We start from the raw sequence: 57,671 nt of genomic DNA, 5'->3' as shown, positions 1-57,671 counted from the left end.
CCGTTGATCCCCTGATCTCCCGGATCACCCCAGAGACTGTTCCATACGGTATCCCGGATCAGATTGATGGGATTGCCGTCCGGATCGGTTCCGAAGTTTTCCGGATCACCACCACAGGCCATGACGGTAAGTGCCATTCTGTGAATGTCAGATAAACGATATCTGGTTTTGCTGTCTTCCAGATCAGCATATACGTTTTCCACTGCATCCTGCAGCCGGCTCAGATAAGCCGCCTGATTCTCTTTCTCTTCTCCCATACGGGCGATGGTAAATGCATACCAGTCACTTCCCGGGCTGCCCGCTCCATCCAGCAGATCTCCGACAAGCAGCTGTTTTTCTCCTTCCGTTCCTGCTTTCCAGGAAACAATGTTATCCTGGATCTGACGGATCTCCTGTGCCTGACTTTTAGCATCTCCGGTTGTCTCTGCTGCGACCGCATACGGTGCCGCCGTGATCCAGACAGCCAGTGCCAGCAAAATGCCGGCGCAGGCTCTCCATAATTTTTTTCCGCAACTTTTCTTCATTCTTTTCTCCTCTTTTTAATAATGTACCTGACTTGCTTTTCTTTTCTTCGAAGCCTGATACAGTGCCACTGCAAATCCGGCTGTCAGGATCACACAGGCTCCGAATACGATCAGAAGAACCAACAGCAGCGTAGTATGTTTTCCTGTTTTTTCTGTCTCCTGGGTATTCTCTGTCTCTTCACTCTGTGCTCCCACATCCAGCTGATCTGCCAGCCAGGACGGAAGACTGGAATCTTCCGTCTCTGCCTGCTCTTCTTCCAGTGCCTCTTCGTTTTCCTCTGTGGCTTTTGCGTCTGTATCCTTCTTCTTTGACTGATTTTTTCCTTTTTTACCTGCTTCTTCCAGCGTCTCTGTATTTTTTGAGGAGGCAGAGGAACCACTTCTCGAACGGCGCAGGCTCTCCAGAGATTCCTGGTTTCCTTTGATACGGTCCGTAGATGTATCTACCGTGGTCTGTGGTTTTTCCAGTGCCGCATAAGCCGCTTCTGCACTTTCCAGCGTGGAACGGTTGGTGATCTGTTTCTGCTGCTCCACAGTCAGTGCATCATACGCTGCACGCGCCTGCTGGATCTGAGAGCCACTTGCCTGACTTACCACACCAATTGCATCGATCATCCGAATCACACGATCCACCGCTGCCAGCGAATCATACGCTGCAGCCAGGGCTTCCAGAACATCATAATTCGTCACCAGTTCCTGCTGATCTCCGGTCAGGCTGTTATATACCTGGATCGCTGCCTGGATCGCCGTCTTACTGTCCAGTGTTACATTCTCCACACCGCCGAGTTCCCTGATCTGCTCGATCACCGGCTGAACCACAACCAGATTCTTATATTTCGTGATCGCCTGTTTTAAAACATCGTAATCTTTGACAAGTGCTTTCTGCTGATCGGTAAGTGCATCGTATTGATCCTGAATACCGAAAATCAGCTCTTTCTTGTCCAGTGTCACCTCACCGATTCCGGCGATCGCAGATGCGACCGCGGATGCTTTCATCTGGTTATAGGTTTCCTCTGCCTGCTGGAGAATCTCCGGATGTGCAACCAGCGTCTTCTGTTTGTCCGTCAGACTGTCGTAAGCATTTCTCGCTGTTGCGATTGCTTCCTGGCTGTCCTCCGTTACCGTTCCGATCGCTGCGATCAGTTCATCCACCCGTGCTGCCAGTTCCATATCATCTTCTGTAAAGTTATTTTCTTCTTCCAGACGCGCCCATGCTGCTTCTGCATCTAACAGGATCTGATAGGTACTTACCAGCGCTTTCTGTTCATCCGTCAGACTGTCGTAAGCATTTCTCGCGATCTGAATGGAGATTTTCACATAAGAGGTATAGATGACTTCTCCGATATTCATGATATAACTGTCTACCTGTGTAGCCGCAGCCATGTTGACCTGTTCATAATACTGCCATGCATCCGGGATCTGATCGATCTTTGCTCTTGTCTCATCTCTGTGCCGTTCCACCTCTTCGATGGAATCTGCCAGAAGGATATATTTCTTCGCATTGGCGATCAGTGCCTGGATCTGGCTCTGTTCTTCTTCCCGGTAAACACTCAGATCCACATAATTTTCCAGAACCGCAATCGCCTCATCTTTTGCTTCCTGTAATTTTCTCTCCTGTGTACCCGCTTTTGTCTCTACCTCACCAATGGCTGCCAGCGTCTGTGTCCGGATCGCATCCACCGCTTCCATGCTGTCTGCTTTCCGGATCTGTGCGGCACCGTCCTCAAGGATTGCCTGTACCTTTGTCCAGTTTTCTTCTGTATAATCCGATTCCTGTACCGAATTTTTCAAAGCTGTGATAGATCCCGTCTTAAAATCATCCAGTGTCATCTCCCAGCTCAGCATCGGATAGCCGTTGCGGAAGCCGAGATAATCGTGAATGAAGCAGTTTCCGCCACCGTTCAGGCTGTTCAGGATCTCATCACTCTTCAGTTCTTTCTCACTCAGGAACTTACCGCTCGCTGAGAAATCGCCGGAGCTTCCCACCAGGGTTCTTCCCATGACATCTGCCCGTTTCAGCGCAAACAGATTTTTAAAATCACTGCCGGTGATCTTTCCGAAGACAGCTCCCAGTGCAAGACCGGAATCGTTCAGATTCACAGCGCCGGAAGTGTAGCACCAGCCGAAATCACTCGACGAGGAAAGGATCACACCACACAGTCCACCGGCATAATACAAACCGGAGACATCTGCCGTATTGTAACTGGAATAGCAGACCGGATTTTTTCCTAATGCGCCACCGATCAGTCCGCCGGCTGCGTGTGCACACCAGATCTCTCCGGTATTGCTGCATGCCTCTATCCGGCTTTCGGAAGCGGCGACACCGGCAATACCACCGGTATAATAGGTAAGTCCTCCTCTTCCCTCCGATGCGATTTTCACACTTCCACCGTTGGAACAGTTGCTGATTTTTGCATATTCTGCCTTTCCGGCAATTCCTCCGACACCTGCATCCAGGGTACGGATACCGGTCACACAGATTCTTACATTGCTGTGACAGTTCGTGATTTCCACCCTGTCATTGCTGTCATTTCCGACAATGCGTGCTGCGATACCGGCTACATAGCTGACTCTTCCTCCAACCGGAATATTTCCGGATACCGTCAGATTCTGGATCTTTTGTCCGCTGCCGCCGGTTACTTTTCCAAACAGACCCACATACGTATCTTCCACATCCAGATACAGTCCGCGGATTGTATGTCCCATACCGTCAAAACTTCCTGCAAACGGGCGTGCATCCGATTTTCCGATCGGTGTCCAGTTCTTTCCGCCGAGGCTGATATCATTCACCAGTTCCGCACACAGATCTTTCTGTCCCTGGTTGACCTGTTCGGCAAACCAGGCAAGTTCACTTCCGCTGGTGATCTGGAACACACCGTTTTCGTTTGTCTTCGGTTCTGTCTTTGAGACTCCGTCCCAGGCACCCGCCTCCGGAATCTGATCGATCACTGCATCAATGTCCTCTTTCGCCTGCTCCAGAAGGCTATTCACTTCTGCTACCGTTTCCGCCTTTGCGATCGCATCCAGTGCCTTGTCCCTCACCAGTTTGATCTTGTGCATCCAGACGACATCATAGCTTTCTGTCGCCCGGTAATTGGTCAGTGTCTCTGTTGCATTTGCCCGGACTTCTTCCAGTTTCTTATCTGCCGTAAAGGATGCCAGCTGTTCTTCCAGCGCATCTTTTCCGTCACGCACCATGGTTCGTACTTCCTCTTCAGAAGTCGCTGTCTCCAGTTTTTTCTTCCAGGTGGTCAGGACATTTTCCATCTCTGCTTTCTGTCTGTCCGTCAGTTCCGGGTTCTCTTTTAACAGTCTCTTATTGTACTCTTCCAGAGCAATTACACCGTTATCGATGGCTTCTGCCAGTTCCGTGTCCTGTCCGACGCCCGGTTTGACCGCTTTCAGTTTTTCCCTTGCCTCTTCCATGACCGCATCCAGTTCTTCTTCGGAAGTGATCGCTCCGAGTTTTTCTTTATACGTTTTCACAAGAGACTCGATCTGGGTGTAATTCTTTCCATATTTCTTCTTGTTATTTTCCGAGATCCAGCTGTTCAGTTCCAGCTGTGCATCGTCCACTTTATCGAGAATATCCGACGGGAGTCCCTGCCATACCAGTTTCGGGTAGCCTTGATTGTCTGTATCGTATGCATTGGACATGGTAAATGCACTTCCCAGTTTTTCCAGAAGCGTTACGCTCTTCATCTCATCCGAAGAAACCGTCCGCGCCTCCCCGAGGATCTTGACCGCCCGGTTATTCGTTGCTCCTACCACGTTCGGACTGTACAGACCAGAAGTGATTCCATAGACTGTTCCGTAACAGCCGCTCAGCAGATATCCGATAACTGCCCCGTTTCGTGACACACCGGGTGTGATGGCTACCGAATAGGCTCTCTCGATCACCGGCATCGGCGGAAGTACTTCCTGTTTCCAGTTTTCATATCCCGCTTCTCCGACGATTCCGCCCATCTCGCTTCCGGCTGTGGTTCCGTATCCGCTGACCGTTCCCAGGTTGTAGACATCATAGATGCCACATTCTTTCGCGCTTCCATTGCTGTACATACCGGTAGTAGAAATCCTTCCGGCAACTCCTCCGATAATGGAATTTCCTTTTACCGCTCCGTAATTGGCGGATGCCGTAATCTCCGCACCGCTTTTTACCGCACCGGCGATTCCTCCCACACAGTAATATCCCTGCACCGTCGCATGGTTCAGTGAAGTCGTAACCTGTGCGGTTGCCCCGGAGACAAGTCCGACGATTCCTCCGATGTGATTCTGTGCGATTACAATCGTTGTGGACAGTTTTCCGTAGTTTTCACACCGGGAGATCACACCCTCACAGATGCCTGCGATTCCTCCGGCATTTCGATAAAGGGCATCGCCGTCCATCGTTGTTCTTGTATAGTTGACACAGTTTACAATCGTTCCGTTTTTCAGATATCCGGCTACACCGCCGCTTCCGGTATAAAACTGATCGTTTCTTCCGTCACTGTCATAACTTCCATATCCATGAAACACTTTTCCGAGAACGGTCAGATTGCGGACACTTCCGCCATCGATCACACCAAACAGACCGGCGTAGCGGCGGTCCTGATCCTCCTTGCTGATCTGTGCATTCATATACACAACTTTCTGTCCGTTACCGTCAAAGTTTCCACGGTACGGATGGTCTATCGTATCACCGATGATCACCCATTTATAAGAAGTGTTGTAACGGTTCAGATAAATATAATTGGTCAGCTTTCCGTTGATCGATCCGTTTCCGCTGTTTACCTGATCCGCAAACCAGGCAAGCTCGGCACCGTTTTCAATCAGATAGGTACCATTTTCATCCATCTCGGGGATCTCCCGGCTCACACCATCCCATGTCCGTTCTACCGCAGCCGCCTGTACTTCATCCGGAAGCAGAGGAAATGAGGTGATCGTTACGACAACCATCAACAGGACTGCCAGTATACGCATTCCTTTTCGTTTTCTTTGTGTATTCTTCTCTTCTCTGTTCATATTTTCCTCCTGCCTGCTGTTTCCCCTTACAGAAAATAAATGTATTTTAACTGCATCTTCTGTATCCAGGTTCCGTTGGCATAGATTCTTTTCCAGATCTTTTCCTTGAATGTCATCATTTCCTGTTTCTGTTCTTCCGTCAGACTGTTCCGGCTGTAGACCGCTTCCTGACGAATGTCTACGATCCGATGATATTCTTTTCCGGTCTCCTCATCAAACATTTTTGTAATCTGTTTTTCATAGCGGTACAGAGAGGTATTGCGAATCTTCAGTCCCGCTGCAGACAGAATATTCATCGTATACTCATACATCGAACAGATCGCTTCCCGCGGATCCTCTGATGCGAACCGTTTCTTTAACTGTCTGCTCTTTCTTCGCTGTAGCTGGATCCAGATAAGGAATGCCAGCATTGTCAGAAGCAGTAACACGATTCCGATGATCAGAAGCACGATCAGTACCTGGATCCAGTCGATCGTATCATCCGGCTCTTCCTCCTGTTCTTCCTGCTGATCCTGTTCCTCATCCTGCTGATCCTGATCCTGAGAACCTCCGCCGGAAAGTCCGCTGATATCCTGATACTCATCTGCCTGATTCATAATATCCAGATAAGAAGGTGTCGTCTCAAACGGCAGCCATCCCACACCGTCCTGATAATATTCCACCCAGGCATGTGCATGGGTGTCATCCAGTGTATACGGTTCTCCCGCCGTCATGGCTTCAGCATCCTGCGGTGTTACCAGATATCCTTCCACATATCTTGCCGGGATTCCATAATAGCGGAACATCATCGTCGCCGCACTGGCGAAATGCACGGAATATCCTTTTTTTGAAATTTCCAGAAATTCATAAATAAAGTCTGCTCCGTTCCACGTTTCGTCCAGTTTGTCACTGTCCGTGTATTCTGTGGTCAGAAGATACAGGATGTTCTGTTTTGCTTCCGCATAATCCGCATGCTTTTCCCCGTCTTTTCTCTCATAGCTTCCAAGGAGGGATGCACATTCTCTCTGCATCTGATCCGGCATATCCAGATAATTGTCATAGGCAAATGCATTATAATACTCTTCCAGCTTCTGATAATCCTTCCCCGCAGCACCCAGATGCTCCGTGGCCAGAAGCGCTGCCGTATAGGACGGATATTTTGTGATCAGTGCCGGATACGCCTGATAGGTATACGTTCTTTCTCCCCGGATTTCTCCGTTCAGGATCCCGCAGTCCCCGATCTTCTGTGCATCCAGAAGATTCTGTACTGCATCACCGGTCGGATCAGCCAGTTCGTATGGTGTATAACAGTAGTGGGAATTTCCCGCCACATTTTCAACAGTAATTGTATTTTTATCCGCTGCTGCCACCTCAGCATCCAGGGCTGTAGCGGCTTTTCCGAGGATCTCCTGTCCGTAAAAATCATCCTGATGCAGCCAGTAGAACAGATCTCTGTTCTCCCAGAGCTTTGCGCTGTCCTCTCCTTTCCAGCCGTCATCCGTGTAGACACTTCCGGTAAATCCGCGAAGGTAGTAGGACTGCGGCTGGCTCATCGTGATTTTCAGCACCTCTTTCTTTTCCGGTTCAAACGAAGAAAGATTCTGAAACTGTCCATCCGGAAGGATCTTACTGCTTCCTTTATATCGGTAATCTTCCACTTTCTGTACGAGCGCTTCTTTCCACTGCGAAAGAACCGTTCCGTCCTGTGGAAGCACGTTTTCTGCCAGTACATAACCACCGGTCAGCAGGATACCTCCAAGAACAGCAACTCCAACGATCATTTCCACCGCTGCCAGTCTCTGTGTTCCTGCCGTTACCCTCTCCGCATGTCCCCGGATCCAGACCGCCAGAAAACAGAAAAAGGAACAGAGGAATCCGGTAAGACCGGGACCGACTCCTGTGATCATCTGAAGCAGAACCAATCCTGCCATCTGAATCCCCAGAAACATCCGGTTTCCTTTTTCTACCAGATAACCGGCTCCCGGCACCACCAGAAACAGGAACCAGCCGATCGCCCCGTAAAGAGCCGGTACTTTCATGCTGTCCGTTACGGCAACTCCATAAGAGGGAAGCAGATACGGAAACCGTCTTCCCAGTGCATCGATCGCACTGTTGCAGATCTGATGCATGCCTCCCAGCCACAATTTCTGTCCGATCGCTGCTGTCAGTACAAGGAGCACACCCCATACCAGAAAAAGGATCCATTTTTTACTTTTTCCAACCTCTGCTGCCAATTTCCACAAAACCGTGATCCCAGCCGCCAGTAACAGAACGATTCCTGTATTCACCGACAGGTTCAGCGCGGAAACCAGCCAGATCGTCAGCCCCGCCAGGTACATCCAGATAAAGCACAGATCCACGACAAATGCCGTCACCTGATTCTTTTTCCCCTGCGCTGCCGGATAAGGCTGCAACACAAATGCCTGTGTTTTCTCATTATTTTTCATGTTTTTCATGCCCCTAACTTAGATCTCAAGATAAGCGATCGCTTCCGACAGGTTGTCCGGTCCTCCTCCGACCATCGCAACACCGTCCTGCTGATCATATCCGGCAATTTCCGAACCACAGATCACTTCGGTAACGATACACTGGCTTGCCAGTCCGCCAAGGCTGTCTTCATGCCCCGGAGTGAACACTACCATATGGGCAAATTCCAGCTGTTCCCGATTTTCCATATAATGCTCTGCCACCGTCATCCGGTCTTCTCCGGGAACTGCTCCCAGAAGTTCCGGAAGCACCAGATTCAGATCTTCCTCCGTCTCTACTTCCACACAGGAGAACGTATTTTCTTCATGGTTCTGCCATCCGATACTGTGTACCACCTGCTGGCTGGCAAGTTCCTGTGATACCGAGAGCAGTGCCTCCGCCAGCGCATCCATACAGTCCGGATCCGGTTTGTCCTGTGCGTATCCGGTTTCCAGCAACAGCAGGATCGTGTTCTGGATCGGAAGACCGTAGTCCCTTACCATCAGATTGTCAAACTTCTCCGTCAGTTTCCAGTGGATCTGACGGATCCGGTCACCCGGCTGGTATTCCCGGATCGCAAAGGTTTCCGACGGATCATATCCCGCCTTTTTCATGGAATACTCATCGCTGTCCATATTGGTACTTTCCCCGTAGGCAATCTGTGTTTCCATCGGAAATATATTGGGTGCGATCATACCGACTGCCATCGCCTCTCCCCGGAAAGAAAGCCGGGAACGGAACAGACCGAACAGATCGTACCATACCATGGATTTCAGTGAGATTCTCACCTTACCCGTATGTCTGCTTTTTAACTGAAATTCCGTATCCACCCCGGATCTTGCCGGAGCTGCCACAGGAATATTGGTATACTCTTTCTCACCGGTCAGCAGATTCTCACAGCAGACCCTGCACCGCAGACGATCCGCCGGAAGAAAACTGCGGTTCTTTACCAGCAGCTTTCCTGTCACTGCCTTTCCTTTCTCCCCGTAAGCTGCCAGTGTCAGCTGCACATCCATCTTTCCCCGGACAGCAAAAAGCGTGATTCCCGACAGCAGCGGCAATACGATTGAAACTGCCAGCAACAGATATCCTGTCACTCCATCTGTCACGAAGCAGAAGATCACCGCCAGAACCAGCCACAAACCCCATATTACTCTGGACTTTTTCATAGGCTCCTCCTGTTACCGTCCACTGTCCGGAGATTTCGTGCGTTTCATTACATTTTTCAGAATATCCTCCGCGGACAGTTCCGCCACTCTCGCCTTCGGATTCAGGATGATTCGATGTGCACACACATCGATAAATACCTTCTGTACATCTTCCGGTGTCACATAATTTCTTCCATCCAGATAGGCATGTGCTTTCGCCATCCGCACGATCGCCAGCGCACCTCGCGGGCTGACACCCAGACGGATCATCTCATCTTCTCTTGTCGCCATCGCCAGAGAGGTGACATATTCCAGAATCGCATCTTCCACATGGATATCCTTTACCTCCTGCTGCATGGCAATAATATCTTCCCCGCCGATCACTTTCTGAATCTGATCCAGCGGATTCACTTTCTGACGGTCACGCAGAATATCTACCTGGCTCTTAAAGTCCGGATATCCCATCTGCAAACGAATCATAAAACGGTCTAACTGCGCCTGTGGAAGCAGCTGCGTACCTGCCGATCCCACCGGGTTCTGTGTGGCGATAACCACAAAAGGCTTCGGAAGCGGATGGGTGACACCATCTACGGTCACCTGACCTTCCTCCATGACCTCCAGAAGTGCCGACTGGGTTTTACTCGAAGTACGGTTGATCTCATCTGCCAGCAGCAGATTCGTCATAACCACACCCGGCTTATAGTCAAATCCACCGGTCGCCTTGTTGTACACCGAGAATCCAACGATATCCGACGGCACAACATCCGGCGTAAACTGCATACGCTGATACTGCACGCCCATAACCACCGAGCAGGTAACTGCCAGTGTGGTCTTTCCGACACCCGGTACATCGTCCAGCAGAATATGTCCCTCTGACAAAATCGCCATCAGCACACGTTCCACGACTTCCCTTTTTCCGATAATAACCTTTTCAATTTCATTGATGACTGCATCTGTTCTGTTGTTCATCTTTTTCCTCCTGTATTTCCTTTATCCATAAATACTTGTACTCGGATCCACGCCGATATCTTTTCCCACACTCAGTGTATAAATCAGATGAATCTCATCTCCGTCACGGATCGCTCTGGTTCCCATAGTCTGTGCGATGTAATAATGGTTCAGTGTGACCATCCATCCGGAACCAGCCGTAAAATCTTTTTCTCCGAGACTGTCATTGCTCTTCGGTCCTTCCTCCAGATCATATCCCAGCATATCCAGCAGCGACCGCTCATCATCTGCTATATTCCATCCGTTGTTAATTCCCGGTTTCTGTATATGACGCAGGAAATAACTGTCCGAATCTGCCACTCCGTCATGAATGGTCGTATATCCGTAAGCTGCCAGCCGGTCTTCCACGATCTGTGCCACCGTCTGGTCTGCGGTCGTAGTGACCGTCTCGTCGATCATGGTTCCCAGTCCGATAACTTCCGCCGATACGATCACACGGACTCTCGCCTCTTCTTTTACCGGGTTCAGTGTTACGGTGTATGTCTTTTCCGCCGTATATCCTTCATTATCCACCGCCCGGATAACAACCGTATTCTCTCCCTCGGTCAAATACAGGTTGTATTCGTAAGTGCCATCCTGTTCCCGGCTGTGATAGTCCAGATATTCTCCGTTCAGATACAGCTGGAAATTCTGATTGGCTTTCAGTTCGTTGCCGTTATAGTCAAACACTTTGACCGGAACGATAAACAGTGCTGCATTGACTGTCTCATTCGTAATATTCGCACGGATCACCGGTGCTTTCTTCTGGTTTTCCTCCGGATCCAGAACACGCTCGTAGTTCACCGACCAGGTATACCACTGGGATTCACCGTCAGAATCCGTACAGTACACCCGGATATTATTGGACTGGGAGGCATCCAGTGTAATATTGATATATCCGTCCGCACCTGCCTGATCCGTCACATCCAGTGTTCCGTAACGGTTCGTCACCTGGATCTTATCAATACGCTCATCTCCGGTCACCGTGGAACAACGGATACGGAAAGAAAAATCCGCCGATGTTGACGCATATTTAAACGTTGTAACCCCTTTGAACACCTTATCCCCGATTCCCGGATTGTTGGATATCTTTTCTGTCTTTGCAGAACTTTCAAAACTGATCATAAACTGATCGACTTTATAATTCACGGTAAAGGAGACGGTCCTCTGACTGTTTCCTCCTTCTCCCGCGGTCACCTTCACCTGGTTATTTCCCAGGGTAAGTTTCATCCGGTAAATTCCGTCGGAATCTGCTTTCTGTGTCTTGTTGTTCAGACGCACCCGGACACTCACATCGCTGATGGTTCCGCCGGAAGCCTTTCTCGCTCTCACCTGGATCCACAGACTGTCCTGCATGACCGTCAGCTGATCCTGGTCGTAGATGTATGCACCGGATCTCGCATTTTTTACTTCCAGCTGTACATCATGATCCGGGAAATAATAGATCGTGTAAACTTTTGTGGATGCATCGATCTGATTGTATTTTCCGTCACGGAAACGCACGGTGACAGACACCGTATTTGCTCCCTCTTTTAAGGTCAGGCTGTCATGGCTTTTACAGATCCGGCTGCTGCCATTCTGTGTGACCGTCATACTTACCAGTGTCAGCTGTTTTCCTTTTTCTGTCAAAGTGATCGTAAACGGATACTCCGGATCCGTCACTTCATCGCCATCTTTCAGGCTGGTGGTAAATAATGCCTCGGACTGGGATGGATTCAGTGTGGTCTGCTGTCCACCGTCCGAAGGAATTTTGTTGCCGCCGTTGTTGTCCGGATTTCCATTTCCGTTATTCTTGTCACCATCTGATCCCTGACCGCCGTTTTCATCCGAACCGGAACCATTGTTTCCGCTTCCCGGGTTTTTCTGGATCAGATTCAAAAGACTGTCCGATACATTCAGCTGGGAATCTGTGTTTGCAGATGTACTGGTTGTATCCTGCGCGGTCTGCTGCTCATTTTCCTGTTGCTGCACATCCTGCTTCTGTTCTTCCTCGTTCTGTTTCTGATCTTCCTGTTCCTGCTCCTCTTCTTCCTGCTGCTCCTCTTCCTGTTGTGCCTGGTTTTCCGAACCGCCGGAGCTGATGTTGGCATTCTCCACACTTGCCAGTTTTTCCTTATCCATGGCAAGTGTGGACGATGTCAAATACATATGAGAAGCATCGGCGGTGGTATTTTCCATCGGATTCTCCGGATCTGCCTTTCCGAATCCAAACAGCAGTATAAAAAAGAAGACTGCCAGTCCCAGACCTGCCAGTGCACCTGCTGCTTTCTTTCTGTTTTCTTTTCTTCTATCCGGTTTTTTCATGAAATTTTACCCTGCCTCTTTTTACAAGATGAGGTTTGCCCCGAAGATACCTTCGGAGCAAACCTTCTCTGTTTTCTGATACTCTCTTTTTATGAGTTACTGTTTCCTTAACGGTTTACTTTACGACGTCTCATAACCATTACGCCGCAGATTACAAGAATACCTGCAGAAGCTGCAACTGCTGCAACCATTCCTGCTACATTGGTGGAATCACCGGTTTTTACTGCTGTAGAACCTGTGGAAGTTCCGCTGGTTGTCTTGCTTCCTGTAGAAGTTGTTCCGGTTGTTGTGTTGTTTTTATTTCCACTTGTTGCTCCTGGTGTTGCGGTTGGAGTAGGTGTTGTAGTAGCTGTCAGTTTTGCGATTGTAGCTGTTTCTTTTGTTCCACAAACGCTGCAGACTCTCTCTTTGCTTCCTTCTTTATCTTTGGTTGCTACGGTTACTACTTTCCATCCGTCTTTATCTGTATCTTTGTCTGTTTTCCAGGTATGTGCCAGTTTTGCGATTTCTTCTGTCTTCACAACTTCACCGCATACGGTACAACGCTGTTCTTTGCTTCCTTTTTCTGTACAGGTTGCTTCTTTTGTTACTTTCCAGTCACCTGCTTTATGTCCCAGTGCTGCGATCTCTTCTGTTTTGATCACTTCACCACATACGGAACACAGCTGATTCTTGCTTCCTTTTTCTGTACAGGTTGCTTCTTTTGTTACTTTCCAGTCACCTGCTGTGTGTCCCAGTGCCGGGATCTCTTCTGTTCCCAGATCAGCGCCACACTCGCCGCATTTTACGGATTTGGTTCCTTTTTCGGTACAGGTTGGCTCTTTGGCTACAGTCTCAACTCGTTTATCGGTTGGATGATTGATTGTAACTTTTGCAGTAAGATCTACCATATCGCTGCTTTCATTACCATCGGTATAGTACAGATTTTTAATCGTAACAGAAACCGGATCTGCTGTGCATTTTAACACTTTAAATTCCAGGTTCAGTGTACCGCTCTTAAATGTATTATTTTTGCTTGTCAGATAAGAGAAGTTTCCACCGGCTGTTGATGTCAGAACTGCTTCCGGGATACCTTCCGGTGACATTCCTTCAAACTGTAATACACTGCTGTCGTAGTTTCCGTTCAACTTTCCGGAAAGTCCTCTCAGATCCTGTGCGCTGCTGATATGGATCGGCACTTTTACAGTACTTCCCACTTCTCCGGTCACATCACCGGTTGTACTGGTGACCGTATAGCTTGCAGCCTGTACTTCGGTTGCTCCTCCTGCTACAAACATAATTGCTGCTGCAATCATTGTTGTACCGAGCAGTGATACTAATTTTTTTCTGATGCTCATTTCTTCTTACTTCCTTTCTTTTTCTATCTGGAATATGATGATTTCCATCATATTATCCACATCTTTATACCGTACCTTCTGTAATCAGATCCAGTAATTTAGAAACATCGGTCAGATCAACAACACCATCGTTGTTCAGATCTCCGATTTCCGCTTCTACTGCGCTTCCATCTGTGATGCTGTCTACCATATTGGAAACATCGGTCAGATCAATTTTGCCATTTCCATTGATATCACCTTTGAAAGGAATCACTGCGGTTTTGATCACTTCATCACATACTGCACAGTGTAATTCTTTCGAACCTTTTTCTGTAAAGGTAGATTCTTTGGTGATTTTCCATTTTCCGTCCTTGTGACCAAGTGCTGCGATCTCTTCTGTTTTCACAACTTCATCGCATACGGTACAACGCTGTTCTCTGCTTCCTTTTTCGGTACAGGTTGCTTCTTTCGTCACTTTCCAGTCACCTGCTTTATGACCGAGTGCTGCGATCTCTTCTGTTTTCACAACTTCATCGCATACGGTACAGCGCTGTTCTCTGCTTCCTTTTTCGGTACAGGTTGCTTCTTTTGTCACTTTCCAGTCACCTGCCTTATGACCAAGCGCCGGAATTTCCTGTGTCTCCAGTGTTGCTCCACATACTTTACAGATGATGGATTTACTTCCCTTTTCCGTACAGGTTGCTTCTTTTGTCACTTTTTCTTCTCTCTGATCCTGTGGATGATTAACCGTAACGTTCGCTGTAAGTGTTACTTTGTCACTGCTTTCATTTCCATCGGTATAATACAGATCTCTGATCGTTACGCTGACCGGATCTGCTGAGCATTTCAGCACCTTAAATTTCAGGTTCAGTGTTCCACTTGAAAATGTGTTACTGCTGGATGTCAGGTAGGAAAAATTTCCACCGGCTGTCGATGTCAGAACCGCTTCCGGAATATCTTTTCCTTCCATACCCTGAAATTCCAGTACCGTAGTATCATAATTTCCTCTTAATTTTCCGGAAAGTCCTCTTAATTTCTGTGTACTTTCGATGTGAATCGGAAGATTGATAACATCTCCCACATTGCCCTGAACATCACTGACGGAACTGTTTACTGTGTAACTTGCTGCCTGTACTTCCGTCGCACCTCCAAAATTCCATGCAACAGCTGCTGCAAGAAGTGCTGTTCCTAACAATGAAAAAAGTTTTTTTCCTATTTTCATTTTCTTTCTCCTTTCCTTTATCCGTCTTTTGTGACCTGATCCATAAGAATTGCCACATCGGTAAGATCTGCAACGCCATCTTCATTCATATCTGCGATCTCCAGACTGACATCCGTTCCTTCTGTCACAGCGTCCAAAAGAACCGCCACATCCGTGAGATCCACGATGCCATCCTGATTGATATCCCCTTTTCCGGACGGATCCGGGTCTACCGGTGTATCTCCACCTTTGTACTCCGGTATATCCACCTGGATTCCATTGCTGAACCGCTGGGAATATCCCATCTCGTAAAGATACATAACACCCTCTCCGGAGTGAAGTCCGTCCAGTTCTACCGTCTGCTCTCCTTTTTTGATCGCAATCCGTTTTCCATTCGTCTTCATCTCGTTTGCAGGTGGAATCTTACTGTAATCCTCTTTATCCGCAAACAGATAATACAGATAGCCGTCCATGTTTGCATTGATCCGGATTCTGGCACTTTTCTCTGTTCGTGTCACCACTGCATTTGTTCCTGCCGTGATCTTTGGTGCCTCATTGTCCCGGAAAAGCTTCAGCGTGTAATCTTTTGTGGTCTTTCCGTCTTCTGCTGTCACTTCTATATTGATCAGCGCCGGTTTATTCTCTGAACTCGGTCGAACCTTATATCTGGCTCTGACCTGATCATCAAAAACTGCCGTAGCCGCTTCGATCTCATCACCGGCGGCACAGCCGTCCACTCCGGAAACCACTGTAACTTTTACGGTTGCTTTGCTGTCACTGGCAATCGGCCATACATAGTACGGTTCTCTGTCCTCGCCGTCCCCGTACAGAGAAGAATTGTATTCCAGCACATTTTTTTGAAATGCCGGTTCCAGTTCCATCTCCATGACATAGACGATAGAGGAAAAGCTCACCTGTAAAGTTTCCAGTGTTGCATCCGAGCTTTTGGTACGGATCTGAAAACTGTACTGCCTTGTCTGACCGTCTTTGCTGAGCACGACTTCCACCTCAGCCGTGCCATCCTGCAACATCACTTTCCGGCTGGCGCCTTCCTGTCCGTTTACTGTCACCGTCACACCGTCTGCCACCTGAAAATTCATCGTGATTTCCGATGTTCCGGCTTCCAGCACAACCGTATGGTTCTGCGCCTGACCGTCAAAAGCACCGCCATTGTCGATCACCGGATTGCCCTCGGAGATTTTCACATCTTCCAGGTATAACGCAGAGGATTTGATCGCGTACATCCAGCCCGATTCATAACGCACATACAGATTTCCTTTGCTGTCCGTCAGGATCGTACCGCTTCCGCTTCCGTTTACCTCACTTTGCTGATAGAACAATCCGCTTCCCTCTCCCGGCTGCGTCAGTCCTGCTTTATCTTTCAGCAGATAGATGCCTCCGTTGGAACTGTCCGTAGTAAAATACACATAAACATAACCGTCTTCTTTTGCATAGGCCGTCGTCAGTGTCGGCGTTCCTTTCGGGCATCCGTCAATCGTCATCTGATAAGCCAGCGCCATGTTTCCATCCATATCCATCTGAATCACATTCAGATGATACGGATTATGTACCGTTCCATACCGGTCTTTTCCAGCACTTCCCACATAGATTCTTCCTTCGTAGATCACCGGCGTACCGAAGATCGTTCCATCAACAGAAAGAACCTGTGCATGTTCCGTATCGATGGTTCCATCTTCCGCCAGCGGATAGGAACACAGATATCCATTCTCCGTTGCAAAATAAAGTCTTCCCTGATCCTGGCAGATCGCAGTCGATGCAATGCCCGTCTCATCCGGAAGTTTTACGGTCTGTACCGTCTGCCCGGTCTTTTTGTTCAGGCAATACAGATTGCCGGAACGACCGCAGGCATACAGATACGTTTCTCCGGTATAAACACCGGTCCGGTAATATCCGCCGCTGTCGTATTTTCTCCAGACAGCTGTTTTATCTTCCTCTGTCTGCTCCGGATCTTCATCTCCGGCAAACAGGCAGACCAGATTACCGTCTGCAAATCCCGCATACAGATAACCGGAATCATATCGCAGTGCGGTTGCGGTATTGCCGCCGATAATGTCCGTGTAGAGCCATAACGATTTCAGTGTCTTCGCATTAAACGCCTGGATTCTTCCGTTTGTCAGCGGAACGAAAATCATTCCTGCCGCATACAGCGGCTTGGTAAATGCACTGTTTCCCTTGTCCCGCATCTTCACTTTGGTAAGTGTCTCGCCGGTAACAGGATCCAGATATAACAACTCATTTCCCTGAAAACAGCAGATCTTTCCATCCACAAGGATTCCGTCGCTGATACTGTTGGTATAATTACCGAATGTACCATACTGCTGTTTCCATAAGACTTCTGCACTGGAAAGGGATCCCGGCATCGGAGCATCCACGATATTCAGATTATCGTCGGTCTTCCAGTAGCCGCCCCATTCCGCATCCACATCTTCCTGCTGATCACCGGAACTCTGTTTCAGGGTGATTTTTTTCTCTTCATCCGCCGACACTTTAAACTGACCGGATTCCGTCTGATAACCCGGAGCCGATACGGTGTAAGAATAGGTCTGCCCTTTGATCAGCTCATACCTGCCGTTCTTCGGATCCACCTGTACTTTGTCCGCATCATAGACAGCAACCACCGCGTCTTCCGGATCTGTTGCTATGGACACATAACAGATCGTATCCACATACACCGTCAGTATATAACTGTACGGAGAAGCAACTTCTCCGTCACCCGCCTGCATAACCACCTTCATGGTTCCCTCTGTCAGAGGTAAGGTATAACTGCCCTGCTCTGCCGGTTCTCCGTTTACGGTAAGAACCGTGCTGGTTTTTTCTGCACCTTTGAGCTGCATCTGTAAATATTTCCTGCTGGACGGCACATGCACCGAATATTCATACACTGTTTTTTTGAAAGTCGGTGTATAGGCAACTTCCCCGCCTTCATCATCGGTGATCTGAAGACTGCCAAGATAGGTACCTCTTACCACATGGATCTTATGAACTTCTGTATAGCTGCCTTCGGTAACCTCCAGTGTCAGTTCCACAGGCTGAATGTTATATGCTTTCAGAAGTCGTCCTGCACTGCTGGTCAGTGAAGTTACTTCATCCGTCGGCAGATCCACCGAAACCTCTTCTCCGGAAGTGATATCTGTGAATTTTGCTGTAATCTGCGCATCCTGCACATCATCCCGAAGCTGTGGTCTTACATAAACTACATTTGTACTTTCCGGCACCCTTAAGGTATACTCCCGAACCCCTTCCTCTGCTTCCGTCAGCTCATAACGGTTGCTTCCGGAACTGTTCTGCATGAAGATCATGCTCTCCAGCATGGGTTCCTGCACTGTAACCAGCACTCGGCAGGAGGCTGTATAGTCCCCTGCCGTTACTGTAATTACTGCGGTTCCTCCTTCTCCTTCCGGAGCGGTGACCACCGCTGTTGTTCCATCTCCGGCAACCTGTACCACATCAGGATCTGTGGAAGACCAGAGAATCTCCGGCTGTTCTGTTGTATTTTCAGGAAGCAGCGTAGCCATCAGGGTTTTCTGCTCTCCTGTTTTCATAATCAGGCTTGTAGTATTCAGCCGGATCCCTTCCAGCAAAACCGTTTCCTCTTCCGATGCTGTATCAGAAGCTTCAATGCCTGCCGCCTCCGTCTCCTGCATGACATCCGCGTAAACCATCTGTGGAAAAACAGCTGAAACAGCAAGAATACAGGTAAGCAGCCATGCCAGCCCCTTATTTTTTTTCTTTTGTCCTCCCGCCATTTCAGTCTCCTTTTTCTTAATCTGCTGTTACACTGTCAAGTAACTGAGATACATCGGTAAGATCGATCTTTCCATCTCCGTTGATATCTCCGACTGCCAGTAAAACATCCTCATCTGCTGTGATCTTATCCAGTAACTGGGATACATCGGTAAGATCTACAACACCATCATCGTTCAGATCACCTTTGATCCACAGTTCTTTCAGTTCTGCGCTCTGAACAGCAGATACTGCTCCGTTGGCGTCTTTCAGCATTACATATACTTTGTATCCGTCTTTTGTCAGATCAGCGATGTTCAGAGTATTTTCACCTTCTGCTGCATCGATGCTCTTTCCATCTTTCTCGATCGTCTCTGCATCCGGTGCTGCTGCATCTGCTTTCTGTACCAGGTAATACAGAGTACCTTCTTTATTTGTAGTTACATTTACAGTTGCTGTAGAATCGGTACGTTCTGCTACGGCATCGTCTGCCAGTGTTACTTTTGGTAATGCATTGTTGGTATACAGAGTTACCGTATAGGTTCTGCTTCTGGAACCGTCTTCAGATGTCAGTGTCAGTTTTACAGTTGCAGATGTTGTCACTCCAACACCTCTCTCTGAAAAGCTTACATCGACATATGTATCACCTTTGTAATTGGTTCGAATAGTCGGCGTACCTCTTACACCGCTGACTGCTTCTGCTGTCAGCTTATCTGTTGCATCTGCCCAGCTTACCCAGATATATCCGTCAGTAACCTGTTTCGTTGCTGTACTGATACCTGCTGTGTATTCTGTGTTCGCCGGATCAAAAGTCTGATCCATAGTGAATTTTGTTCCCATTCCTGAGTTCGGGTTGTTGGTCACTTCCATAGAATCCAGTACCGGTCCGCGATAAATGGTAAAGTTGTAGATTCGTGTGGATTCCCCTTTCAGAAGTTCTACTTCAACGGTTGTTGCATCTCCTGTCAGAGCGATCTCCTGTTTTGCTCCCGGCACGCCGTTCATACGGATCTCTGTTCCTTCGTTGGCTGTCAGGTTCATGGTTACGCTTTCGGTATCCATATCTACGGTAACACTGTGTTCTTTCACACTTCCTGCAAAATCTTTGCCGCCGTCGATCACTGCGTTTCCTCCGGTTACTTCTACGCTCTTCAGATAAGATTCTGCACGGCGGATCGCACACTGCCATGCGGAGTCATTCTTCAGATAGATCGTACCATCGCTGTCTGCAACCGCACTGGCGATACAGTACTGTTCATGGCTTGGTGTATAGAACAGACCACTTTCCGGATCCGGTGCTGTCATGCCCGGTTTATCTTTTACCATGTACAGAGAACCTTTTGCACTGTTGACCAGGAAGTATACATATACATAGCCGTCCTCATCTTCGTAACCGTTGATGATCAGACCGGAAGTCTGGCAGTATGCAAAATCAGATTTGGTAGGTACCAGATATGCTTTTGTCATCGCACCGTTCTCCGGATTGATATCCGCTACCAGGATCGCTGCACCGTCTTCACCGAACGTACTTCCGCTGGAGATACCAATATACAGACGGTTGTTATAAACTGCTGGTGTACAGGTACTTTGTCCACCATAATACAGCGGCTCGATCAGGTTATCCAGATCTACTTTTCCATCCGCAGTCAGATTATAAGAGTACAGATAGCCACTCTGTGTAGAGAAATAGATTCTTCCATTATAGAAAGATACATCACTTCTTACTTTATCTGCCTTTGTCTGGATTTTCTGTACCGTTGCGCCTGTATTTTTATCCATAACCATCAGGGCGCCTCCCTGATTTACAGCAAATACATAATTATCATTGGTCCAGGCACCTGCCCACCAGTAACCATTGTTGCCGCTGCTCGGGCTTGTCCATAATGGTGTTTTCATTTCATCCTGGCTGGACGGATCTTCATCCGTCGTTGTCAGGCAGACAAAATCACCCATCTGGAAACCTACATAGATTCTTCCGTTTTCATAACGGATTGGGCTGTTACAGGAACCTGTTCTTCCTTTGTAGCACCACAGAGATTCCAGTGTAGATGCATTGAAACACTGGATACCTCCTCCTAACGGAACGAAGATCATACCGTCACCGTAGGTTACCGGGATCAGGTTGAATCCGGCATTCATGAAGCAGTCGCTGCTCTTTAAGATCTCACCGGTCTCTTTGTCCAGCATATACAGTTTTCCACCAGACTGTGTATATACTTTGTTATCTACGATAACCGGGGTACTTCCACTGGAAGGTGTTACAGATGTTCCCATCTGTCTTTCCCATTTTACTTCGATACTTTCTTTTGTGATCGGAGTCTTGGAAGAGATAACGGACTGGTTATTGGAATCCGCACGGAATCCACCGTACTCTGCATCCAGCTGTGGCAGATCCTGACCGTCGGCTGCTTTCTCCAGGCTGATATCCAGAACAGCTGTATCATCTGCTTTATAATTAATGGTACCGCTCTTTCCTACATATCCGTCACATGCCGCTGTATAAGTATAGTCTGTTTCCGGAAGCAGATAGTATTTTCCACCATCCGGATAAACTCTTTCATTTTTTGCATTATACAGACAGAACTGTGCATTTTCCGGATCCAGTTTTACTTCCATAGAAATGGCAGTTACTTTTTTAATGGTCAGGGTATATTCCGTTGCCTGTTCTGCACCGTTGTCCGGTTTCATCACAAGGGTGGTTCCGTCTTCCAGAATATCCGCTACATCTACTTTATAGCTTCCATCTTCGGATGCTTTTCCGTTGAACAGAATCTGTGATTCGTCCGGATATTCTGTTTCTACAGGATCCACTGCTTTTACCGTTACGGTTTTGTTATTGTCCAGGACATTTACGGTATATGCTGTTTTTGTTTTATTGAAGCTCGGATCAATCGCAATCGGATTGCCGTTCTGATCTTCTACTGTCAGCCCCTGCAGGCTGGCAGTTCTTTTTACCGTGATATTATATTCTTCTGTTACATCGCCTTTGCTGGCTTTGATATGCAGAACATTTCCTTTTCCGCTCTTTGCCAGGAACGGAGCCTCAAAACGCTCATAATATCCACGACAGGTAAGTTCCTTCTCATATTCTTTTCCGTCTGTACCGGTATAAGAATAGGTAAGGTTCATGCTGGTGTCTTTATCACCGGATGTCGGATACACACGGGCGCTGATATAAGTAGTGTCAGTTGCTACATATACTGCTGGTGCCTCACCTGTTGTTTTGTCAAATGTAAAGTCTTCGGAAGTACCGGATACTCTGAAGTAACTTAACAGTGTTCTCTCTTCTGCCTGCTCCGTTGTATCTTCGGCCGGCTGTTCGTCTTCGATCACATCTGCATCATCCTGCGCCGGATCTTTTGCTGGCTCAGAATCTGCGATCTGTTCCACCTTTTCAAAGATAACTTCGATTGTCACGTCTTCATTTGCTGTACCTGCCAGTGATACTTTACCTTCCCCGATAAAGTTCTCTTCGTCAGCATCTTCACCGATGACAAAATCATCTCTGAAACATTCGCTGATCTCTTCCGCTGTTGTCTTATCCTCTTTGTTGTCCGCATCCACTTTATGTTTCAGTGTGTTTTCACCAATAGTTACATCAATCTCACTGATCTGATATTTGGATGTATCTGTTTTTTCTGCGATTGCAGCATAATCAAATACATCGTTGACATTGTTTTCCTCACCCAGCTGGAAGGTTCTTGCCTTCTCACCTTCTGTCGTCCAGTAGGTGTCGGATTCCAGATCTGCCGTAAGGACATCTCCGTCCTCTGCGATCTCTTCAAAGTTACTCTCTGCTTTCAGAGTTCCCTCTTCAGCCTCTTCCTGTGTATCAGATGTTTCTTCATTCATCTGCTGCACAACTGCGCTTTCATTATCCAGAGTTGTCGCTGCTACAGGTAATACACCGGTATTGACAACCATGGTACAGCTCAGTAAAAGTGCAAGCCATTTTCTTTTCATGCGTTATTGCCCTCCTTTTTGCATACTTTCAACATCTTTTTCCTACTTTTCCTTTTCCTCTCTCCTCCCTTTTTGTGATATTTAAAAAACATGGACCTCGCATCCGTTTAAGGATGGTTACTTATTTTCAGATAACAAAGAATGTGCCTTGCACATTCTCGCGCCTGTGGCGGTCGCTTGCGACATCTACCTTATACGCCTCAGTGCGTATCCCCGCGGAGCGTTTTTTTTGATTTACAGGAAATTACTTTCCTGTAAATCAAAAAAAAGTTTCTCCTAAGAGAAACTTTTTTCATATTCACAATCGCTTCTCCCGCTTCAGGGTATAGTATCCCTCCAGAGACTATACCCTGTACCAGCGAGTATATCGGGCTGTCCGATCAAATCAGGTTCTATGTCCTGTATGGCACCGGGATCTGACCGGTTTCCTCTTTCCACGCAAAGATGCGACTGTATCTATATTCTGTTGTTATCTGAAATCCTCAAATCGAGACAAAAAAATAAAACCTCCGTTTATGCCTCCGGACTCCGTTACTATGGTGCATAACTGTCTGTATTCTGACTCTGAGTTCTCTCCTACTTGCTGTCCCTTCCCGGTTTCCCAGTGGTATGACAGCTTTCGTCCTCATTACAGCGGGGATAAGCCGTACCGGAATCTGACCGGACTTCCTGAAATGGACAAACCATTTCCAATTATGCCATAATCCCATATTCTTTTATAGCTAAATCATATAGCATAGACAAAAATTTGTCAATCTCTTTCCTTTGAATTGCCGAAAACATCTGTTTTACAGATATTCTACATTTACCTCGTACGATTTCGCATAGGCTTCCATCTTACTTCCCTTCGGACAGACAATCGTACAGTTTTTATTGGTGATCCACTCGCCCACTTCTTCCGGGTCGTGATGAATCTCCAGTTTTTTCAGACGTCCGCAGCCGTGGAACGCCCACTTTCCAATCATTCTGACACTTTCCGGTACACGGACATATTCCAGTTTCTTACATTTTAAAAATGCGCTCTCACCGATATATTCCAGATGTTCCGGAAGGTGAAGTTCTTCCAGTCCGCACTGATAAAATCCCCGTTTTCCGATCTTTCGCAGGGTATCCGGCAGTCTCACCCGTGTCAGCTCTTCGCACTTGTAAAACGCCTCTGCACCGATCTCTTCCAGCGCATCCGGCAGCACCAGGATCTTCATCTGCCTGCATTCTGCAAACGTCCTGTCCGGAATCTCTCTGCACGCACTGTCCTCCGAAAAACTTACGGAATTGGCACGTTTGCACTTATAAAACGCCCCTTTTTCCAGACTTCGCAACGATTTCGGAAAAGAGATCCTTCGCAGATTACTGCAGTTTGCAAAAGCCTCCTTTCCCACAGTTACTACCTTGGGAAATTCTGCATTTTTCAATGTTGTACAGCTGAAAAATGCCTGCTGACCAATTCTTCTAATCTCAGGCATCGTAATCTGTTTCACCTTGATATTATTCTTCAGACATTCTTTGCCTATTACATCGTATCCGGAATCCACCTGATATTTTTCACTGACAGATTCCACCGCAACCCTACGGATTAGTACGTTATCTTCCATATAATATCCTCTTCTTTTCTATATACCTCAATAGTTTTCCTTTTCTCCTCCCGAAAAGAAAACCTTCTATTTATCCGATATTATAATCGAAATATCTAATTTTTTCCAGAAGAAAGTGTGATCCTGTTTAAAACCATCTGCATATAATATTCTGTCATCCACATGATCCACGTGTCTTTCACATCCGTACTTTTTGGTTCCGACATCTGTGGCTGCTTTTTTTCTTCCCATCCAAGCTGCCTGAGCAACTGCTTTCCTGCGCTCCATGCTTTGTCCGGTTTTAACATCCCCCACTCTGTCTGATCCAGCAGATGTGCATACAGAGAAGTCTGAACCACCAGTTCATCTTCTCTCCGGATCCGATCCAGCGCATCACTGAAATGTGCTCTGGCAAATCCAGATGTTTTCTGCTCATACCGTTCCCACAGAGCATCCTCCGTCACTCCAAACCGATCCATCCGTTGAAAAATGTCATACTGATATTCCGGGCTGAGTCCTGATTGCAGATACAATGCTTCTTTGACCGCCTTTTTTACCGTTTTCCCGATGTACTCTCCCAGTTTGCAGTGTTTGCCGGCATTAGTCAGATACACATCCGATTCCGCATTGCAGATAACAATCATTCCGTCCGTACCGGAACCCGTCGCGATGCCTCTGGAATACCGGCTCGGAGCAAGAAGTTCCTGCAAAGCAGCTGTCTTGGCTTCCGTACAGGTTACCATTGCCCTTGCAAGTGCTCCCTCTGACAGGTTGGCATCGATATGTAACAGAATATTGATGGTTCCCGGTCTGACAGGATGGGAAATATCCGCTTTCTCATGCCAGACCGCCGGATCTCCCACCCGTCCTCCATTGTTCCGGATTTCGCCTGTCACCAGCGCTGTCACCGTAAAATCTTCATATTTCATCGACTGTATCGATACATTTTCCATACTCGCAGCCGTCATAAGTCCGGTGCAGTGTTCCGCATCCAGTCCCAGTTCCTGTGCTGCTATGAGATCCATATGTTTCGGATAGGTATCTGCCCGAAGCTCACATGATATACCCGGTCCCGGATTACAGTCGTGATTAAAGACGGCTTTCAGATCTGTTCGATAGCCGCCGTTGTTCGGCCCTGTTCCCAGTACTTTCCGTTCTCCCGCAAAACAGATGACCAGCGATTTTTTATAACGATGTACTTCATCACCCGATGGGAACTGATATAATTTCATGATCCTCTTCCTTCCAGATTTTTTATCCATTATATCACTCTTCCCATTAAAAGTAGTTACAGATTTTTTTCTCTTCTTCTGAATTTACGCATCAGAACCCACATCCCTGCCCACAGCAGGATCCCCATCAGGCTGATCCATTTTCCCGCGGAAAGTCCCGGTGCATGATAGGTGATCGTCACCCAGTGTTCTCCGCTTACCATCCGGCAGCCCACAAACGCCGTGTTGACTTTCTCCGTCACAACCTCTCTTCCGTCCACTTTGATCTCCAGGTGACTGTCGTACGGGATCGATGTGATCAGATAACCGTCCTGCTTCATCTTGATACTTCCGCTGATCTGATTCCCCTTTGTTGCGTTCCAGTCCGGTGTGAATGTGGACTGGTACAGGGAATCATCTTCCAGCACCGCCGTATCACTGACATAGCTTTTCAGGTTACAGATCCGATAAGTTCCCGCACCGAACGTCATTTTTATCTTTTCCTGATCTGTGGAAAGTTTCATCACATAAGTAAATGTCGTGTTGTCATTATAATACAGATGACTTTTTGCCGTCAGCTTATTTCTGATCCCGTTGATCACGATGCTCACATCCCGGTTCGGATGGCCATTTTCCACATCAAATTGCAGATACAGGATTCTCTCTTTTCCCGATGCATCTTCGTCAAGAGAAAGTGTGGCTTTCTGCTCTTTTTTTGTCTTGATCTTCCAGGAATCGTCTTCCTTTGTCACTCCCTGCTTCGCCGTAAACGTTACGTTTGTTTCCTGTATACCCTTCGTCTTTTCAACCCCTGTATCGGCGATCTTTTCATTTCCTGTTACCGCATACTGCATCAGCATGGTCTGATTATACGGGAATTTCATGGCCTGATACGTTTTTTCCGCGATCACCTGATTCGTTCCGTAGATCACCGACGCAGCCGCCTCCTGCATCTCCGTCGTGAAGTTCTCCCCGTCTTCACTCCGTCCGATCACATATTTGACTCCCATAAATTTCTGAAACAGCGGATTGGCCGAGGCGGACTGCATCAGCCCGTTTCGAAACGGCTGTTCCACCTGAAAAACATTGTCCCGAAACTTCTGATACTCTGCATTATAGGCAGAAGAATATACCGAAGTCGTCATCTGGCGCATATCCCAGATTCGGTTTACGTTATCCTTTCGCTTCTTGGCAACTCCGCTTTGCTCCGCCCGGTACAGACCGGTCTCTCCGTCCAGCGCATCTCGCACGGCATCCTGCCAGGCACTGTCTGTGATCTCCTGATAATCTTCTTTCTGCACCAGATTGCCTGCCTTTCCGTTCACCGCATGATTGATCAGCACCAGGCATACCAGTGCCGGGACAAGAAGTAGGAACGGGCGTTTCCACTTCTGAAAGATCAGGAAGAAGAAAAACAGTGCTGCGCTTTCGAACAGGATCAGCTGATAATTCTGCGCCCTCGATCCGTCCCCCTGCAGATAAAGTGCCAGCAGACTGACCCCCACCGTACCGCCAAATATGAATGCTCCTTTCCATCTTCCTATTTCCCCGTTTTTCATACGGTTCAAAAACACTGCCGTAAGATAACAGAAAAATGGCAGGAACGGAATCAGTGACTTATACCGCACATACAGCAGCCCGTTAAATCCCCAGGCAAATACGGGAACCGTCAGAAGTGCCACGCAGACCACCGATACCACCCGCTCCCGGATCGATCCACACACGATTCCACCAAGCAAAACCGCCACCAGAATAACCGTCAGCCCCACACTGTAAGCGCCGTACAATGAACTTTCCAGCTGCAGCTTCGGCATCAGCAGTTCTTTCAGGTTCTGGCTTTTCGAACTTCCGCTTCGCTGCAGGATCGCATATGCCGTAGGAACCAGCAGTACCCCGGCTGAAAGTACCGCCACGATCATCGGAACCAGGAATCCGAACAGTTTTCTCTTTCGGATCCCTTTGGGATAACCATACCAGCCGTATAAAAATAGCGCTGCCATTCCCGCGATGCTGAAATAAAAACTGGTCAGAATCATCAGAAACACACCCAGGGTATACAGACCTGGTTTTCCTTTTTCCCAGTACCTATCCACACCCAGAAACGTCATCAGTAAGAATGGCATATACTGCACAAACATAATCTGATGACAGGACTGGTAGATCATCGGCCCCGCCAGTAAAAACAGGACTGCCACGCCCAGTGCAATCTCTGTGGAAAATCTCCGTTTTTTCAGCCAGCCGTACAGCAGGCAGACGGAAGCCGCCAGACAGATCACACTGGCAGCCATCAGATAATCGCTCATTTTCACAAACGGAAGCAGATAGGCGATCAGCACGATCGGATTATACAGCCCGTAATAGGAAAAATTGTAAATATTCTGCCCGCCGCCGATGTTCGCCGCGTATTCCGGGAAAAACTGTCCCGTCTGATAAAACTGCTGCCGGAAATACTCCGGGAACACGCTGTGCTGACTGATCCAGTCCATATTTGCCCCGAAAACACCGTATCTTCCGGCAAAAAACCAGCACGCCGCCACAGTCAGAACAGCCAGTGCAACGTAACATGCCAGTCCGCAAATTCTCTCTTTTGCATTACTCTTTTTCATAACTGGAACTCCTTACGATATAGATCGGGCGATGTTTGGATTCCAGATAGGTTTTCGAGAGATACTCTCCCATGATTCCCATGCAGAGCAGTTGGATCCCTCCCATAAACAGGATCACGCAGACCATCGAAGGCCAGCCCGCCACCGGATCTCCCCAGATCAGCGTTCGGATCACCAGAAACAATATCATTAAAAACGATACCCCGCAGAATACCACGCCGAGCACTGCTGCCACCGACAGCGGAGCCACAGAAAATCCGGTAATTCCCTCCAGAGAATATTTAAAAAGCTGGCGCAGGGACCACTTGGTCTCTCCCGCAGACCGCTCCACATTCTCATATTCCAGCCATTCGGTCCTGAACCCTACCCAGCTGAAGATTCCTTTCGAAAACCGGTTATACTCACTCATCTGCAACACGGCATCTACCATCTTCCGGCACATGATCCGGTAATCTCTGGCACCGTATACCAGCTGCGTTTTTGAGATTTTGTTAATAAATTTATAGAAGTTTTCCGATAAAAACGAGCGGATCACCGGCTCCCCGGTTCGGTCGGAGCGTCTGGTGGCGACGCTGTCACAGATTCCGCTTTTGACCATCTCATACATCTTCGGCAACAGTTCCGGCGGATCCTGCAGATCCACATCCATCACCACCACATAATCTCCCTTTGCCTTACAGAGTCCCGCGTAAATCGCAGCTTCTTTTCCGAAATTTCTCGAAAAAGAAAGATACTGGCAGCGCGCATCCTTCTCTGACAATTTCTTCATCTCCGAAAGTGTCGCATCCTGTGATCCGTCATCCACAAAGATCAGTTCACAGTCCGCATCTATCGCATCCATCACCGGACACATATGTTCATAATAGATCGGTATGGTCTCTTCTTCGTTCCAACAGGGAACAATCACTGATATCAGGTTCATACTCTCACTCCTCTTTCCGTTTCAGAACGTATACTTATCCATTTTATTCCTTCGATTCAGCATTGTACCCCCTGTTTCTTAAAATTAACGAAAGAAAATTCCTAAGATTTCTAAAGATTTTTTTACAATCTGTAAAATTCCTGTATAATGAGGAGCAGAAAGTTACCGGGCAATATCCGGTACCATGCAATTGCAAATGCAGAGTCTGGACGATCAGAGATTTTATGAAAAACGGAGGGAAACATATGGAGCAGCAAACCACACAGGTTCTTGTCGTAGACGATAACCCGGAAATTCGTGATATCATACATGTTTTACTGGAAGGGGAAGATATCCGGGTGACAGAGGCTGCCGATGGCAGTTCAGCCCTTCATTTTCTGGAAAAAGGCAGTTTTGATCTGATCATTCTCGATATCATGATGCCGGGGTTAAACGGGTACGAAACCTGCCAGAAGATCCGGCAGCTGACCAACGTACCGATCCTGTTTTTAAGCGCCAGAACCTCTGACAGCGATAAACTTATGGGCTTTTCCAGTGGCGGGGACGATTACCTTGCAAAACCCTTTTCCTATACGGAACTTCTCGGACGCACCAGAGCGCTGATTCGCCGTTACCGGATCTATCAGGGAAAATCCCCGACTGCCGGACAGTCAGCATCCAATCTGTTGACTTGCGGCGATCTGTGCCTGGATCCCCGGTCGGAAAAGGTGACGCTGCATCAACATCCGGTGGATCTCACTTCCACAGAGTATCAGATCCTGAAGCTGCTGCTTTCCAACCGCAGACAGATTTTCTCTCCTCAGCGCCTTTATGAAGCCGTCTGGGAAGAGCCTTACTATTACGGCGCCGGCAACACGATTACCGTCCATATCCGGAATCTGCGTCAGAAGATCGAACCGGATCCGTCGAATCCGGTTTACATAAAAACCACATGGGGAAGGGGGTATCACTGTGATTAAGATTCAGCATATACGTACTAAACTCCTGCTTCTTCTTTTTGCCTCTGCTCTGCTCTGCCTCGGTCTTTTTCATACTCTGTGGGCAAACAAATGGTATGTTCTTCACGTGATTACAGAAACAAATCTTCCCATAATGCTCCCTGTTCCACAGCCGGATGAAAATTTCTGGACCATGCTTGGAACAGAGGCTCTGAACTACGATATTCCTGATTCTGAATCGGATACAGAAGCCGTGGAAAAACTGCAGTCCTTATTTGATCGGTTGGATGATTACACCGGTCTTTATGTCTATGGCCTGGAAGATGGTATCTACCGGGCCGGTCAGTATCCCCGCTGTATGGGCAAAGAACGCTTTCGGTTCTTCTTCGATGTCGGATATAGTCTGACTGACGGGGTGACCGAACAACGGCATGAAAGGAATACAGAATTCAAAAATGGCTACGCGACCGTGATTGTCACCTTTTACCACAGTTCCATATTTATCTTTCCTTACTTTCTGTTCTCTTTGTTTCTGTCGGTCGGTCTGTTCCTTCTGATCCTGCTGTTTTTTATCAACCGGAAAATGAAGCAGGTGGTACTTCTAAAGCAGGAGATTCTTCGCATGTCCGCCGGTGATCTCTCCACTCCGCTTGTATCTTCCGGTGCAGACGAGATCGGTGTTCTCTCCCGGGAACTTGACCATCTCCGTCTCACCCTCGATCAGAATATCCGTCAGGAACAGGAGGCGCACCAGTCCAACCGGGAACTGATTGCCGCCCTCTCTCACGATCTTCGCACGCCGCTGACTGTTCTCCACGGGTATCTGGACATCCTGCAATTAGACCGCAACCCCGATATGCAGAATACCTATGTCACCCGCTGCCTGCAAAAAACCGATGATATTCGCCGGCTCACCGACCGGATGTTTGAATATGCGCTGGTATACGACGTGTCCGAGCCGGAACAGATCCGGATGATCCCTTTTTCACTTTCCCGGCTTCTCGGACTTTTCCGGGAACAGATGGATTTTCTGGAACTGGCCGGGTTTCACACGGATATATCCTTTCCGGATGCTGACATTTCCGACATCACCACCCCGGACGCACTTACGATTCAGGCAGACCCGGAGCTTTGCAAGCGGATCCTGAATAATCTGTTTTCCAATATTCTGAAATATGGCAGCAAACAGGAAACAGTCACGCTTTCCATGCAGCTTCCGCCGGAAATCAACAAAGATGCTGCGCTGTGTCTTGCCTTAAAAAATACTGTGAAACCGGAACATTCCGCAGTAGAAAGCAACCGCATCGGTCTCAAGAGCAGTACGCGGAATATGGAGCGGATGAGTGGAAAGCTTGTAGTTTTCCAGACAGATACGTTCTTCGAGGTAACGCTATCCTTCCCGGTCACCGCTCCGTAATCTCTGGTATCAGACACCTTTCATTCTTGATAAATTTTCACCAAAAAAGGCACGAAACCGTCAGATTTTTCTGATCCCGACAGCTTCGCGCCTTTCTTTTTTCTGTTTTTATTTTCAGTCTTTATTAAATACTTCTCTGTTCAGGCTGCCTTCCTGATGGCATACGATCGTTGTACATACAGCATCACCGGTGATGTTGACTGCGGTACGGATCATATCCAGGATACGGTCGATACCCATGATCAGGGCGATACCTTCGGTCGGAAGTCCTACGGAATTCAGTACCATCGCCAGAGTCACCAGACCAACGCTTGGCACACCGGCTGTACCGATAGATGCTAGAGTGGCAGTTACGACTACGGTTGCCAGGTTACCCATGGTAAGGGGAATGCCGTAGGCCTGAGCGATAAATACTACTGCCACGCCCTGCATAATGGATGTTCCGTCCATGTTAATGGTTGCACCCAGAGGGATAGTAAAAGAAGATATCTGCTTAGATACACCCATTTTCTTACTCAGCGTGTCGATGGACATAGGGATCGTCGCATTAGATGTTGCCGTGGAAAATGCAAATCCCATAACCGGCAGGAACTTTTTGATAAATTTGAGCGGATTCAGTCTTGTAAATACGAACAGCAGGATCTGATATACGATCAGACACTGGATCGCCAGCGCAAGGGTTACGTTACCCATGTATTTTAACATCGGCGCAAATGCGGAGAAACCAACGGTTGCAAACGTACGTGCGATCAGGCAGAACACACCGATCGGTGCGACCTTCATGATCGCCATGGTCATCTCCATCATCACATCGTTAAACTGGCTGAAGAAGTTTGCTACAACCGAACCTCTGGTTCCCAGTTTTGCCAGCATGATACCCACAAACAGGGCAAATACGATGATCGGCAGCATATCGCCGTTCGCCATGGACTGTATCGGGTTTTTCGGGATGATATTTAACAGAGTATCCACCAGACTGGTGGCTTCTGTAGCGGAAGATACGGTTCCTTTCTGAACAGCATCCATATCAAGACCCCGGCCCGGATTGATCAGCAGAGCACTTCCCAGAGCCACGCATACAGCCAGGGCTGTGGTTACCAGATAGAATCCGATGGTTTTTACACCAACTTTTCCCAGAGTCTTGGTATCTCCGATGGCCATACTTCCGCAGATCAGAGAGCAGAATACCAGAGGTACAACCAGCATCTGCATCAAACGGATGAATCCCTGTCCAACCACATAGAGAACCCCTTCTACGATGACGGTATCTTTGATATAACTGGAAGGAATCCAGTAATGGATCACAACTCCAAACAGAGCTCCGATCAGCAGTGCGATGAAGATCTGCGTAGACAGACCAATTTTCTTCTTTGTTTTTTCTGCAGTATTTTTTGCCATTATTCCAACCCTCCTGTCTCATCCAGATATTCTTTCAGGGCTGCCTTCCAGTCTTTCGGCTCTTCGATGCCGGTCAGACGAAGCATCATGTTGTCCAGAACGGAGTATGTCGGGCGCGCAGAATCCTCGATCACAACCGGATACAGATCCAGTTCTCCGGCTTTTCCGGAATACTCAAGAATCGTTCTTGCAAATTCATATCTGCTGCAGCTTCCCGGGCAGACCACATGATACAGACCATATTCTTCATTATCAATAAAATAACGGATCACCTTCGCCAGTTCTTTCGCGCTGGTCGGCGCCGCATACTGGTTGTTCGGCACTTCCATCGTCTTTCCCTGTCCCACATTGCGAAGCACTTCATCCACAAAATCTCTTCCGATTCCATAGATCCAGGAGCTTCGGATAATCACAAACCGATTTAACAGCTGGGTTAAAATCTTTTCTCCCGCTTCTTTTGATTTTCCATAGATCGTTCTCGGATGCACATTGTCAAATTCATTATACGGAACCCGCGATTCCTTATCAAAGACATCATCAGTAGAAATCTGTATCACTTTCGCATTGACCTCATTGGCAGCCAGTGCCACATTTCTCACACCGATCGCATTGACACGATACGCTTCATCTACATTGTTTTCACATTCCTGTACATCGGTCAGGCCTGCACAGTTGATCACAACATCCGGACGGTTGACATGTACAAACTGTGTAACCTCATCAATCTTTGTGATATCCACTTCCTCGATATCCGTCGGCAGCAACTGGTATTCCACGCCTTCAAGCAGATCGAGCAGTGCGGTTCCGATATGTCCCTCCGCACCGGTAATCCATATTTTCTTCATCTTGTTCCTCCCATTACTTTTCCGGGGTTTCCCTGAGAGATCTGAACATCTGTAACTGCACTCACATGATTGTTGCAGATATTCAGACTGGTTGACAGTTTCCTGTTTCTTACGCTTCTTCATTGTGGTTTTCTTACAATCTCATCACGTGATCATTCTTGCCACAAAATCGCCTTTGCATACCATCCCCTCCGCAGAAGCTGTCACTGTCAGCTCCCTTCGTATACAACATCACTAAAAAGGTCCACCGGACCTTTTGTCGTATGCTTGGCAACGAAAATAGCGACTTGCCTCCCGGCAAGCCGCTAAACATACTTTATTTTACCTGTATTCTGTCGGAAAGTCAATATTTTACATTTTAGTTTCTGTTTACTCTTAGATTTCCTTCCAGATAATCTCATTTGCTTCCATATGCAGATCAAAGCTTGTTCCGTCACCCTTGTAAACAGTGGTATCCTGCGGTTCATAGGTATTGTTTACGATACAGTATTTACCATTCTTTACATAGGCATGTACTTCTACGTTGTAGTTGCTGCTGAACCAGCGATGCAGGTTTTCTTCATCGTGTGCAGCCCACAGGATCGCACGGTACAGCACACGGCTGTTTTCAAAGCTGTATGGCAGACCGCTGATATAGACGCCTCTTCCTTCTCCAAAAGAGTTGACTGCCATCTGCACTTCTTTATCAATCTGGCGGATGATCGTAGTATCCGGCAGAGCATACATGTTTTTCTTTCCTTCTCCGAAGTCCACATCTCCCTTGCAGTCCTCAGTGATAAAGTGGGTATGCTCTTCCCAGTTGTATTTGTCTTTGTTCAGGTCAAATCCATTTTCGCGTTCCACTCCAAGAACACTTCTTAACTGAATGTATTTGCCTTCCCACTGATGACCGGTCGGCTCACCGATTCCGATAAATCCGCCGCCATTGTATACAAATTCATTGATTGCAGAAACAATCGTCTCATCTGTCCAGTTATCTCCGCCGGTATAGGCCGTATCGCCGTCTCCCACGTTCAGAATGACATCGATATCTTTGAGCATATCCGGGTTCTTGCGGATATCATCAAAAGTGATAAACCGTACATCAAACGGTGCACCGCTCAACGCTTCCATGATGCCCGCATAAGAATAGTTCTGTTTATGGTAAATCGCATGATGTACCATATGATTACCCCACGCACGCATCTTACCCCAGCAGTTTAATACGGCTACGGTTTTTACACAGTACGGTGTGGTTCCTTTGATATTTTCATACAGGGTACGGAATTCCTTGCAGACACTTTCCACATAATCGATAAATTCCGGGAACTGTACCGCCAGTTTCAGGTATCCGCCGTAACCGATACGGTCGATCGGTTTTCTTAAGATCGCACGACGGGCTGTTACCCAGTTTACCTTCGCTTCTTTTACCGGATCTCCACCCTCATGGAAGGTATCCGGGAAGAAATACGGAAGGAAACGTCCCTCGGTATATTTGACACCAGGAATATCACTGATCAGACGAAGCGTTGCTCCATTTCCCACAGAACCTACCACGGCGTCCAGTCCTACGGACTTGAACTCATCCATAAACGGCTCCATACCGATCCAGTGATCGCCGAGGAACATCATTGCTTCTTTTCCGTATTCATGCACGATATCTACAAACTCTTTCGCCAGTTTCGTGACTTCTCTTCTCTGGAACGCGGTAAAATCCATGAATTCCTTGGACGGAATCCGGTACATGTTGTTCATGTAACCCTGATCGATGATAAATTCCGGGCGGAACTTATAACCAACTTCCTGTTCAAACTGTTCCAGAATATACGGACTTACCGATGCAGAATAACCATACCAGTCTACATATTTCTCTCTTGCCAGCTCGTCAAAGATCAGTGTGAACTGATGGAAAAATGTCGTGAAACGAACCACATCCACATACGGATGGCTCTCCAGGAATTTTCTCAGACGTTTCTTGGAGTATTCTTTTGTCTTCGGCTGACGGACATCAAACGTGATCTGTTTTTCCACGCCCTGCCAGTCGTTGGTCACCGCATTATACATATGCACCGGATCCCACATAATATAAGCCAGAAAACTTACCGTATAATCATGAAAAGCCTTCGCCGGTTTGATCGTCACATCCCCGGTCTCCTCACTGTAACTCCACTCCGTCACCGGGACCACTTTTCCCGTCGTACGGTCAATGACTTCCCACCATCTCTGGATATCATCATGCGAATTTACCTTTAACATATCCGGATACAGATGATCCATCAGATGAATCGACAGCTCACCCTTTGTCGCTGTATGGAACGATGTCATAATATACATCTGCTGAATCTCATCCGGATTCGCCTTCGCCCATGCATTATCTTTTCTGGTTGTATAATATGTTGCGTATACCTTCGCATCCACCTTCTTCAATTCTTCCGGATAATCGGTACCATCGCAGTCACGAATCGCATCTGCCCCCCACCGTTTCACCAGCTCCAGTGTCTCCGGTACGACATCCACATCAGTCGGAATCGTTACTCTGCCCGTTGTACACTCTTTACCCATAACACACACCTCTCCCTTTCTTTATTATCACTCTCGGAACCTTACCAATTGCGCTTATATCCAATCCCAAATCATAAATCACCAGAAATAACTGCCGACAATGACCTTTTCCCCTATCTGTCTCTCACTGCCGGCAGTCCTATTCCAGTCTGCATCAGACAGGCAACTGTTTCCCGTCCGCTGCACTAAATTCATTATATCCAATCCCCACCATTCTTTCTATGCTACTTTTGTTCCAAACATTAGATATCTTGCGGTATAAGCGATTCTTTGCTATACTGACGTATATAAACCAGTAAAATATTTCATCTACGTTTTTTCTAGTGGCATCCTACGATATATTCCTGCGCAAACTTCTCGCAGCATCATACTGTTCCGGGTTTGCCACCGTCAGAAATTGCGGTCATGCTTCTGGAGCCACACAGCCTTTTGCTGGTGCCCTTAGCACAGATGAAATCCGGCACTTACCTACGGAACCTGCCACTGGCAGCTTCCTTCGGGTGCAATGCAACGCAGACTTTTACGAGGGTCAGCCGACCCTCGCAAACATAGTCGGAGTTAGTGACTAGTTCAGATTTGCGTTACCAGCGGTTGTGTGGCTCCAGAAGCATGACCGCAATTTCGTCCGTCTATCAACCTTTTACCAAAAACAAGGAGGTATCCCCATATGTCCACACTTTCATACTCCCTAACCGACCTGTCCCCCGAACACCAAACCCACCAGCACCTCCGCTACGTAACCTCCTCCTCCTTCGGCTCCGACTGGAACAGCGTCCTCCACTCCCACGACTGCACCGAACTCTTCTACGTGACCGACGGCGAAGGATGGCTGTGCACCGACGAAACCCGGATCCCCCTGCGAAAAAACACCCTCGTCATCGTCAACCCCAAAGTCCACCATACCGAACGCTCCTCACCAGAAAAAAAAATGCACTATATTGTGCTTGGAATCGATAACCTCCAGTTTTGCTTCCACGAAGGAGAAACCTTCTCCCCCTTCCAGATCTTCCAGCTCTCCTCCCACCGGGAGATGATCCTCTCACTCCTGCACGCGATCCTGGAAGAACTGCAAAAAAAACAGACTTCCTATGAGGAAGTCTGCCAGCATTACCTGTCCATCCTGCTGTTGCAGCTCCACCGGATCACCGGGGAGGAATTTTCCTTTGCGCCGCCAACCGATATTCCGTATGAATGTCAGCGCGCCAAAGCCTACATCGAAGAGCACTTCCACGAACCGGTAACACTCGAGCGGATCGCAGCCATCGTCCACTGGGATAAATACTACCTCTCCCATCAGTTTTCTGCTGCCTTCTCCGTCTCGCCGATCAACTACCTGCTGCAACTGCGGATCGCCCACAGCAAACGATTGTTGTGTGACACCGATTACTCCATCACACAGATCGCCGAGTCCAGTGGATTTTCTTCGCAGAACTATTTTACACAGGCATTTAAAAAACTGGTAGGTGTCTCTCCACGAACCTATCGTCAGAAGCACCAGAAATAAATAGTCAAAATCGATCCACAGATCAATTTTTGTTATCTATTGCAGTAAAAAATCAGATGCCGTTACAGTATTTCTGTAGCCCGCATCTGATTTTCTGTTTTTCTATTACTTTCCCGCCTGAGCAACTATACGCACAGCCACTCCATCACCACAGCAGCTTCTGAATTTCTTAGATTCTTGCAACTCCCGTATCTCTTGCAGCCTTCGCAACTGCCTCGGCAACTGCCTTTGCTACCCGTTTGTCAAATGGATTCGGAATGATATACTCTGCATTTCTCTCCTCATCCGTGATAATATTTGCGATCGCATACGCAGCGGCTACCTTCATCTCATCGTTGATATCGCTCGCTCTCACATCCAGCGCACCACGGAAGATACCCGGGAATGCCAGTACGTTGTTGATCTGGTTCGGGAAATCACTTCTTCCGGTTCCGATTACGGCTGCACCTGCTGCCTTTGCCTCTTCCGGCATGATCTCCGGTGTCGGGTTTGCCATCGGGAAAAGAATCGGATTCGGAGCCATTGTGCGAACCATTTCCTGTGTCACGGTTCCTGGTGCAGATACACCGATAAATACGTCAGCACCCTTGATCACATCTGCCAGGCTTCCTTTTTCCATGTTCTGGTTGGAGATCTCAGCCATCTCCTCTTTCTCTTTGTTCAGTCCTTCACGGCCTTTGTAGATCGCACCCTTCCGGTCACACATGATCACATTTTTCAGACCCATGCTGATCAGCAGTTTGATGATCGCGATACCGGCTGCACCTGCTCCGGAAGTTACTACTTTGATCTCATTAATCTTCTTTCCGACTACTTTCAGCGCATTGATCATGGCTGCCATCGTTACCACTGCGGTTCCGTGCTGGTCATCGTGGAAGATCGGAATATCACAGCACTCTTTTAACTTGCGCTCGATCTCAAAACAACGCGGTGCGGAAATATCTTCCAGATTGACTCCACCGAAACTTCCCGCCAGCAGGCTGACGGTCTTTACGATCTCGTCCACATCTTTGGTTCGCACACACAGTGGAAATGCATCCACATCGCCAAATGCCTTAAACAGACAGCATTTTCCTTCCATAACCGGCATACCGGCTTCCGGTCCAATATCACCCAGTCCCAGTACGGCACTTCCGTCTGTGACAACCGCTACCATATTGTGACGACGGGTATATTTATAAGAAAGATTCACATCCTCTGATATTTTGATGCAGGGTTCTGCAACACCCGGTGTATAGCAAACAGCCAGATCTTCCGGTGTTTCCAGTTTTGCACGACTGATCACTTCAATTTTTCCAGCCCATTTTTCGTGTTCCTGTAAAGCGAATTCTTTGTTATCCATGTTTCTCCTCCTGCATATATTGTTATTTCGTAACTATTCAGTAGCCACTGTCCCGCGAGGTGTTTTGACATGAATATGTCAAAATCCCGAGACATACAAGCCAAAATGCCATCACCGAAGGTGATTTACGCGAGCAACGAGTCAAAGTCCGTGCTTGCACGGAACCTTGAGGAGTGCCGCGATAACGATAAAAACTCGCAAAGCGTGATTTTATCGTTTAAATGCATTTTGGCTCGTAACTGTGAAGGTACTGAACAGTTACGTTATTTCATTTTTTCCATTAGTATTTTACTTTGTTTCAAAAAAAGATGCAATCAAAAACAACTGAATGAGAAAAAATGTCAGAAAAGAATCCGTCATATTCGCATTTTCTTCCGCTCTACAGATAACTCTCTTTCTTATTCAACTCTTTTCTCAGATAATCTCCTATCCCGGTAATGGCCAATAAGGTTACAACAAGAAACGCCCCGGGAATCAGAATGATCCACCAGCCATCGGTGAGCAATGCTTTTTCCGACAGTGACAGCATGCTTCCCCATGAAATAATCTCCAGTGGCAACCCAATCCCCATAAAACTCAACGTAGATTCTTCCACAATTGCACTTCGAATATTCATAACTACCATGAACATAATAGAAGATAAAAAGTTGGGAGCAAGATGTTTCCGGAGAATATAGAAAAAACCGCCACCCATGCATCTGGCTGCAACTACATATTCATTGCTTCTTAGCTGACGTACTTCTGTTCTTACTACTTTCGCTATACTGGTCCAGCTTGTAATTCCTATAACCAGCGACAGACTCAGCACATTTGCCTTCCCCAGAATCGCCTGCAGAAAAATAACCAAAAGCAGATTGGGAATACTCAGCAAAATCTCTGTCATTCTCATAAGTAACATATCCAGCCATTCCGGTGCCAGACCACTGACAGTTCCAAAGATAATCGCAATACCGGTTGATATCATTGTTGCCACAAATCCTATAAACAACGACTGTCGTCCACCGTACCATATCATGGAGAAAATATCTCTCCCCATGGTATCTGTCCCAAACAGAAATTCCCTGCATGGAGCAACGGTATAATTTTTCAGATCCATATAGGACGGATCTTTTGGCATGATCCATTTACAGAACAGACATCCACCAGCGATTATCAGAAGAACAATGACAGACAGCCAGGGAACTCCCTGATACCATCTGTTTTCTTTTTCCGGTGCCTGACGTTCCAGAAGTTCCGGTCTTACACCGACAATTTCAAACGGATCATTCATGTTCCCTCACCTCCTGTATATCCGGATGTCTGCTGATGCGGATGCGCGGATCGATTCGCTCATTGAGAATCTGTGCTGCCATATTACAGACAATCACTATGATCCCGGACAGCAGACTGACCACCATCAGCAGATTATAGTCCTTATAGCGAGCACTTTCATATGCCAGCGTGCCGATTCCCGGATAGGAAAAAACAGTCTCCACCACATACGTTCCACCCATAATATGTGCTACGGAAATTGCCATAATACTCAGATACGACGGCATAACATTTCTCAGACAATGTGTGAGCATGATCCGGGACTTTTTCATTCCCTTTGCCTTCGCCAGCAGCACGTAATCCGCACGGACTTCATCCAGCATTTTGTTTCGGACCATATAGCCATAATACCAGAGATGTTCTGTCACGATAACCGCTAATGGAAGAATCATATGCACGATACGATCGGAAAGATTGTTTTCCTGCCCCACCGCATATGCTCCTGAGCTTGGCAGCCATCGAAGAGAAACAGAAAACACAAGAATCAGTACCAGCGCCAGCCAGAACTCCGGTACACAGCTGATTACGGTTCCCACTTTACAGATCATACGGTCTGTCCATCCGCCTTCTTTCCATGCACATACAATGCCCAGAAGCAACGACCCAAAAAATATGATCAAAAAACCAATGCCACCGAGGACCAGTGTATTGCCGATTCTGCTTTTGAGTACCTCCAGAACATCCATTTTATATTTATATGAAATTCCAAAATTCCCATGAAATGCCTGTCGGATCCATCTGGCATACTGTACAGATATTTTATCATTCAGACCAAGTTTCTCTTCCGCCCATTCCCTTTCTTCCGGGCTCATCTTTTCCACGCGTTCTCCATAATAAGAAACCAGTGGATCCCCAGGTGCAAGTCTGGATACATAAAATGTTACAAGAGACAGTACCCATACGCTGATTATGAAAATAAGCACCTTTTTCCCATAATATAATATCCGCTCACCCCTCATAGCACTTCATCACCCTTCTGTTTCGTTCTTTCCTCGGATCCGGTACGGGAATTGCTGCCAGCAATGCTTTTGTATACTCATGGTCCGGATGTGAAAACACATCCTCCGTGGTTCCTTCCTCCACAAGTTTTCCATGATACATAACCCCGGTTCGATTGCACAAAAACTTCACCATCGAAAGATCATGTGCAATAAAGAGAAACGAAAATCCCTGCTCTTTCTGCAATTTCCGGAACAGATTGATCATCTGTGCCTGGATAGAGACATCCAGTGATGCAATCGGCTCATCTGCTACGATCAGATCCGGCTTTGCAAACAACGCGCGCGCAATCGCTACCCGCTGTCGTTGCCCGCCGGACAGTTCATATGGATGTTTTTCCAGATAGCTTCCGTCAAGTCCTACCATCTCCAGCTGTTTTTCTATTTCCTTTTTATCTGTACAGATCTTTCGGGACTGAATACGCAGCGGTTCCGCCACGATATCTCTGACTTTCATTCCCGGATTCAGGCTGGAAGCCGAGTCCTGGAAAATCATCTGCCGCGTCATCTGTAACATCTTCCGATTCTTTTTAAATTCTCTGTTTTTGCAGACCGGAATTCCTTTATAATAGATTTCTCCTGCGGAAGGTTTGTATATATTCATGACACAGCGCGCCACTGTCGATTTCCCGGATCCGGATTCTCCTACCAGGCCGTAAATTTCTCCTTTTTTTATTTGAAAAGAAACATCATCCACTGCATGCACTTTCACCTTCCGATTCAGCCGAAATATGTGTGAAAGATGTTGCACATCCATTAAAATATCATTTCCCATCTCTTCGCCCTCCCATCGGAACCTTCACCTTCGGTGCCCGCTCATCCAGCAGCCAGGTAGCCGCATAATGGGTATCTGTAATCCGAAACATAGGAGGCTCTTTTTCATAGTCTATTCTCATTGCATATACGTTTCTCTCCGCAAATGCATCACCCTTTGGCGGATGAATCAGGGTAGGCGGCATGCCCGGCAGTGTCGGGAGCCATTCTTTTCCTTCTGACAGAACAGGAAGTGACTGTAACAGTCCCCAGGTATATGGATGCCTTGGATCATAAAAAATCTCCTCCGCCGTTCCGATTTCCACAATTTTTCCCGCATACATAACCGCCACACGGTCTGCCACTCCGGCTACAACCCCTAGATCATGGCTGATAAACACAGTTGCCATCTCCAGTTTTTTCTGGATCCGCCGGAACACATCCAGAATCTGTGCCTGAATCGTCACATCCAGCGCAGTCGTAGGCTCGTCGGCAAACAGAATCTTCGGATTACCGGCAAGTGCAATTGCCATAACTGCTCTCTGACGCATACCCCCGGAAAATTCATGAGGATACTGACGGATCCTTTCTTCCGGTCTGTCTATTTCCACCAACTGCATCAGTTCTATAACTCTTTTTCTGATCTGTCCTCTCGACATTTTTTTATTATGGATCCTCACCGCCTCCCCGATCTGTTTTCCGACTGTGATCGTCGGATTCAAAGATGTCATCGGATCCTGAAAAACCATAGAGAACAGTTCTCCCCGCAGCCTCGACATATTTTTTTCCGTATAATCTGTAATATCCACTCCGTTCACCAGTATTTTCCCGGACTTGATTTTTGCCGTCTTCGGGAGTAATTTCATAATGCTCTTGCATAATGCACTTTTCCCGCATCCGGATTCTCCCACAATTGCCAGAACTTCCCCTTTTCGCACAGTAAAACTTACATCCCGAACCGCCTCCACTTCACCGGCATCTGTAAAAAAGCTTACCGACAGATGTTCTGTCTTCAGTAACTCACTCATTGCTAACCTCTCAGAACTGCATAAAGAGACTGTTTCCAGTCTCTTTGCAACTCTCATCTTTCCTTTTTATTCCGTAATTTCCCAGTCCTGAATATTCCAGAAAATACCAACTCCATGATGTCCAAGTACGGTCTGCTCCGAAATTCCTTTGATATCCGAATCCGCCACATAATTGGCATCAATATAACAGATAAATGCATATGCCGGATCCTTTGCCAGTTCTTCCTGGAACAAATCATAATATTTCGCACGGGTTTCCTGATCTTCATACTGTCTCGCCAGAGTCAGATATTCATCCACTTTTTCATTGGAATAACCGGAATAATTAGCCCCCTTATCTGTACCAAAAACCTTATAGGTATGGTCATCTGCATCAAACGGGCTTCCCCATCCGATCAGACATGCCATCTGTCCACCCCAGTCCATCTGCGCCGGGATATCTACTGTACAGTTGATGCCAATTTCCTGCAACTGCTGTGCCGCTGCCTGGGCGATATCGATTCGATCCTGTTCGCCTGACATAACACTGATCACAAAACCGATCTCTTCCCCGTTTCTTTCATAGAAGCCATCATCACCCATGGTACATCCTGCATTCTCAAGAATCTCTTTTGCCTTTTCCGGATTATAATCATAATGTTCCACATTCTCATCATTGTAGATATTTCTCTGCAATGGACCATAAGCCGGCATTCCCTGTCCCAGAAGCACTGCATCAATAATTGCCTGCCGGTCAATACCATAACATACTGCTGGAATAATATCTTTATTTTCCGTCCAGTAATCGTTGCCGAAATTAAACATAATACCACGATAATCCGAAGTCGTCATATCATAGCAGGTATAATCTTCTGCATCCTTAAAACTCTGTGCATTTTTCGGATCTAACAGCGCCATATCAATCTCACCGGACTGTAACTGTACTGCCTGTGTATTGTCATCCTCTACAATCTTAAAGATCACTTTATCAATTTTCGGACTGCCAAGATAATAATCTTCGTTTTTCACCATGACAATTGACTGTCCTGCATCCCAGCTTTCCAGTTTATATGGACCTGTTCCTATCGGATGACGGAAGAAATCCGATTCCTGCATATCTTCTCCATCCAGAAGATGTTTTGGCAAAATCGCCATTGTCATATATTCCAGAAATGCCACATTTGGTTCTGCCAGTTTAAAGGCGATCGTCCGGTCATCCGTGACTGTAATTTCCTGCACATCTTCATAATTTGGTGCATTCTCCGATCCGTTGTCCGGATCCATGATCGCTTCTATTGTAAATTTTACATCGTCTGCCGTAAATGGTTCCCCATCATGCCATTTAATTCCATCTCTGATGTGGAATGTATAGGTATAAGTATCTTCATCATAATCCCAGCTTTCTGCAAGCCCAGGCACCACCTGATCATCCGCATCATGAGCGGTCAGACCATTAAACAACAGTACATTAATCTCACAGTGTTCGTCCATCGCCGGATTGATCCGTGTATAATCTCCGGATCCGTAGACCAGCGTAGATTCTTCTGTATTTTCTGCTTCTTCTTCCGGTTCATCACCTGCTGTTTCCTCATTCTCCGTCTTCGTTTCCGCAGTGTTCCCTGTTTCTGATGCACCCCCACAGGCCGCCAGAGATATCACCAGACCTACTGCAAGCAATACCGCAACCATTTTCTTCTTCATATGTTTCCCCTTTCTGATTTCTGTAAAAAGAAAGGAAAGGAATCTTTCCCGGATTTCTTTCCTCACTTCTGACATTATTTGCTTTCCCTTCCATACTGCTTATAGATGCGGAGGAAGCAGTACGGTCTGAGCGAACTTACAACCTATTTCTGTTGTGTGCCTATCATAACCTGTCTTTTCTCTCCTCGCAAGCCCCCTGTGGGGTTATATTTTTATCCTTTCTTCAACCGATATTTTCGCACTTTTTTCTTTTTTATATCCTCATCCGGGGGATAGACAATGAAAAAAAAGCCGTCCTCCATAGTTTTCATCCATGAAGGACAGCTCCCCTTTTATTTACCGTTCCACAATCTTCAGATCCCAGCCCCCGATTTCCAAAACCTGTCCATCAGTAACTGCAGCCTTTCCAAACAATTCCTCTCCATCAGTGCCATGATAAATCACATTCCGTACTTCCGGCGAATAGTTCAGATAATATACAACTTCTTTTCCAAGATCATTTGTCCCCTTCTTGATAATCACCGGGAACTCCACTTCCTGTTCCATACCCCACAATCCTGCATCCTTCAACACATCCGTAAGGATCTCCCGAAGCATCGCATCACCGGTCCAGCAGCCGAGATAAGTAGCCGTTCCCTTTCCATACGCATTTCTCGTCACTGCCGCATACCGCTTCCAGTTATAATGATCATAAGAAGCCAGCACCTGCGCCCCTTCCGGGTTCACCAGTTCCATAAAGTTCTTTAACTCATTATCTTCGCAGTGATACGTCTCTCCAGACAGCTTCACCTGCTTCGGGAACGTAAAATGACTGTAGGAAATACCAAGACACCGATCCAAAATATGCGGCTGGCTGTCGTGGAACACCTTCAGATTCTCATCCGTAAAACCGGTCTTAAATGTCGTAAACAGATGACCGCCCGCTGCCACATAATCATTGATCTTCTGAAGCAGAGATTCCGGCGCTGCATACAGAGCCGGTACTACCAGCAGATCATACTGATCAAAGCTCTCTGTCTCCGGCCACAGGAAATCACATTCCACATTCAGTTTATATAACTGATCATAGACATAACGAACTACATCGTTGTACTTGCATGCACCGCCACCGCCTGCGGTTCCGTCAATCGGGAACCAGTCCAGAGCCGTCTGCGCTTCGTTGCTCACCAGGAAACCAACCTTATTGTGCTTTTTCAGATTCACCAGATGACTTCCCAGCTCCGCAAATTCCTTACCGATCACTTTCGCAGAACGGTAGGTATCATTTTCCTTAAAATCATGACTCAACAGTCCCTTCCAGTAAGTTTCAAATGAGTTATGAATCGAATGCCAGTGCCAGTATTCCACCATATTTGCTCCGGAAGCCAGATGGCTGAATGCCTGCAGACGAAGCTGTCCGTCATACGGAACCCATCCCGGGAATCCCTGCGCTTCTGTCTCCAGGACAAAATAATTATCTTCTTTCAGCGAACGGGTACTGTCCCCGCCATAGGATATCTCCGCACCGGTCAGCTCGTCCTGTGTCGGATGATAAATATCCACACCTGCTACCGTCAGCGCCCTCGCCGCATGCTTGTGATCCACCATCGGCTGTACCCCGTAGGAATACCCTCTCCAGTCAAAATCAAAGTTATGCGTGATAAACTGGTCTTCCCTCGCATACTCCTTCACAATATCCGCCTGCCATTGCAGATAATCATCCACCAGTGTTCTCTGGAACTTCTGGAATTCCGCACCGAGACTTCCATTGATCGTTCCGCGCACATCCGGAAAATCCTCCCACGCATTGATCCGGTTGCTCCAGTAATCCAGTCCAAACGCCTGATTCATCGCGTCCAGATCGTCGTTAAATTTCGTCCTCAGATATTTTACAAACTGCTCCTGCACATTTTTTCCCGCAGTCTCATAATATTTCGTCTCATTATCCAGCTGGAAGCCGATCACACATTTTCTGTGTGCAGACACCTCCATCAGCTTGCGGATCACGCGCTCACCATAATAGCGATATACCGGGTGCGTGATATCCATAATCTGACGCGCCCCGTAGATACCCGGTCCCTTCTTTGTGGTTGCCAGTACATCCGGGTGGGATTTTACCATCCAGGTCGGAATTGCGTACGTCGGCGTTCCGATAATGACAGAGATTCCCGCCCCTTCCATCGCATCCAGCACGCGCGTCACATGGCTGAAATCAAATACACCTTCCTGCGGTTCACAGGTGCTCCAGGTTGACTCCGCGATACGGACCAGATTGATCCCTGCCGCTTTCATCATTTCCACGTCCTTGGCCAGACGGTCACATGGCATATACTCATCATAGTACGCCACCCCATACAGTAATTTATCCATTTTGCTTACCTTCTCTTTTATTATTTTTCCATCATCTTTATGGAAATCCTACTATGATTTTACCTGTTGTACGGTTCTGTGGTCAACAGAGATTGCCTATATTCTTCGTTATTTCTTTTCTATCTACAAGTGCACTCCTATCGGTATTTTTAGTCCATCTTCTATACGTCCTTTATGTAGAAATAATTTTGATGAGTCACAAATCATATTTGGATTTTCTATTCGATCCATATCCTATTACAGCCCCAACTATTCCTCCTGTAATATGAGCCGTATTTGAAATATTATCCCTTACCATAATCCCTTCATATATCTGCTGCCCTATAAACAAAACAGCAGCTAAAATAAAAGTTAATGGAATCTCGCCCTCTCTAAAACTTGTAAATGATGCCAGTATAATAAAAGCAAATACCACCCCACTAGCACCACACAGTCCGGTATTCCAAAAGAATATATAATTCATTAATCCGGTAACAACGGCAGTCATTCCAATCACTTCAACCCATTCTTTAGAACCATATTTTTCCTCTAGCATCGGCCCAAGCAACAACAAATAAGATGCATTTCCGATAAAGTGCTCCCATCCTGAATGCCCAAATATATGCGTAATAAATCGAAAATATGTCATCGGATTTGTTAATGAAGAATGATATGTCATAAAAACTTTCTGTGTGATTTTTCCGCCAGAAATACTTCCCAATAAGGTAGCAATAAAGCAGATTAATACAAAACCTAATGTTACAGGTGCATTAAATGTAATTTTAAGTTTTCTATGCATGATTTCTCACTTTCTCCAAATAGAATATATTCATTCTATCTTCTGTTCTTTCCGGCTTTAAGCATTGCCTGTTTCAATTCCTCTTCTATTTTAACCAATTCTTCTTGTGTTTTCGCTCTCTGAACCGTTCCCTGCTCATGAATCTTTACAACCTCGTTTATCGAGACAATCAAATCTCTGTTACACTGTTTTAATGTCTCTATATCCACAATCGCTTTTTCTGATTGCTTTGCCGTTTCAACCGTTGCCATTTTCAATGTCTCAGAATTCTTTCTTAACAGTTCATTTGTTTTTTCAGACAATGCTCCCTGTGCAGCTAAAGCTCTGCTTGTATGCTCTATTCCCAGTGAAAGTACTAATTGATTTCTCCAAAGAGGTATCGTATTTGCTAATGATGACTGCAGTTTATCAAGTAATTCTCTATCGTTATTTTGAAGCATACGTACCTGAGGTGCTGATTGGATTGAAATAACTCTTGTTAACTCCAAGTCTGATAATTTCTTTTCGAATCTATGACAAAGATCCTCATAATCACGATATACCTGTACATCCTCCTGTTTATCCGAGTTTTCAGCATTCTCTTTTAATTGTTTAAGTTTTGTGTGTTTTGCCTGATCAAGTGCCTTCTTACCAGCTATTATATACATAGTTAATTCTTTATAATATTGCATATTCAGCTCATACATTTGCTGATACATAGAAATATCTTGCCCCAATACATCTCTATGTTTAATCAGGTCCTTTTCTATCCTGTCAACATTACTTTCTGCCTTGGCATAATTGGCTCTTATAGATCCAATTCCTCTTTTTGCCTTTTGAAAAATTCCTAAAATTCCCTTTTTCTCTGGTTCTGTTGTCGCATCTAATGCCACAGTCAGTTCTTTTAATGAAATCCCTACTTCTCCCAAATCATATGTTTTTACTTTTTTTAATATCGTAGCCGAGAATTCAGATATGTTAGTTTGTGCTTTTAGTCCGTAATTTACAATCTGATCCACGTTTTCAATATCAATTTCACTTGCGAACTGCTCTACCATTTTCTTTTCTTCTTCAGAAAGCATACTTTCATCAATAGTTCCGGCAGAATAATTTGATTCTGCTTTTTCAACTGTACTCTGCAGTGTAGGCGTACTATCTAGAAATGTCTCCGTAAATTTTTGTCCTGAATTCAATGTCAAATGTATCTTTTCTTCTTCCATAATACCCCCATCGTTTTGTTATCTTAAAAGGCTGCATAGTTCTGTTCTGATATTCCCATCACACTTTTCCACCAGTTCAAGGTCATCTAATGCCTTTTTTAAAGTCTCATTTGTCCACAGTAATTTTTCAGTGCTGAATTCTCTTTGCCTTTTATGACTTTTCCTAAGAATTGTTTTCTCTTTTGTTATATACTTCTGAGTAATTTCCACTACTTTATTCTGAACTTCCAGATTTCGATTCAGTTTTTCTATTCCTAAAAGAATAGTAATTTGATTTCGCCATATTGGAATTGTTTCAGATATTGTTTTCACAATTTTATCTATTAGTTGTGTGTTATTTCTCAGCATTAACCTTATCTGAGTTCCGGTTTGTATCGCTACTGTGTAAGACATCTCCAAATCCTCAATTTTCTTTGAAAGTCTTTCATACCAATTGATAATATCTTCAGAAACCAGATTACCTGGTTTCTGTCTCATCACATCTTTCCCATAAGATATATTTTTCTGCAATCCAGCCATTGTACACTCCATTTGTCTGTCCAGTTCTTCAAACATTTTTGAGTCTTTAATCAGCTGTACTTCTTGCAATTTCAGAGCCAGTTCCATTTTATCCATATAAACAAGAACTGAATTGTATTTTTTCATTAAATTCTCTCTCTTCTTTTCATTATTTTTCAGAGGAAAAATTTGTTTTTTCTCGACCAGATTTTGAAAATCATTAAGTTCATTAAGAATATCTTGAATTAGATATTCCAATTCCCCACTATTATCAATCAGTTGATAGGAAATTCTTGCTGAATATTCTCTCAACCGCTGTTGGTCTTCACAGCCAAATGTCAATATATTGTCTGCATTTCCCACAATCAGCTTGTTCTGCGAAAAGATTTTTATATCATTATCTTCCCTCTCCAAACGTATCACCTCATCTGTTGTTAACTTATTCTATAAGCCCATCTTGTTTCATAAGGATCTCCATCGCTGAAATGTCTGTTGCTATATCAAGTTCTTTTTGCTGATAAAATTTATCCAACAGTCCTTCAAATGAATCTATAATTTTATCAATAGCATCATCTATGTCTTTTTTTGTTTTTTCCAGACTTGTTCCCTTCACCTGTTTTTCATCAATCTCTATATATGTTTCAAGTAATTTCTCTGTTGTTGGCAAATAATAATTCATAAACATTCCAAGTTTATCTGCGTTTTGTGGATTGATATCAACTTCATGAAAAATTGTCGACACTACACTTTCCATACGATCAAGTTTTTGGGAAATAGTCTTGTCCTTAATTATATTATTGCTCTCATGTATTTTATCAATATATCCCTGGCCCTGATCCATAATGCTCTGTATTTCTTTTGTACGCTCTTTCATTCTCAGTCGTTCTTCAACCTGTTTTTTATAATATCTATCATATACAGCCTGCTTCTCTTTATATTTCCCATACACTTCGTCAGAAACAATGAAAATCAAATTATCTCTTCCAAAATGTCCCTGTGGAATCAATTTCATTCGCATAGCTTTATTCAGGTCTTTTATTACTGTTTCAGATTTTACTTTTGCATACACTGCCAAATCGTCTACAATTTCAATATTTTTAAAACGCAAATCTTTCACATATATGTCATACCTATTGCTAAACTGTATTTGATAAACTTCTTTTACAATAACAAAAATATTAATTACAATGATGAATAACGATATAATGATACCAATACCAGCAAACATCCTATATTTACCGGAATAAACTATAGTTCCAATACAAATTGGTATATAACGTAAACACGAAATCGTCAGCAACGCACACACTACCATAGCTACTATACTTAATACAGAACGGTGATTTTTAAAAACATACTTATCTCTATTAGCACTGACGCTTGGTAGTTTATCAAGCTGTTCTATCATTTCAGAGAAAGAACCATTTTCGACACCATTATTAACAATCTCTACTGCTTCCTGCGCCTCTTGCAAATATTTATCTTCACAGTTAATTATATTGTCCTTCGGTTTCCCACCAGAAAAAATTTTATTCAATATCTCCATCTAAAGTACTCCTACCCCCACTATTCGATCTCATCTGTTGTAGACGGCTGATGAATTTTTCCAGTATCAATTCGTGTTGCTGTACTCGATGCCGGCACTGCCAATGACGGCATAATACTTGATGCCGGTGTTCCATTCGGAAGTTCTATATTCTGGTTTACATCCGGCAGCTTAAATGTATCTGCTGTCGCAGTAACAGCAGGTGTCTTTATTGTAGGCACAGATGATGCTGCTGGTGCACTATATGTAACATCACCCTCTGAACTATATGATGAATTAGAATGTGATGATGTATTTGAGTGTGACGTATGACTCGCATGACTGGAATGCGTATTCGAATGTGAGCTATGATCCGAATGTGACACATGGCTTGAATGACTCTCATGACTTCCATGATTTCCATGCCCGCTTGATCCAGAACTATGCGAACTATGTGATCTGTGAGAGCTATGCGATCTATGTCCTGCAAAAACATTCACTTGCATTAAGCTTCCCAATACAACAATCATTGTACCCAGCATAAGTAACTTATGACCGGGAATATTTCCCTCTTCATCTTCTATTAAATCTTCTATACTTTTTTGCAATTGCGGAAATAATTCATCCATATTATTCATATATTTTCACACACTTTCCATTCGCCCAATCCGTCTGATAATGGGTTGACGAATCTGTATAATACTGGCATTCTCCATTTGGTTTGCCGTTTTTAAAAGAACCTGTAAGCTTATATCCCTTTTCATCGGAAGGATAAAAATAAGTTCCATCTCCATTCATTTTATCTTCAGACCAGTTTCCCTCGTAAGAAGCACCACTTGTCCATGTATAAGTTCCCTGACCTGATTTTTGACCATTAGAAACATTTCCATTATATTGATCTTCATTACTGTATTTTATCTGTGCCTGCCCTGATAATTTTCCATCACTCATAGCTCCGCTATAAGTAGTTCCATTTGCCAGTGACATCTCGACATCCGTTGGCTCTCCATCGGTAATTGTAAATGTATAATTACCAAAATCGTTTTCTATATGGTAGCTGCCGTTCACGAAAGTATTTTTATCAAAAGTACCACTCGCGTAGCCTCCATTCGAATATGTATATGTCCCTGATCCTTCCATCTGATCAGTTTCCCATTCTCCATCATATTTATCGCCTGATGCCCATGTATATACTCCTTGTCCGTTTCTACAGCCATTCTGAAAATTTCCTTCATAAATGTCTCCACTCACAAAAGTTAATTTTCCTGTACCATTTAACTCTTTTGCATCACATTCTCCTACATATTTGGAACCATCCGAATATTCTATAGATGCCTTTTCAATGACACCGGATTTATAAGTTAAGCTATAACTTCCTGTATCATTTTCAAAAGTACATTTTCCATCATCAAAAGAATTATCTTTAAAGGTTCCGGAAAAATTTATTCCCTCTGGCGTTGTATATACACCCTGACCACACATCTTGTCATTTTTCCATTCACCTTCATAAACAGCTCCATCATCCCATGTAAAAATTCCCTTTCCACTCTTTTTTGATGATGTAAATTTTCCTTCATATGTACCTTCATTTGGAACACGCAACGTGCCTTTTCCATCTAGCTGGTTCTGCTTCCAATTTCCTGTATACTCAGCCCCAGTGTTAAATGAAAATTGACCCTTTCCGGAAAAATAGCCAAAATCTGTTTCTCCCTCATACAAACCTTTTGTAAGCTGAATTTGCCCGGATGACCGCATCTCATGTTCTCTTACAACCCTATTTTGTAAATGATCAGCATTTATTCTCTCTCCCAGTCCTCCAGTAATTGTTATCTCCGTCGCAATCAGAAGAACCAGTCCCCACACAGATATCCTTTTTCTTCGTTTAAGGGCCTTATTATACTCTTCTTCTGGAGATATTATAGGGTCTACTACATTGTTATTTTCTAACTTTTTCACATCCTCTTCGGATATTTTATCTTGTTCTAACTCTGCCATCTTAATCACTCCATGAATTTAATATCCTCATTGTTTCCATATCATTTTTATAAAATTTTGAAAATAGATAATCTAATATTCCAGAATAAATCCTGCATTTATATCCTCGCGGCTGTTTTTCTATAACATCTCCATCGAGTGCATAGTTCACAACTGGACAGGTTCCACAATATGGCTGGTATACACAATCACAACATGTTGGAATTGTTTCCAGCACACTTGATGCACATACAGTCTTACACACGTTGTTATTTATCAGATCTGTGTAGTTACTGCTATACACATTTCCCAACTGAAATGTACTTTGTCCCATCTCATGCAACATTCTGCCCTCATCACATGTAAAAATATTGCCGTCTGCATAATATGCTAACTGCCCAACACCTGCCCCACACGGCGAACGCAATTCCATATAATTCATGAAATCGCCTCTTATTCTTCTCAATAGAATCGCTGCATGATCTTCCTTGATAAACCTTCCCTTTTTGTTTATCTCAATCAGTTCATCTAATGCTTTCTGATAAAATTCTATAAATTCTTCAGAAGTATATCCTATTTTTCCCCAGCTCTTTGCCGCTTTTCCTAATGGAGTTAACGGTCTTATAAAAATACTTTCAAATCCCATATCTATATACGTATGGACAATTTCTTTCGGAAAATCGAGTGAGAACCTCGTGGTTGTTTCTATGGCTCCAATCTGTAATCCTGCTTTTCTTACTCGTTCAACCGAATCAATAACCTTTTTAAATGTTCCATCCCCATTAGCATATGGCCGGTTATTATTATGTACCAGTTCATTTCCATCTATTGAGGTCGATATTCCGAAACAATATTGTGTGAAAAGTTCCAACATTTCATCATTCAGTAATGTCAGATTGGTTACCACCGTATAAGCTATATCATGCTTTCCCTTGTGCATTTCTGCATATTGCACTATATGTTTTATAATTTCAAAATTAACTAACGGCTCTCCTCCCTGGAATTCAAAACATAATGACCTTTCCGGTGACTGCAATGCTATATCTACCGCTCTTTCCGCCATCTCTTTATTCATAATAAGGTGTGAACACTCCACGCCATTATTCGCTTGACAATAGACGCAGCCCATATTGCATACCGTAGTTACCACAAAAATATGTAATGATGTTGCAACATTTACATGCCCTTTTATTCCTCTCAGCGCATACTTGTTTACTGATGAATACTCCAAATCAGATTCATCATATATCATTTTTCTCTCGATAAGCAGCTTGTATAATTCTGATTCCCTGTCAACATTTAACGACAGTATACTTTGAAAATCTTCTTTTCTTACAAATACATACTTTCCAAAATCATTTGTCATTAAAACAGAATCACCAAACTGCTTAAAATTAAAATAATTCAGTTTCATATAATCGCACTTAATTCTCCCTTTTCCATTGAAATCGTTCCTGCAAATACCCCACCGCAGGCATTTTTCATTTTACATTTTTCACATTTTTCAGCATATCTTACTTTACCTGGAGATATACTTTTTTCACACAGAGTCCAAAATTCCTTTTTGACAACACATAATGGAAAATTATATAATTTCACATCAATTCCATTTTCCATCAGCACCAATACTGCCTCTTCTGCTGCTAATGCAGCTTTTCCATACGGTATCCAAACTTTATCCCGATTAATCCTTGCACTTCCGGTCATCTCCATTGCCATAATGCTGACATAATCTACTTTGGGAATTTCCCGAGCAATCAACCAAGCAATATTTTTAATATCATTGCTATTCATTCCACTTACAACAATCCTTACTTCAATATGAATTCCTGCTTTCAACAATCTTTTTATTCCAAGTATAGTCTGTTCAAAACTTCCCTTTGTTTGCGTTATCATATCATGTGTTGCTGCCGTAGATCCATGAACAGGTATTGCGACAATACTATTTTCCGGCGCATTTTCCATAAATCTTTGTACATATGATTCGATAGCAAATATTCTTCCATTCGTTAAAAATAGAAATTCTGTATACTCGAATTTATCACGAAGGAATTTCAAAAATCGGAATATATCGGGGCCTATCAGAAATGGCTCTCCACCTGTGATTGTAAGGTGCGGTGCATCTGCCGGTATATGTTTTGCTATTTCTATGAGAGTATCCACGCTGGTACTTCCACCCTTCTGACGAGAAACATCAGGTGAAGGACACATAATACAATTAGAATTGCATTTTGCGGTTACAAAAAAATAATTATCCAAAGAACTGTCATCATAATATTCCGACAATTTTCCATTTTCCCAAAGTTCATATACATCATAATTATGTACATGTCCGAGTTTATCAATTACATCTTTATCTTCTGATACCACAATATTTTCCGGATATAATTTTATATCCTTCTCGGATATATACAGTAGATCTATATTATCTTCAAGTAAATCATCTCTTGATACCTGATCAAAAGCTAAAGATACTATTTTATATTTTCCACTATATTTCTCCAGCTTTGTAATCATCTAACCACACTCCATATAATAAAATAACTCAAAAATCCGGCAAATATAAATATTGCAAACGGAATTTTTCTAACAACTGTTACAGTCAATATCTTTCTGCTCCCTGCCCATCGATTAATACTATTTATTTGTTCTTCGGTCAGTCTACTTTTCAAATCCTCTGTAGATACAGGTGGAAGACCTCGTACTCTGGAATTCTGCATAAGTATTGATGAAATACTTGATAATATCATTCCTTTTTTCAGATCACATACTTTAACTTCCTGATATAAGCTTGTTCGAATTGTCATCTGACAAAGTAACAGTAGTATTACTAAAATGTAATTTTCTGGATTAAACGAAAACGGCATAAATCCTAATATCAATCCAATGACTATATCAATGCAGTAAATTCCAACAACTATCTGCCATTTTTTTAACCTGTTCTTTTTACCAATTATCCATGCTGATAACATACATATAATTCTAATGATCCATTCGTTGATATATACTCCTTGCAAACCTATAATGATGAAAAGAAGATTTATCAAACATATATATCCTGAGGCAGACACAAAAGATTTCAGGAAGGTCTTTAAATATCCCTTAACATATTTTTTAGAAAGGCTCACCCTTCCCTTAACCAGCGAATATAAAGAAAATCCTAACAAGTATAGATATCCATATAAAATTGCCAAACATAATGTAAAATACAAAGTTATATCTGTTGTCCCATATATCAGATAGCAATTTGCCGGATACAAAATAGCCATCACTACTGTTAATTTACAGTCTCCTCCAGCAAATGAATGTGTATAAAACAAAATCAGGCTAATTACACCCAAAATTCCTATATTAAATATATAAAGTACAAACAAATCTCTCGCAAAATAACCATAATAGAATGTATCCAGTACGCATCCCAACAAAGCATATATCAATAAAATTTTATTATAAACTCTGCCATTTTTAAGGTCAGTTATGGATGCTATTATTCCTAACGACAATAATGCTACTATAAATATAATTTCTATAATTATCATTTTTTCATATTCTCTATATTAATCAAATAATTTTCAAATTCTTTTATCGTAATATCTGTATCATACTTGCATCTATCAAAAGTCAGTTCCATATAATTATAATTTCTCTTAATCTTGATTCTTGCAAAATCTTTATATGCATTGCACGTTTTCTTTATATTCTCTACAGAATAAATATCCATATTTAACATCGACTTATTCATCAGCATCAAACCAATCCTTTAATATTTCATCTTCACTAAATTCCTGTGCAATCTCACTATCGGATTCTAACTCTTCATCTCCTGCTGCAACCACACTTGTTGCGACTGCCCTGGCAAGCATAAGCTCACGTATATTTTTGGTTTGCAAATAAATTTCATGACGAGCACTCTGCGCTAAAATTTCATTTTCAAATTCTTCGTCAGTGACTTCCTGCTTTCCCTCTTTTTTACTTAACGAAACATAATAATAATCTCTATCAGCATCAAGATGTATATAGGCTCTATCTGTAAAATTATAGGCACTCTTTATAAGTGCAATTTTCGAATAAAGTTCCCTATTATATTTTAGTTGTCTCATAAATATTATTCCTCACTATTCTTCCGAACTTCTTTATTAATTTTTATAAATTAATTTCTATTCAAAAAGAGCATACCCCACCCAGGCATGCTCCTCATCATTTTACTAAAAGTCGGCTCTATATTGTTTGAGCACTACATATATTATACAAGTATAAGTAAAATTAATCAACTATATTGTTTTATTGCAAAAATCTTCATTACCGATTTGCCAAGTTCCTCTGGATTAACTTTTCTCTCAACATAGCTTATAATTTTGAAATTTTTCAACTTGTCTTTAATAAAGTGGTAGTCTGGTAATTCGTAAACATTTTTCCCTCTTGCACTGATTGATTCAAAACAAAAAAATCCACCCTTATCTAATACTCTTATTAATTCATCGATCAACAACGGATTATAATAGTGTATATCTATCACTCCGCCTGTTGAATCATTCGGAAAAGAAAGTTTCCCCTCATCGAGATTCTTATATAACGCATAGACATTTCTTGTATCCACGTGCCCTTGCTCACTTAGCTTTCCACCATTTTTGATATATCTCAAGCACTCAA

At 45.0% G+C, this 57,671-nt stretch carries 40 protein-coding genes, 1 pseudogene and 1 riboswitch (2 of these 42 running past the window's edge); of the genes and pseudogenes, 3 read left to right on the top strand and 38 right to left on the bottom strand.

All coding sequences use genetic code 11. The features are described 5' to 3' along the window. From ETP43_RS00720 to ETP43_RS00655, 14 genes are all read right to left on the bottom strand, one after another. On the bottom strand, positions 1–524 hold the beginning of the coding sequence (locus ETP43_RS00720; RefSeq protein WP_129256783.1) for a prenyltransferase/squalene oxidase repeat-containing protein. It extends 868 nt beyond the left edge of the window; the window shows 524 of its 1,392 coding nt (coding positions 1–524); the start codon lies at positions 522–524; the stop codon falls past the left edge of the window. 15 nt (positions 525–539) lie between these two features. Further along, on the bottom strand, positions 540–5,525 hold the full coding sequence (locus ETP43_RS00715) for a coiled-coil domain-containing protein (protein ID WP_129256782.1): 4,986 nt from the start codon (positions 5,523–5,525) through the stop codon (positions 540–542). Positions 5,526–5,551: 26 nt separating this feature from the next. Further along, positions 5,552–7,951 (bottom strand): transglutaminase-like domain-containing protein, encoded by a 2,400-nt coding sequence (locus ETP43_RS00710; RefSeq protein WP_164979542.1) that lies wholly within the window; start codon positions 7,949–7,951, stop codon positions 5,552–5,554. Between the two features lie 18 nt (positions 7,952–7,969). Next, entirely contained in the window at positions 7,970–9,139 is a 1,170-nt protein-coding gene (locus ETP43_RS00705) for a DUF58 domain-containing protein (RefSeq protein ID WP_129256780.1), read from the bottom strand. A gap of 12 nt (positions 9,140–9,151) precedes the next feature. Further along, a complete protein-coding gene (locus ETP43_RS00700; protein WP_129256779.1) occupies positions 9,152–10,087 on the bottom strand; it encodes an AAA family ATPase in 936 nt (311 codons plus the stop codon). A 21-nt stretch (positions 10,088–10,108) separates the two neighbouring features. Next, positions 10,109–12,409, bottom strand: coding sequence for a hypothetical protein (locus ETP43_RS00695; protein WP_129256778.1), 2,301 nt, complete (start codon positions 12,407–12,409; stop codon positions 10,109–10,111). A gap of 107 nt (positions 12,410–12,516) precedes the next feature. Further along, complete coding sequence (locus tag ETP43_RS00690; protein ID WP_129256777.1) at positions 12,517–13,746, bottom strand: cohesin domain-containing protein; 1,230 nt, start codon at positions 13,744–13,746, stop codon at positions 12,517–12,519. A 64-nt stretch (positions 13,747–13,810) separates the two neighbouring features. Continuing rightward, complete coding sequence (locus tag ETP43_RS00685; RefSeq protein WP_129256776.1) at positions 13,811–14,947, bottom strand: cohesin domain-containing protein; 1,137 nt, start codon at positions 14,945–14,947, stop codon at positions 13,811–13,813. A 17-nt stretch (positions 14,948–14,964) separates the two neighbouring features. Beyond that, a complete protein-coding gene (locus ETP43_RS00680) occupies positions 14,965–18,693 on the bottom strand; it encodes a cadherin-like beta sandwich domain-containing protein (protein ID WP_129256775.1) in 3,729 nt (1,242 codons plus the stop codon). A gap of 16 nt (positions 18,694–18,709) precedes the next feature. Continuing rightward, entirely contained in the window at positions 18,710–22,633 is a 3,924-nt protein-coding gene (locus ETP43_RS00675; RefSeq protein WP_129256774.1) for a cadherin-like beta sandwich domain-containing protein, read from the bottom strand. A 531-nt stretch (positions 22,634–23,164) separates the two neighbouring features. After that, a riboswitch (cobalamin riboswitch) is annotated at positions 23,165–23,343 on the bottom strand. Positions 23,344–23,421: 78 nt separating this feature from the next. Further along, entirely contained in the window at positions 23,422–24,225 is an 804-nt protein-coding gene (locus ETP43_RS00670; protein WP_129256773.1) for a leucine-rich repeat domain-containing protein, read from the bottom strand. 95 nt (positions 24,226–24,320) lie between these two features. After that, positions 24,321–25,436, bottom strand: a complete 1,116-nt coding sequence (locus ETP43_RS00665) for an adenosylcobinamide amidohydrolase (protein ID WP_164979539.1) — start codon at positions 25,434–25,436, stop codon at positions 24,321–24,323. A 56-nt stretch (positions 25,437–25,492) separates the two neighbouring features. After that, on the bottom strand, positions 25,493–28,021 hold the full coding sequence (locus ETP43_RS00660) for a YfhO family protein (protein WP_129256771.1): 2,529 nt from the start codon (positions 28,019–28,021) through the stop codon (positions 25,493–25,495). After that, positions 28,008–28,943, bottom strand: a complete 936-nt coding sequence (locus ETP43_RS00655) for a glycosyltransferase family 2 protein (RefSeq protein ID WP_129256770.1) — start codon at positions 28,941–28,943, stop codon at positions 28,008–28,010. Before ETP43_RS00655 ends, ETP43_RS00660 begins: the two co-directional genes overlap by 14 nt. 245 nt (positions 28,944–29,188) lie before the next feature. Here ETP43_RS00655 and ETP43_RS00650 point away from each other — a divergent pair, with 245 nt between their 5' ends. Next, positions 29,189–29,902, top strand: a complete 714-nt coding sequence (locus ETP43_RS00650) for a response regulator transcription factor (RefSeq protein WP_129259365.1) — start codon at positions 29,189–29,191, stop codon at positions 29,900–29,902. A 106-nt stretch (positions 29,903–30,008) separates the two neighbouring features. Next, entirely contained in the window at positions 30,009–31,298 is a 1,290-nt protein-coding gene (locus ETP43_RS00645) for a sensor histidine kinase (RefSeq protein ID WP_129256769.1), read from the top strand. Positions 31,299–31,412: 114 nt separating this feature from the next. Here the strand turns inward: ETP43_RS00645 and ETP43_RS00640 are convergent, their stop codons facing one another. The 4 genes from ETP43_RS00640 to ETP43_RS17410 all read right to left on the bottom strand — a co-directional run bounded on the left by ETP43_RS00640 (position 31,413) and on the right by ETP43_RS17410 (position 36,983). Beyond that, entirely contained in the window at positions 31,413–32,696 is a 1,284-nt protein-coding gene (locus ETP43_RS00640; RefSeq protein ID WP_129256768.1) for a dicarboxylate/amino acid:cation symporter, read from the bottom strand. Beyond that, positions 32,696–33,541 carry a dTDP-4-dehydrorhamnose reductase gene (rfbD, locus tag ETP43_RS00635; RefSeq protein WP_022171824.1) on the bottom strand — a complete coding sequence of 282 codons (846 nt, stop codon included), beginning with the start codon at positions 33,539–33,541 and terminating at the stop codon, positions 32,696–32,698. The genes ETP43_RS00640 and rfbD overlap by 1 nt, the downstream gene beginning before the upstream one ends. Before the next feature lie 375 nt (positions 33,542–33,916). Further along, positions 33,917–36,082: a 1,3-beta-galactosyl-N-acetylhexosamine phosphorylase gene (gene gnpA, locus ETP43_RS00630; protein ID WP_129256767.1), complete on the bottom strand. Its 2,166-nt coding sequence runs from the start codon at positions 36,080–36,082 to the stop codon at positions 33,917–33,919. A gap of 688 nt (positions 36,083–36,770) precedes the next feature. Next, positions 36,771–36,983: a hypothetical protein gene (locus ETP43_RS17410; protein WP_243114357.1), complete on the bottom strand. Its 213-nt coding sequence runs from the start codon at positions 36,981–36,983 to the stop codon at positions 36,771–36,773. Here ETP43_RS17410 and ETP43_RS00625 point away from each other — a divergent pair. After that, complete coding sequence (locus ETP43_RS00625) at positions 36,891–37,586, top strand: helix-turn-helix domain-containing protein (RefSeq protein WP_243114323.1); 696 nt, start codon at positions 36,891–36,893, stop codon at positions 37,584–37,586. The two genes, ETP43_RS17410 and ETP43_RS00625, sit on opposite strands and share 93 nt — an antisense overlap. 169 nt (positions 37,587–37,755) lie before the next feature. Here ETP43_RS00625 and ETP43_RS00620 read toward each other — a convergent pair whose 3' ends face one another. The 20 genes and pseudogenes from ETP43_RS00620 to ETP43_RS00535 form a co-directional block, all read right to left on the bottom strand. Beyond that, on the bottom strand, positions 37,756–38,928 hold the full coding sequence (locus ETP43_RS00620) for an NAD(P)-dependent malic enzyme (protein WP_129256765.1): 1,173 nt from the start codon (positions 38,926–38,928) through the stop codon (positions 37,756–37,758). A gap of 379 nt (positions 38,929–39,307) precedes the next feature. Then, positions 39,308–40,198, bottom strand: coding sequence for an ABC transporter permease (locus tag ETP43_RS00615; RefSeq protein ID WP_129256764.1), 891 nt, complete (start codon positions 40,196–40,198; stop codon positions 39,308–39,310). Continuing rightward, a complete protein-coding gene (locus tag ETP43_RS00610; protein WP_330546295.1) occupies positions 40,191–41,162 on the bottom strand; it encodes an ABC transporter permease in 972 nt (323 codons plus the stop codon). Before ETP43_RS00610 ends, ETP43_RS00615 begins: the two co-directional genes overlap by 8 nt. Positions 41,163–41,187: 25 nt before the next feature. After that, entirely contained in the window at positions 41,188–42,012 is an 825-nt protein-coding gene (locus tag ETP43_RS00605; protein ID WP_129256762.1) for an ATP-binding cassette domain-containing protein, read from the bottom strand. Further along, on the bottom strand, positions 42,002–43,018 hold the full coding sequence (locus tag ETP43_RS00600; protein ID WP_129256761.1) for an ABC transporter ATP-binding protein: 1,017 nt from the start codon (positions 43,016–43,018) through the stop codon (positions 42,002–42,004). The genes ETP43_RS00605 and ETP43_RS00600 overlap by 11 nt, the downstream gene beginning before the upstream one ends. A 66-nt stretch (positions 43,019–43,084) precedes the next feature. Continuing rightward, positions 43,085–44,698, bottom strand: a complete 1,614-nt coding sequence (locus ETP43_RS00595) for an ABC transporter substrate-binding protein (protein ID WP_129256760.1) — start codon at positions 44,696–44,698, stop codon at positions 43,085–43,087. Positions 44,699–45,034: 336 nt separating this feature from the next. Next, positions 45,035–47,047 (bottom strand): beta-galactosidase, encoded by a 2,013-nt coding sequence (locus ETP43_RS00590; protein WP_129256759.1) that lies wholly within the window; start codon positions 47,045–47,047, stop codon positions 45,035–45,037. A 196-nt stretch (positions 47,048–47,243) separates the two neighbouring features. Continuing rightward, positions 47,244–47,825 (bottom strand): rhomboid family intramembrane serine protease, encoded by a 582-nt coding sequence (locus ETP43_RS00585; RefSeq protein WP_129256758.1) that lies wholly within the window; start codon positions 47,823–47,825, stop codon positions 47,244–47,246. Positions 47,826–47,860: 35 nt separating this feature from the next. Then, complete coding sequence (locus ETP43_RS00580; protein ID WP_129256757.1) at positions 47,861–49,024, bottom strand: toxic anion resistance protein; 1,164 nt, start codon at positions 49,022–49,024, stop codon at positions 47,861–47,863. Between the two features lie 18 nt (positions 49,025–49,042). Next, complete coding sequence (locus ETP43_RS00575) at positions 49,043–49,936, bottom strand: toxic anion resistance protein (RefSeq protein ID WP_164979538.1); 894 nt, start codon at positions 49,934–49,936, stop codon at positions 49,043–49,045. Positions 49,937–49,961: 25 nt separating this feature from the next. Continuing rightward, entirely contained in the window at positions 49,962–51,068 is a 1,107-nt protein-coding gene (locus tag ETP43_RS00570) for a 5-bromo-4-chloroindolyl phosphate hydrolysis family protein (protein WP_129256755.1), read from the bottom strand. Between the two features lie 20 nt (positions 51,069–51,088). Beyond that, positions 51,089–51,289: a hypothetical protein gene (locus ETP43_RS17405; RefSeq protein WP_243114356.1), complete on the bottom strand. Its 201-nt coding sequence runs from the start codon at positions 51,287–51,289 to the stop codon at positions 51,089–51,091. A gap of 198 nt (positions 51,290–51,487) precedes the next feature. Then, positions 51,488–51,676: pseudogene (gene hxsA3 / locus ETP43_RS18155) on the bottom strand (His-Xaa-Ser repeat protein HxsA3); the annotation flags it as partial. A 1-nt stretch (position 51,677) separates the two neighbouring features. Beyond that, on the bottom strand, positions 51,678–53,042 hold the full coding sequence (locus ETP43_RS00560; RefSeq protein WP_129256753.1) for an MORN repeat-containing protein: 1,365 nt from the start codon (positions 53,040–53,042) through the stop codon (positions 51,678–51,680). Between the two features lies 1 nt (position 53,043). Beyond that, complete coding sequence (gene hxsB, locus ETP43_RS00555) at positions 53,044–54,435, bottom strand: His-Xaa-Ser system radical SAM maturase HxsB (protein ID WP_129256752.1); 1,392 nt, start codon at positions 54,433–54,435, stop codon at positions 53,044–53,046. Further along, positions 54,432–55,538 (bottom strand): His-Xaa-Ser system radical SAM maturase HxsC, encoded by a 1,107-nt coding sequence (gene hxsC, locus ETP43_RS00550; protein ID WP_129256751.1) that lies wholly within the window; start codon positions 55,536–55,538, stop codon positions 54,432–54,434. Before hxsC ends, hxsB begins: the two co-directional genes overlap by 4 nt. Next, the gene (locus ETP43_RS00545; RefSeq protein WP_129256750.1) at positions 55,535–56,560 is read right to left on the bottom strand and encodes an A24 family peptidase; all 1,026 of its coding nucleotides are present in this window, start codon (positions 56,558–56,560) and stop codon (positions 55,535–55,537) included. Before ETP43_RS00545 ends, hxsC begins: the two co-directional genes overlap by 4 nt. Then, positions 56,557–56,742 (bottom strand): HxsD-like protein, encoded by a 186-nt coding sequence (locus tag ETP43_RS18735; protein WP_408608697.1) that lies wholly within the window; start codon positions 56,740–56,742, stop codon positions 56,557–56,559. The genes ETP43_RS00545 and ETP43_RS18735 overlap by 4 nt, the downstream gene beginning before the upstream one ends. 13 nt (positions 56,743–56,755) lie before the next feature. After that, the gene (gene hxsD / locus ETP43_RS00540) at positions 56,756–57,121 is read right to left on the bottom strand and encodes a His-Xaa-Ser system protein HxsD (protein ID WP_129256749.1); all 366 of its coding nucleotides are present in this window, start codon (positions 57,119–57,121) and stop codon (positions 56,756–56,758) included. Positions 57,122–57,288: 167 nt separating this feature from the next. Continuing rightward, a protein-coding gene (locus ETP43_RS00535; RefSeq protein ID WP_129256748.1) for a class I SAM-dependent methyltransferase crosses the window boundary here: on the bottom strand, positions 57,289–57,671 show its 3' portion. 178 nt of this gene lie beyond the right edge of the window; the window shows 383 of its 561 coding nt (coding positions 179–561); its start codon lies beyond the right edge, outside the window — the gene reads right to left on this strand; its stop codon occupies positions 57,289–57,291.

It is taken from the genome of Blautia faecicola, from assembly GCF_004123145.1.
In the GTDB taxonomy this organism is placed as follows: domain Bacteria; phylum Bacillota; class Clostridia; order Lachnospirales; family Lachnospiraceae; genus Oliverpabstia; species Oliverpabstia faecicola.
Note: the sequence above shows the minus strand (reverse complement) of the source record. Positions and strands in the feature narration are given on the sequence as shown.

What these genes read in the sequence shown, in the direction of transcription:
- ETP43_RS00715 (WP_129256782.1), bottom strand. Translation starts at nt 5,525, where the DNA reads ATGAACAGAGAAGAGAAGAATACACAAAGAAAACGAAAAGGAATGCGT.
- ETP43_RS00710 (WP_164979542.1), bottom strand. Translation starts at nt 7,951, where the DNA reads ATGAAAAATAATGAGAAAACACAGGCATTTGTGTTGCAGCCTTATCCG.
- ETP43_RS00705 (WP_129256780.1), bottom strand. Translation starts at nt 9,139, where the DNA reads ATGAAAAAGTCCAGAGTAATATGGGGTTTGTGGCTGGTTCTGGCGGTG.
- ETP43_RS00700 (WP_129256779.1), bottom strand. Translation starts at nt 10,087, where the DNA reads ATGAACAACAGAACAGATGCAGTCATCAATGAAATTGAAAAGGTTATT.
- ETP43_RS00695 (WP_129256778.1), bottom strand. Translation starts at nt 12,409, where the DNA reads ATGAAAAAACCGGATAGAAGAAAAGAAAACAGAAAGAAAGCAGCAGGT.
- ETP43_RS00690 (WP_129256777.1), bottom strand. Translation starts at nt 13,746, where the DNA reads ATGAGCATCAGAAAAAAATTAGTATCACTGCTCGGTACAACAATGATT.
- ETP43_RS00685 (WP_129256776.1), bottom strand. Translation starts at nt 14,947, where the DNA reads ATGAAAATAGGAAAAAAACTTTTTTCATTGTTAGGAACAGCACTTCTT.
- ETP43_RS00680 (WP_129256775.1), bottom strand. Translation starts at nt 18,693, where the DNA reads ATGGCGGGAGGACAAAAGAAAAAAAATAAGGGGCTGGCATGGCTGCTT.
- ETP43_RS00675 (WP_129256774.1), bottom strand. Translation starts at nt 22,633, where the DNA reads ATGAAAAGAAAATGGCTTGCACTTTTACTGAGCTGTACCATGGTTGTC.
- ETP43_RS00670 (WP_129256773.1), bottom strand. Translation starts at nt 24,225, where the DNA reads ATGGAAGATAACGTACTAATCCGTAGGGTTGCGGTGGAATCTGTCAGT.
- ETP43_RS00665 (WP_164979539.1), bottom strand. Translation starts at nt 25,436, where the DNA reads ATGAAATTATATCAGTTCCCATCGGGTGATGAAGTACATCGTTATAAA.
- ETP43_RS00660 (WP_129256771.1), bottom strand. Translation starts at nt 28,021, where the DNA reads ATGAAAAAGAGTAATGCAAAAGAGAGAATTTGCGGACTGGCATGTTAC.
- ETP43_RS00655 (WP_129256770.1), bottom strand. Translation starts at nt 28,943, where the DNA reads ATGAACCTGATATCAGTGATTGTTCCCTGTTGGAACGAAGAAGAGACC.
- ETP43_RS00650 (WP_129259365.1), top strand. Translation starts at nt 29,189, where the DNA reads ATGGAGCAGCAAACCACACAGGTTCTTGTCGTAGACGATAACCCGGAA.
- ETP43_RS00640 (WP_129256768.1), bottom strand. Translation starts at nt 32,696, where the DNA reads ATGGCAAAAAATACTGCAGAAAAAACAAAGAAGAAAATTGGTCTGTCT.
- rfbD (WP_022171824.1), bottom strand. Translation starts at nt 33,541, where the DNA reads ATGAAGAAAATATGGATTACCGGTGCGGAGGGACATATCGGAACCGCA.
- gnpA (WP_129256767.1), bottom strand. Translation starts at nt 36,082, where the DNA reads ATGGGTAAAGAGTGTACAACGGGCAGAGTAACGATTCCGACTGATGTG.
- ETP43_RS17410 (WP_243114357.1), bottom strand. Translation starts at nt 36,983, where the DNA reads ATGGTGGACTTTGGGGTTGACGATGACGAGGGTGTTTTTTCGCAGGGG.
- ETP43_RS00620 (WP_129256765.1), bottom strand. Translation starts at nt 38,928, where the DNA reads ATGGATAACAAAGAATTCGCTTTACAGGAACACGAAAAATGGGCTGGA.
- ETP43_RS00615 (WP_129256764.1), bottom strand. Translation starts at nt 40,198, where the DNA reads ATGAATGATCCGTTTGAAATTGTCGGTGTAAGACCGGAACTTCTGGAA.
- ETP43_RS00605 (WP_129256762.1), bottom strand. Translation starts at nt 42,012, where the DNA reads ATGGGAAATGATATTTTAATGGATGTGCAACATCTTTCACACATATTT.
- ETP43_RS00600 (WP_129256761.1), bottom strand. Translation starts at nt 43,018, where the DNA reads ATGAGTGAGTTACTGAAGACAGAACATCTGTCGGTAAGCTTTTTTACA.
- ETP43_RS00595 (WP_129256760.1), bottom strand. Translation starts at nt 44,698, where the DNA reads ATGAAGAAGAAAATGGTTGCGGTATTGCTTGCAGTAGGTCTGGTGATA.
- ETP43_RS00590 (WP_129256759.1), bottom strand. Translation starts at nt 47,047, where the DNA reads ATGGATAAATTACTGTATGGGGTGGCGTACTATGATGAGTATATGCCA.
- ETP43_RS00585 (WP_129256758.1), bottom strand. Translation starts at nt 47,825, where the DNA reads ATGCATAGAAAACTTAAAATTACATTTAATGCACCTGTAACATTAGGT.
- ETP43_RS00580 (WP_129256757.1), bottom strand. Translation starts at nt 49,024, where the DNA reads ATGGAAGAAGAAAAGATACATTTGACATTGAATTCAGGACAAAAATTT.
- ETP43_RS00570 (WP_129256755.1), bottom strand. Translation starts at nt 51,068, where the DNA reads ATGGAGATATTGAATAAAATTTTTTCTGGTGGGAAACCGAAGGACAAT.
- ETP43_RS00560 (WP_129256753.1), bottom strand. Translation starts at nt 53,042, where the DNA reads ATGGCAGAGTTAGAACAAGATAAAATATCCGAAGAGGATGTGAAAAAG.
- hxsB (WP_129256752.1), bottom strand. Translation starts at nt 54,435, where the DNA reads ATGAAACTGAATTATTTTAATTTTAAGCAGTTTGGTGATTCTGTTTTA.
- hxsC (WP_129256751.1), bottom strand. Translation starts at nt 55,538, where the DNA reads ATGATTACAAAGCTGGAGAAATATAGTGGAAAATATAAAATAGTATCT.
- ETP43_RS00545 (WP_129256750.1), bottom strand. Translation starts at nt 56,560, where the DNA reads ATGATAATTATAGAAATTATATTTATAGTAGCATTATTGTCGTTAGGA.
- ETP43_RS18735 (WP_408608697.1), bottom strand. Translation starts at nt 56,742, where the DNA reads ATGGATATTTATTCTGTAGAGAATATAAAGAAAACGTGCAATGCATAT.
- hxsD (WP_129256749.1), bottom strand. Translation starts at nt 57,121, where the DNA reads ATGAGACAACTAAAATATAATAGGGAACTTTATTCGAAAATTGCACTT.